This window comes from Agathobaculum faecis (assembly GCF_014287995.1).
Lineage (GTDB): Bacteria > Bacillota > Clostridia > Oscillospirales > Butyricicoccaceae > Agathobaculum > Agathobaculum ammoniilyticum.
The window spans coordinates 54,649-110,994 of record NZ_JACOPL010000004.1 but is presented as its reverse complement, the minus strand read 5'-3'; the positions used below and the strand labels follow the sequence as shown (position 1 = coordinate 110,994).

The following is a 56,346-nucleotide window of genomic DNA, read 5'->3' as shown; positions in this document are numbered from 1 at the left end:
CCGAACAGGCAGATATTAACCAGCCCAGCCGCGTTTTTGCGCAGCCGGTGCTGCAGGCCGGAGACGACAACAAATTCCGAAGCGTCCGTGTAAAAGCGCGGCCCTTTGCGCAGGCGGCGCAAAACCTCGGCGATGACGCCGGTGAACACGCCGTAGGTGCCGAGGATGACTAGCAGCAGTGCCAGCGTGAAGCTGGCCAGCGTGGCGCTTCTTCCGCTGGTCAGGGAGAGAAAATATGCGGCGAACAGACAAGATGAGCCGAGTATGGCGGCCAGCAGGCGGCCGCGCATGGGACGTTCCCCTTGGGTCTGTTCGCGCAGCAGTGAGCAGGGCTGGGTACGTGCGGCCCGCCATACGCCGATCACAACGAGTACGGCGAAGCAGGCGGCGAAAACCTTGACCGTCGCGAGCAGGGGTGGGAAAGAAAGGCCCCAGACAATGCCGGACGGGATGCCGAGCGCAGCCAGCAGGCCGCGAAAGACGAGTGGGCAGACCAGCGCGCCGCCGCCAGCGCCCAGCAGGATGCACAGCGCAAAGCAGAGCGTGTTTTCAATCAGCAGGATTACGGCGATATGGCGGCGGCCCAGCCCGAGAATGGCATACAAGGCCAGCTCGCGGCTGCGGTTTTTGAGCAGGTAGCTGTAAATATAGACCAGAAACGGCAGGAGGACGACCGGCATCAGGAAATACCCCACGCTCATCAGGATTTGGATATTCCCGCCGTTCGGGATGCTCCGCCCGAACGATTCGTTATATACAAAGGCGGCGATCACAAAATACACCATTGCCATGAAAGCGGTTGCAAGCAGGAACGGCAGGTACAGGCGGCGGTTTCCGTACAGGCCGCGCAGGGCGAGGCGGGGGAGCAGCGTGTTACGCAAGACGGACACCTCCCTGCTGCAGCGCGGTCTGACAGGCGGCAAGGCGGGGGTAAAAGTCCGCGCGCGCCAGCCCCTCTCGGCACGCCTCGCCCGCAATCAGGCCGTCGCGCAGGAATAAAACGCGCGAGGCATGGCTCGCCGCGTCCAGACTGTGGGTGACCATGACGGTGGTTTGTCCCTCCGCGTTACATTCGTCCAGCATGCCGAGCAGCTGCGCAGCCGAGCCGGAATCGAGCGCGCCGGTCGGTTCATCCGCAAGGAGCAGGTCGGGGCGTGTGATCAGCGCGCGGGCGGCTGCGGCGCGCTGGCGCTCGCCGCCGGATACCTCGTACGGGAATTTTTCGAGCAGCGGTGTGATGCCCAGCCGTCCGGTCAGAGGAAGCAGGCGGGCTTCCATCTCGCTGCGGGCGGTTCCCGCCAACACAAGCGGGAAAACGATATTTTCCCGAAGAGAAAGCGTGTCCAGCAGGTTGCAGTCCTGGAAGATAAAGCCCAGCCGGTCCCGCCGGAAGGCGGAGAGAGCGCGGCTGGGGATCGCGGCCATATCCTCTCCATTGAGCAGGATCCGCCCATCCGTCGGTCGGTCGAGCGCGGCGAGCAGGGTGAGCAGTGTGGTTTTGCCGCTGCCGCTTTCCCCCATTACGGCAACAAATTCGCCCTGTTCCACTGAGAAGCTGACGCCGCGCAGCGCAGGCACCCTGCGCCCGCCAAAGCGGGTCACATATTCCTTTACCAAACCATCCACTGTAAGCAGCATAAAAAAACCTCCATACCAATGTATTAAATTAATGATACAATAATACAACGAAAAAGCGGGATTGTCAACCACTTTTTCGGAACGGGGGAGGAGCAAAAAGTCGGGGCGCCGCCCGAAAGTGGGGGAGCGGCCGCACCGCTCGCGGTTTCGATTGAAAATCGCTAAAACCCTTTGCAAAATGAGCCGTGATAGGGTAGAATAGAAAACAGGAAAATGAAGCAAGAGGAGTGTGGAATATGGAAGCACACAAATATAAACGCGTACTGATCAAAATCAGCGGCGAAGCCCTTGCGGGTGACAAGCATTTCGGGCTGAATTTTGATGTGATCGGACCGGTGTGCGATGTGATCAAGAAGTGCAACGAGCAGGGTTGCGAGATCGGCGTTGTAGTAGGCGGCGGCAACTTCTGGCGCGGCGTCAAGGACGGCGGCGGCAAGATGGAGCGCACCCGCGCCGACCATATGGGGATGCTGGCCACCACAATCAACGCCCTTGCGCTGGCGGACGCGCTCGAGCAGCGCGGCGTGCCGGTGCGCGTGCAGACCGCGATCGAGATGAACCGCATCGCAGAGCCGTACATCCGTCAGCGCGCGACGCGCCACTTGGAAAAAGGCCGCGTGGTCATTTTCGGCTGCGGCACGGGCAACCCATTTTTCTCGACCGACACCGCGGCGGTTCTGCGGGCGGCAGAAATCGGCGCGGAAGTCATCCTGCTGGCCAAAAATGTGGACGGTGTGTATGATTCCGACCCGGCGAAAAACCCGAACGCAAAAAAATATGACCACCTTTCCTACATGGATGTGCTTAATCAGGGCTTGGGCGTAATGGATACCACTGCAACTTCGCTTTCCATGGATAACCACATTCCGATTTTGGTGTTTGCACTTTCCGATCCGGAAAATATTTACCGTGCAGTGTGCGGTGAAAAGATCGGCACGATCGTAGAGGAGGAAAATTAAAATGAAAGCTCAACTGACCGCGTATGAGGAAAAAATGAAGAAAACGCTCGACGTGCTGGCAAAGGAGCTGGCCGCAGTCCGCGCAGGACGGGCCAATCCCGCGGTGCTGGATAAGATCACGGTCGAGTATTACGGCGCGCCGACCCCGCTCAACCAGGTGGCGGCCATCGCGACGCCCGACCCGCGCTCGCTTTCGATCCAGCCCTGGGACGCTTCGGTTCTCAAGGCGATTGAAAAGGCGATCCAGACCTCGGACCTGGGCATCAACCCCCAGAACGATGGCAAGCAGATCCGGCTGAATTTCCCGCCGCTGACAGAGGAGCGCCGTAAGGAGCTGATCAAGGGCGTGTCCAAGACCGGCGAGGAAGCCAAGGTCGCGCTGCGCAATATCCGGCGCGACGCGATTGAAAAGTTCAAGGCAGCGCAGAAAAAGAGCGAGATGACCGAGGACGAGCTGCACGAGGGCGAGGAGAAAATGCAGAAGCTGACCGATAAGTACGTCAAGGAGATCGACGGTATGGTCGCGAAGAAGTCCAAGGAGCTGGCGGAAGTGTAATGTCTCGAAAGAGGACCGTCCTGCCCTGGAAAGCTGAAAATAACGTGGGGGCGGCGGGAGCGCCGCCCCTTTGCATGGGGGAAGTATAGTTGGGCCTGTTTACACGGAAAAGGAAAAGAGCGCCCGTGCCGGCGGACCGGCCGGTACCGCGCCATATCGCGGTCATTATGGATGGAAATGGGCGCTGGGCGAAAAAACGCGGCCTGCCGCGTCAGGCGGGGCATAAGGTCGGCGCGGAAACCTTTCGCACGATCGCGACCTACTGCAAGGATATCGGCGTGCAGTACTTCACGGTATATGCGTTTTCCACCGAGAACTGGAAGCGCCCGCAGGAGGAGGTGGACGCGCTGATGAACCTGTTCCGCACCTATCTGAAAGAGGCGGCGGAAACCATGTTCCAGCGCGGCGTGGCCGTGCGTGTGCTCGGCGACCTGTCGCCGCTGCCGGAGGATATCCGCGCGCAGATACGGGAGGTGGACGGGATCGCCGACCGGCTGGGACCGGATGCCGCGACCGCCTCCCTGTGCATCAACTACGGCGGACGGGATGAAATCAAAAACGCGGTCCGCGCGATCGCGCGGGAGGTTCAGGCCGGCGCGCTGGCGCCGGGGGATATCACCGAGCAGACGATCGGCGCACATCTGTACACCGCCCATATGCCGGATCCGGATCTGATCATCCGGCCGTCGGGCGAGGTCAGGACCTCGAATTTCCTGCTGTGGCAATCCGCCTATTCGGAATATTATTTTACGGATGTGCTGTGGCCGGATTTCAAAACAGCGGATATGGATGCGGCGATCAACGCATTTAACAAGAGAAACCGCCGCTTCGGCGGGGTATAAACCGAAAGTTCGGGGTGCAAGGATATGAAAGCAAGAGTGTTGTTCGGCGTGATCGGCTTTGTTTTTGTGCTGCTCGCGCTGTATGTGTTCCCGCCTGTTGTGCTGGAAGCGGCGCTTGCCGCGCTTTGCGTGCTGGCAACGTATGAGGTGCTTGGTTCGACTAAGCTGGTGCATAACCGGCTGGAGCTGATCTTATGCGGCTTGGTGTCGCTTCTACTCGCAGCGGGGCATTCGTCATTGGCCCCGTTTTCCCTGGACTGGACGCTGCGTGGTCTGGCGTTCCTGCTGCTGGTTGGCTCGTTCCTGATTTTGCTGCGCTTTCACGACAGCATGAACGCCTCGCAGGTGCCGTGGGCCTTTTTCGGCGCGTTGCTGGTACCCTACCTGCTGCTCAGCCTGCTGCGCATCTTCCAGATGGAGGAGCATAGCGGCCCGTTCATCGTGCTGCTGCCGCTGCTCGCCGCGTGGGGCGCGGATACCTGCGCGCTGTTTTCCGGCATGCTTTTCGGCAAGCACAGGCTCGCGCCGGTCGTCAGCCCTAAAAAAACGGTTGAGGGCGCGATCGGCGGCGTGATAGGCGGCGCGGTTCTGGTAATGCTTGCGGCGCTGCTGATGAATGTCCTGCTCGATCTGGATATGCCGGTCTGGGCGGCGGCTGTGCTTGGCGGTCTGGGCGCGGTGCTGGGCGAGATCGGGGACCTTTCCTTCTCGGTCATCAAACGGCAGACCGGTATCAAGGATTACGGCCATATCTTCCCAGGGCATGGCGGGGTACTCGACCGGTTCGACAGCGTGCTGTTTGTCGCGCCGATGGCGGAGATGCTGTTCCGGCTGATCTGGTAAGTGCAGGACCGAAAGATGCCAAAGCGCCGCATCAGGGGCGCGTACAGGAGACTGTTGAAATGAAAAAAATAGCGATTTTAGGCTCGACCGGCTCGATCGGCACGCAGACTGTCGATATTTTGCCGTCGGTTGGGGCTGAAGTCGTCGCATTGACGACGAATAAACGCATAAACTTACTTGAGGAACAGGCGCGCGCGCTGCACCCTGAAATGGTATGCGCATTTGACGAGGCGGCGGCGCGCGACCTGAAAATAAAACTTGCGGACACGGATATCCGCGTGCTCTCTGGTATGGGGGGATTGACCGCCTGCGCCGCGGAGAGCGGCGCGGATATGGTCGTGACCGCAGTGGTCGGCATGGTTGGCCTGTTGCCCACGCTTGCCGCCATCGACGCGGGCAAGGACATTGCGCTGGCCAACAAGGAGACGCTGGTCTGTGCGGGTGAGCTGGTCATGCGCGCGGCGCGCGAAAAGGGCGTGCAGCTCCTGCCAGTGGATTCCGAGCATTCGGCGATTTTCCAGTGTGCGCAGGCGGCGCAGGGCAACCGGCTGGCGAAAATCATCCTGACTGCGTCGGGCGGCCCATTTTTCGGCTGGACCGCTGCGCAGATGCGGGATGTGACCAGAGAACAGGCGCTCGCGCATCCTAACTGGTCGATGGGCGCGAAGATCACCATTGACTCCGCGACCATGATGAATAAGGGGCTCGAGCTGATCGAAGCCATGTGGCTGTATGACATGGCGCCGGAGGATATCGAAATCGTGATCCACCGCGAGAGCATCGTGCATTCTGCGGTTGAGTTTGACGATGGCGCGGTGCTCGCGCAGCTTGGACTGCCGGATATGCGCCTGCCGATCCAATACGCGCTGACCTGGCCGCAACGCGCGGCCTGCAAGGTGCCGCGCCTGCGCTTGGCGGAGGCCGCAAAGCTGACCTTTTTCGCGCCGGATTACGAGGCGTTTCCGGCGCTCGGCTTGGCCCAGCGTGCGGCGGCGCAAAAGGGCGACCGCGGCGCGGTACTCAACGGGGCGAACGAGGCGGCGGTCGGCCTGTTCCTCGCGGGCAGGCTCGGCTTTGCCGAGATTGCGGAAAGCGTCGCCCGGGCGCTGGACGCGATTCCCTGTCAAAAGGAACTCACACTGGACGGCGTCCTTGCGGCGGATGCCGCCGCGCGCGAGCTGGTGCTCGCGCACAGCCCGATCTGACCCGCTGAAAGGAGAACTGCTTTGCTGCAAATCATTCTGGCTATATTAGCGTTCGGCATTCTGGTCATTGTGCATGAATTCGGCCATTTTATCACCGCCAAGCGCGGCGGGGTTCAGGTAAATGAATTCTGGATCGGTATGGGGCCGACGCTGCTCAAAAAGCAGCATAACGGCACGCTGTACTGCTTAAAGCTCCTGCCGTTCGGCGGCGCGTGTGTGATGGAGGGAGAGGACGGAGAGAGCGAAAACGAGCGCGCGTTCGGCAAGGCGAGCCTGCCGCGCCGCATGCTGATCGTGGCGGCGGGCGCGCTGATGAATTTCCTGATCGGCTTCCTTATCGTACTTGCCGTTATCCGGCCGAACGGGCCGGAGGGGGGCTATGTTGTCTCCACGCTTGACAGCGTGGATCCGGCAAGCACCGCCGCAGCGGAGGGCGGCCTACAGGCGGGGGACGAGATCCTTCGGGTGGACGGCTACCATATTTTGCTGCGCGGCGATTTTGAAACCGCGCTGGCTCGCGGCACGGATACGGTCTACGAGGTCGTTGTGCGGCGGGATGGGCGGAAAATAACGCTGCCCGCGGTCACGCTGGCGCCAGCGATAGAGGGGGAGGACGGCCGCATGCTGATCGGGCTGAACTTCGCGGAACAGCCGAACAGCATTGGCATGCACCTGAATATGGCGGCGCGCACCTCGGTAAATTACGCGCGGCTCGTCTGGTCGAGCCTTGGCATGCTGGTAACGGGACAGGTCGGCGTGGACCAGCTTTCCGGACCGGTCGGTGTGGCAGAGGTGATGGCGAGCACAGCCAGATACAGCATATCGGCGTTTTTGCAGTTGGTGGCGTTTATTTCCATCAACCTCGGTGTGATGAACCTGCTGCCGCTGCCCGCCCTGGACGGAGGGCGGCTGGTATTCCTGCTGATCGAGGCGGTCCGCCGCAAGCCGGTGCCGCCCAAATATGAGGGATATATCCACGCGGCGGGGCTTATGCTGCTGCTTGCGCTGATGGTCTATGTGACTGGACAGGATATTTTGCGCATCGTTTCCGGCAGATAGGCGGGCGGACCGCCGTTTGCCGCGACAGGCAAAGGAAAGGACGGAATATGAAACAGACAAAGCAAATCAGGCTCCGCGACGTGCGGATCGGCGGCGGCGCGCCCGTTTCGGTCCAATCCATGACCAACACGGACACGCGGGACGCGCAGGCGACGCTGGCCCAGATCCGCGCGCTGGCCGAAGCAGGCTGCGATGTCGTGCGCTGCGCCGTGCCGGATGCACAGGCCGCGGAAGCGCTCAAAGCGATCTGCGCCGCCTCGCCCATACCGGTCGTGGCGGATATCCATTTCGACTACCGGCTTGCGCTGGCATCGATCGAAGCGGGCGTGGATAAGATACGGCTTAATCCTGGCAATATCGGCGGCGCGGACCGCGTACACGCGGTCGTGCAGGCCGCGAAAGAGCGCCGCATCCCGATCCGCATCGGGGTCAACTCCGGTTCGGTGGAAAAGCATATCCTGGAGAAGTTCGGCGGGCCGACGCCGGAAGCCATGGTCGAATCCGCGCTGTACCATGCCGGACTGCTGGGCGACTGTGGGTTTGACGATATCTGCATTTCCATCAAATCCTCCTCTGTGCCGGACACCATGCAGGCCTATTTGCTCGCGCACGAAAAAACCGCTTACCCGCTCCACCTCGGCGTGACCGAAGCGGGGACGGAATACATGGGTACCGTCAAGTCCGCGGCCGGTATCGGCGGCTTGCTCGCACTTGGCGTGGGCGATACCATCCGCGTTTCCCTGACCGATGATCCGGTCAAAGAGGTTTACGCGGCGAAGGCGATCCTGAAAGCTGTGGGGTGTGCGGAGGAAGGCATCAATGTGGTTTCCTGCCCGACCTGCGGGCGTACCCGCATCGACCTGATCGGCATTGCCAGAGAGGTCGAGCGGCGCTGCATGGAAATACGCGGCAAGCGCTTGAAGGTGGCGGTCATGGGCTGCGCGGTCAACGGACCGGGCGAGGCGCGCGAGGCCGACCTCGGCATCGCGGGCGGGGACGGCGTGGGTCTGCTCTTCCGCCGCGGCGAAATCATCAAAAAGGTGCCGCAGGAGCAGCTTGTGGACGTGCTGATGGAGGAGATCGCGCATTTTGAAGGAGAATGACCGTGTCTGGCAAGCTCATTGATATTTTTGGAAACTGCAAAAGCGTGGCGGAAGAACAGCACCTCGCCGGGGGCGAGGTGCGTTCTCTCGCGTTTGGGGATAACAATACCGTGATGGTGGTCGAGTTGGGACTTTCGCAGGTGGTCAGCCGAAAAGCGATCGCCCAGGTGGAAAAGCAGATCGCAAAGCAGTACGGGCTGGAGCGCGTGTGTATCGAGCCGCGCTACAGCATGCCGGACGGGCTGACCGATGCGTACATAGGCTCGCTGTATGAGGATATGGCGTACCGCATGCCCTCCGCGCGCGGTCTGCTCGACTGCGCCAAGTGGAAATACGAGGGCGGCGCGCTGTATATTCCGATGGACGAGGTGAGCGAAAAGCATTTTGCCAACGCGCTGCGCCATCTGGAAGCGCGAATCCGACGCGAGCTGGATATGGTGTGTCCGGTGCATGCGGTGCGCGCGGCGGCAGAGGATTACGCGCCCCCGTCCGACGCGCCGAAGCGCGAGGAGATTTTGCAGCAGGCGGTCGCGGAAGCAGTGTCCGCGGCTCCGGCGGCGCCCAAGCCGAAAAAGCCGCGTCCCGCGCCCCGGCCGGAAAATGCGGGCTACCAGCGCCCGCGCACGGAAAAGGTGCGCGACGACGACCTGATCTTCGGCAAGCTGATACAGGATCCGATCGTGTCGGTCAACGAGGCGATCGCAGCTTACGATATGGTCACCATTCAGGGCGAGGTGTTCTTCACCGACAACAAGGACATCCACAGCAAAAAGACCGGCAAGGACTATGTAAAGATTGCGTTCGATATGACCGACCGCACGAACTCGGTGCGCGTGTCCAAATTCCTGGCTGCGGACAAGGCGGGCGACACGGCCTCCCACATCAAAAACGGCCTGTACTGCACGGTGCAGGGCAAGATGGTGTATGACTCGTTCGCCAAGGAGATGGTTTTGGAGCCGACCGGTATCGTCAAGGCGAAAAAGCCCGTACGGCAGGACAAGGCCGAGGGCATGAAGCGCGTCGAACTGCATCTGCACACCAATATGAGCGCGATGGATGGTATGTCCTCCACTGCGGCGCTGTTGTGCCGCGCTGCGCAGTGGGGACACCGCGCCATGGCGATCACCGACCACGGTGTAGCGCAGGCCTTTCCCGAAGCCCTGCATGCGCAGGAGGGCAAGCAGAAGGACATTATTGGGGATATGAAGATCATTTATGGCATTGAGGCGTACTATGTCAACGATGCGGACAGCCTTTCGGTCGTGCGGGGCGGCTCGGTCGAACCGCTGGAGGGAACGTTCATCGTGTTTGACCTGGAAACCACCGGTCTCAATCCCGCGAGCGAGGAGATCACCGAGATCGCGGCCGTGCGCGTGACCGACGGGGCGATCCATGACGCGTTCCAGACCTATGTCAACCCGCACAAGCCCATTCCCGAGGAAATTACCAAGCTGACCGGCATTTCGGATGAGACGGTCGCGGACGCGCCCGACCTCGGCGAGGCGGTCCCCAAATTCCTCGCTTGGGCGGGGGAGGGGCGGTATCCCCTTGTTGCGCACAACGCGGGCTTTGATATGGGTTTTCTGCGCGCGGCCTGCAAGCGGCTTTCCATCGAGCGGGAATTCACCGCGATCGACACGCTGGAAATGTCGCGCATGATGCTGCCGCACCTGCATAAATTCAAGCTGAACATCCTGGCCAAGGAGCTACAGGTCGGTCCGTTCGAACATCATCGCGCGAGCGAGGACGCGGCCGTGCTGGGGCGCATCTTCGTCAAGCTTCTGGCGCGCCTGCGGGAGGAAATGTACGCGCGGACTGTGGCGGATATCAATCCGGTGCTCGCCGCGACGACCGACCGCAAGAACAAGCTGAAAAACCTGCCGCGCTATCATTTCATCATCCTAGTGAAAAACCAGGCGGGGCTGCGCAACCTGTACCAGCTCATCTCCAAGAGTTTTCTCGAATACTACAATAAGCGGCCGATCATGCCGCGCTCGGAGCTGATCCGCCACCGCGAGGGGCTGATCTTTGGCTCGGCATGCGAGGCGGGAGAGGTGTTCCGCGCCTTGACGGGTAATGCGGAGTGGGGCGAGCTGAAACGGCTCGCGTCCTTTTACGATTATCTGGAGATCCAGCCCATCGGCAACAACAACTTTATGATCGGCAAGGGCATGGCTAAGGATGAGGAGCAGCTCCGCGACTGGAACCGCGCGATCCTGCGCCTTGCGGACGAACTGGGCAAGCCCTGCTGCGCGACCGGCGACGTACACTTTCTTGAGCCTGAGGACGAGGCGTTCCGCCGCATCCTGATGGCAGGGCAGGGCTTCGGCGACGCGGATAACCAGGCACCGCTGTACTTCAAGTCCACGGACGAGATGCTGAAGGAATTCGCCTACCTGGGTGCGGACCGCGCGTACGAGGTCGTGGTCAGGAACACGAACAGGATCGCGGACATGTGCGACGTGATCCGTCCCGTGCCGCGCGAAAACTACCCACCGCACATCGACGGCTGCGAGGACGACCTGCGCAATATGTGCTATGAAAAGGCCAAGCGCATCTACGGCGATCCGCTGCCCGAGTTGGTGCAGGCGCGGCTCGACCGCGAGCTGAACTCCATCATTGGCAACGGCTACGCGGTCATGTACATCATCGCGCAGAAGCTTGTGACCAAGTCGCTCGCGGACGGCTATCTGGTCGGCTCGCGCGGGTCGGTCGGCTCGTCGCTCGCAGCGTTTATGTCGGATATCACCGAGGTAAACTCGCTCGCGCCGCATTACCTGTGTCCAGACGACAAATACGTCGAGTGGCACGAGGAATATTCCTGCGGCGTGGACCTGCCGGACAAGGTATGCCCGACCTGCGGCAAGCCGCTGACCAAGCAGGGCTTTAACATCCCGTTCGAAACCTTCCTCGGCTTCGAGGGCGATAAGGTGCCGGATATCGACCTGAATTTCGCGGGCGAGTACCAGTCGCGCATCCACCACTACACAGGCGAGATTTTCGGACACGACCATGTGTTCCGCGCGGGTACGATCGGCACGGTGGCGGAAAAGACCGCCTACGGCTATGTCAAAAAATACATGGACGAGCGCGGCATCGAGTGTTCGCGTGCGGAGGAGAACCGCCTCGCCGCGGGCTGCACGGGCGTACGCCGCACCTCGGGCCAGCACCCGGGCGGCGTGGTCGTGGTACCCAAGGAGATCGAAATTTACGACGTGTGTCCGGTGCAGCATCCGGCGGATGATCCGGATTCGGACATCATCACCACTCATTTTGAATATCACTCGATCGACGCCAACCTGCTCAAGCTCGACGAGCTGGGACACGATGACCCGACCATGATTAAGCACCTGGAAAACCTGACCGGCGTTAACGCGCAGGAGATCCCGCTTGACGATCCGGACACCATGAGCCTGTTCCATTCGTGCAAGGCGCTGAAATACACGGGCGAAAATCCGGATACCGACCCCATCCTGGGCGACCTCGGCTGCCTGGCGGTACCCGAGTTCGGCACCAAGTTCGTGCGCGGCATGGTCAAGGAGACCCATCCCTCGACGTTTGCCGAGCTGGTTTCCATTTCCGGCCTGTCGCACGGCACGGACGTGTGGCTGGGCAACGCGGCCGAGCTGGTGCGCCGCGGCATCCCGCTGTCCGGCTGCATCTGCTGCCGCGACGATATCATGAACTACCTGATATTGCAGGGCGTCAAGCCCAAGCTCGCGTTCAAAACCATGGAAAGCGTGCGCAAGGGCAAAGGTCTGACCGAGGAAATGGAAGCCGCGATGAACGAGCAGAGTGTGCCGGACTGGTACATCGATTCGTGCAAAAAGATCAAATACATGTTCCCAAAAGCGCACGCGGTCGCTTATGTGATGATGGCGTTCCGCATCGCGTGGTTCAAGGTACACCGGCCGCTGGCGTTCTATTCCGCGTATTTTTCCGTGCGCGCCAAGGGCTTTGACGCGTCCTGCATGATTAAGGGCGATAAGGTGTGCATTGACAAGATCAAGGAGCTGCAGATGAAAGACCGCGAGAAGACGATCTCCGCGGCGGAAAAGGAAATGATGACCACGCTCGAGGTGTGCCATGAGTTTTACCGGCGCGGCTTCGCATTCGAGCCGATGGACATTTACACCTCGGCCGCGACCGATTTCATCGTGACCGAAAAGGGACTGATCCCGCCGTTTACCTCGATGCCCGGCATCGGCGAGCAGGCGGCGCAGAACATTGTGGAGGAACGGCGGAACGGCAGGTTTCTCTCCGCCGAGGAGATGGCGGTGCGCTGCCCCAAGGCGTCCAAGGCGGTGGTCGAGCTGCTCGACCAGATCGGCGCGCTCGGCTCGATGCCCAAGACCACGCAGATCAGCCTGTTTGCGTAATACGGGAAAGGATAGGATAGATATGGCAAAATACGAAAAACAGTTAACCGGAGACTTTGACGCCGTGTTGAGCCGCCTGTTTGACGCAGTAATGAACGGCAGCATGTCCGCTTCCTATGAGGATGGGAGCGACTGGGAAGCGAACGGCGTGCGCTGCGCGGTGCGCGTGTTCGAGCGTTACAGTTGGGCGGGCGGCAACCGCGTGAGTATGAACCTGACGCTTGCGGGCTATGGGAACAGACTGTTCCTGTCGGCCATTACCTCGGGCGGCAGCCAGGCGATGTTTTGGAAAGTCAACACCATGGGGGAGGAAAGCTTTCTGGAAACGCTGGTGCCGGTCGCGGAAGAGTACGCGGCAGGGCGGTAAGGAGGGCGCGCGGATGTACTGGATATGCTTTGGGGACAGCGCCAAGGGCTGTCTGTCTGTTGCACGACACCGCATTGCGCCGGACATGCCGAAAGAAAAAATCATTGCACTGCTGGATGATTATACGCAGGGTGATATTCGCAATGTAGGCAACCGTGCCGCGCGGGAGGATATCCTTTTCCCCTGGCGGGAGGAGCAAGACGCGGATCCTGCATGGAAGCGGGATTACATTGACCGGCATTGGGAGGCGTTCGGACGCCTGGACGAAGTGGACGAGGCGGTGGTTTGGGCCGCCGGAGGGAATGCTGTGGAGCAGTGCGGCCTGCGGTATGTGGTCAGCCGGCTGCATGCGCGGCGCGTGCCGGTTTGGCTGGCCGAAGTGGATGAGATTCCGCTGGGTGAGATCGAGGAGGAGGACGAGTGGATCGGCGGCGCGGTTTCAGTCGTCACAAGCAGCCGCGTACTGAATTTCTTCCTGCGGTTTGCGCCGCAGCCGCTGGTGCGGCGGTATGCGGCGCGCGTCTCGCGCCGCGGCAGGAGTGAGCGGGCAAAGGATGGACGGGTGCGCTACAGCCTGGTCGGGGAGATGGAGCAGGGTGCGGCGCGGTATTTTTACAGGCGCCGCCGACTGCTGACCGAAACCGAGCAGGGGCTTTTGCTGACCGAATGGAAGCGCATGCAGGAGGAAAACGCCCCGCTGCGCGTGATGGAAGCCGGCAGGCCGCGGTCCGCAGCGATAGATTTTTACGACCAGGCGATCCTTGTCTGCGTGCCGGAAAAGGAAGAGGCCGCCGCACAGACGGTTGGCGGCGCGCTGCTGAAAATCGATCAGGAGCTGGGCAACCGTGTCGGCGATATGCTGGTGTTTTCCCGTATCCGCGCGCTCGGCGCGGCGGGGCGGCTGGAGATCGTGCGCGATGCGCCGTCCTATCGGGATATGACCATCCGCAAAATCAGGTCTTGACAGGGATAGACGTTTCATGCTATCATTTTAACGCGATAAATCAATAAAGGAGCTTTTCGGCCATGAACCGTTTTCGTATTTCCACACCAGAGGGGACGCGCGACCTGCTGTTCTCCTCCTGCCGCGCCCTGCGGCAGACCGAGAACACCATACGCGCCGCCCTGGAAAACCGCGGCTACAGTGAGATCATCACACCGGCTGTCGAATATTTCGACGTATTTGCGCAGGCCAATCCGGAGCTGGATCAGGAGCAGATGCTCAAGGTGATCGACCGGTCGGGACGCATCTGCGTGGTGCGTCCGGACAATACGACGCCGATCGCCCGCATCGCGGCGACGCGCCTGGATAACGCGGCGCTGCCCGTGCGGCTGTATTACAGCCAGAAGGTGTTCCGCTCGGTTGTGGGCGGGCATGGCCACAAGGGGGAATTCCTGCAGGTCGGCGCGGAGCTGATCGGCGCGGACGGGCTGGAGGCGGATAAGGATATCCTTTCCGCGGCGTTCGGCGCGCTGACGGAAACCGGCGCGGCGGGCTTTCGCATCGAACTGGGACATGCGGAGATCTATAAAGCCCTGATAGAGGAGCTGGGCGTGGACGCAGCGGCGGCGGAAAGCATCCGCCGCCTGATCGAAAACAAATCGTTCGCTGCACTGGGCGACGCGCTCTCGCCCTATGGCGACCGTCCGGCGGCGGGGGCGCTCCGCGCGATGCCGCAGCTGTTTGGCGGCATGGAAGTGCTTGATCGGGTCGAAGCGCTGACCGGAAACGTACGCGTGCTTGGCGCGGTTTCCTATCTGCGCCGGCTGTACCGCGCGCTGGACGAAGCCGGCTATGGGGACCGCATCATGATCGACCTGGGCCTGGTGCATGAGATGGATTACTATACGGGCGTGATGTTCCGCGGCTACATCGGCGGCGCGGGCGCGGCGATCCTTGCGGGCGGGCGGTATAACGCGCTGTGCGCCAAGTTCGGCAAGGACATGCCGGCGGGCGGCTTCGGTATCGATGTGGAAAGCGTCGCGGAAAGCCTGCAGGGCGCTGCGGGTACGGAAACCGGAACCCGACGCGATACGGTGCGCATCGCGCTGACCAAGGGGCGGCTGGAGAAGAAGACGCTCGCGCTGCTCAAAAGCGCGGGGTATGATATTTCCGAGTTGGAAGCCGGCTCGCGCAAGCTGATCTTTGCCCTGCCGGATACGGGCGTGGAGATCGTGCTGGCCAAGGCGGCGGATGTGATCACCTATGTCGAGCACGGCGTTTGCGATATGGGCGTGGTCGGCAAGGACACGATCATGGAAAAGGGCGGCAGCTTTTACGAAATGGTAGACCTTGGGTTCGGCAAATGTCGCTTCGCATTGGCGACCAAAAAGGGGAAGGACGTTTACGGCGGCTATCAGACACCGGTCATCGCGACCAAATATCCGGCGGTCACTAAGGCGTTTTTTAACCGCAAGAATATGGACGTGGAAACCATCAAGATCGAGGGTTCGGTTGAGCTTGCGCCGCTTTTGGAGTTGGCGGACGCGATTGTGGACATCGTGGAAACCGGTACGACGCTCAAGGAAAACGGGCTTGAGGTGATCGAGGACGTCGCGCCGATCTCGGCGCGCGTAATTGTCAATCTGGCGAGCGCCAAGCTGAAAAAGGCCGCGATCCAGAAGGTGATTGCCGAGCTGGAAAGCGGGTTGGAGGGATAATATGTTTTTGAAGACCGTTCTTGCGGACGGGCAGGCCGAGCAGGCTGTTATCCGCGAGATGAAAGCCCGCGCCGCCGGCGCGCGCGGGGATATTGAGCAGACCGTGCGCGCGATTATGGACGACGTGCAGGCGCGCGGCTGGGATGCGGTGTGCGAATATGCGGGGAAGTTCGATGGTAAGGCGCCCTATATCGTCGCGCCCTCCGAGCTGGAAGCGGCATATGCCGCGTGCGCGCCCAGCCTGACCGCGGCGCTCGAAAAGGCGGCCGCGAATATTCGGGATTACCATGAGCAGATGCTCATAAAATCTTGGGAATGGGAACGCGGCAGTGGGGAAACGCTTGGACAGACCGTGCGCGGGCTGGCGCGCGTGGGCATCTATGTGCCGGGCGGCACGGCGGCGTATCCGTCCAGCGTATTGATGAACGCCATACCGGCTCAGGTCGCGGGGGTAGGGGAGATTATCATGGTTACCCCGCCGACCGAAAACATGTCGATCGAGGTGCTGGCCGCAGCGAAGATTGTGGGCGTGGACAAGGTGATCGCCGTGGGCGGCGTGCAGGCGGTGGCCGCGCTGACCTATGGCGCGGGCATGATTCCCCAGGTGGATAAGATCGTTGGCCCGGGCAACGCCTATGTCGCGGCGGCGAAAAAGCTGGCTTTCGGCACGGTGGATATCGATATGATCGCGGGGCCGAGCGAGGTGCTGGTCATTGCCGACCACACAGCCAACCCGACCTGGGTGGCGGCCGACCTGCTGAGCCAGGCCGAACACGATCGGTTGGCCTCCGCCGTGCTGCTGACCGATTCAATGGCGCAGGCGCAGGCGGTTTCATGCGAGATGGAGCGCATGGCGCGCGCGCTGCCGCGCTGGGAGATCATCCGTGAGAGCGTGGCGGGTTACGGCTGCGCGATCGTGTTCGAGGATCTGAAGGAGGCCTGCAAAATGGCGGATATGGTCGCGCCCGAGCATTTGGAGGTCATGACCGCCGCGCCGCGCGAGCTGCTGCCATATCTGCATAATGCGGGCGCGATCTTCCTCGGCCGGTATGCGCCCGAGCCGCTGGGAGACTATATGGCAGGACCCTGCCACGTCCTGCCGACCTCGGGTACGGCGCGGTTTTTCTCGCCGCTTTCGACGGACACGTTCCTGAAGAAAACCAGCATCATCGAATACACGCGCGACGCGCTGCAGGGCTACGCGCAGGATATTATTGCGCTCGCGCAGAGCGAACACCTGGACGCGCACGCGAACTCGGTCGCGGTGCGCTTTGCGGAGGAAGCACAAGATGAGAAATGCTGAAATCAAACGCAAAACCAAAGAGACCGATATCACGGTCGCCCTCGACCTGGAGGGCGGCACACGGAAAATCGACACCGGTATCGGCTTTTTTGACCATATGCTGAACAGCTTTGCCGTACACAGCGGCTTCGGGCTGACGCTTACCTGCAGGGGAGACCTTGCGGTGGACGGACACCACACGGTGGAGGACTGCGGTATCGCGCTCGGACAGGCGCTCCGCCAATGCTTGGGCGACAAGGCGGGCATCGCGCGGTTCGGCCAGGCGTTCGTACCCATGGACGAGGCGCTCGGTTTCTGCGCGCTGGATATTTCGGGACGGCCGTATCTGGTATACGACGCGCCCATGCCCCAGCCCATGTGCGGCGGGTATGATACCTGCCTGACGGTCGAATTCATGCGCGCGTTCAGCGTGAACGCGGGGCTGACCCTGCATCTCAAATGCGAATACGGCGACAACGCGCACCACATCACCGAGGCGCTGTTCAAGGCGCTCGCGCGGGCGCTCAAGCAGGCGGTGGCGCAGACAGGCGGCGGTGTGCTTTCCGCGAAAGGGGTGCTGTGATTGAAATATGTGTTCGCGGGGCTGGGAACGGTTGCTGCGGTATTTGTTATTGCAGCGTTTGCCGCTGAGATGTGGCCACTTGCCGCATCGGTGGATCTGGGCGTACGCTTTTGCATGTATGCACTCTGTATTGGCTGTGGGCTGGTCGTAGGCTTTGGCTGGAAGATACTCGATGTGGTCAAAGCCCTGAAAAACACCTTAATGGATAAAGAGGACGGTCAATGAGCTATATTGCGATCGTAGATTACGGCGCGGGAAATCTGATGAGCGTACATAATTCGCTTGATTTCCTGGGTTATGAAAATAAAATAGCGGACACCGCGGAGGATCTTGAGCGGGCGGCGGGCGTGATCCTGCCCGGCGTGGGTGCGTTTCCGGACGCGATGGACGCGCTGTATGCCTCCGGACTGACTGGCGCGGTGCTGGAAGCGGCGCGGAAAAAGCCCTTCCTGGGCATCTGTCTCGGCATGCAGATGCTGTTCGAGGGCTCGGATGAGGTACGCCCCTGTGCCGGGCTCGGCCTGCTGCCGGGACGTATCACGCGCATCCCAACCGCGCTCAAGCTGCCGCAAATCGGCTGGAACGCACTCGACATCCTGCGCCCGAACGCAATGACCGCGGGGCTGGAAAACGGCGCGTATGTGTATTTTGTACACAGCTTCATGGCGCGGCCGGCGGTGGAGGACGACTTGGCTGCCGTGACGGACTACGGTGTGCGCGTACCCGCGATGGTGGCGCGCGGAAACCTGTTCGGTTGCCAGTTTCATCCAGAAAAAAGCGGAAAAGTAGGGCTGCGCATGCTGCAGAGCTTTGCAAAATTGACGGAGGTGGGAAAATGAGGGTTCTCCCTGCCATTGACCTGAAGGACGGGCAGTGTGTGCGCCTGCAGAAAGGTGATTACGGCACCGCGCACAGGGTCGCGGAGGACGCGGCGCAGACCGCGCGGGCTTTCCTCGACGCAGGCGCGGAGTTGATTCATATGGTTGACCTGGACGGTGCGAAGGACGGTTCGCACGCGAATTACAACGTCGTCCAGCGCGTGATCGAGGAGACGGGCGCGGCGGTCGAGCTGGGCGGCGGCATTCGGACGATGTCGGATGTGGAAGCGGTACTGGCGCTTGGCGTGACGCGCGTGATCATTGGCTCGGCGGCGGTGCGCAGCCCGCAGTTCGTGGCTGATGCGGTGGAGCGGTACGGAGACCGGATCGCGGTCGGCATCGACGCGCGCGGCGGCACGGTCCGCACCGAGGGCTGGCTGGTCGACAGCGGCACGGATTATATCGCGTTTGCCAGACAGATGGACGGTTACGGGGTGAAAACCATTATATTCACGGATATCGACAAGGACGGCATGCTCGAGGGGCCTAACTTCGACCAGCTCGCCGCGCTGCGGCAGGCGGTAACGTGTGGTATTGTCGCGTCGGGCGGTGTGTCCACGTTAGAGGATATCCGGCGGCTTAGGACGCTGGGCATCGATGAGGCGATTGCAGGCAAAGCGGTCTATTCCGGCTCGCTTGACCTGGCTGCGGCGATCAGGGAGGCGAAGTGATGCTTGCAAAACGGATCATTCCCTGCCTGGATGTCAAGGACGGGCGGGTGGTCAAGGGCGTGAACTTTGTCGGCCTGCGCGACGCGGGCGATCCAGTCGAGCTGGCGAAGTTCTATTCCGCCGAGGGCGCGGACGAGATCGTGTTCCTCGATATCACCGCGACGAGCGATGACCGCGCCACGATCGCGGACGTGGTGCGCCGCACCTGCCGCGAGGTGTTTGTGCCGGTCACGGTCGGCGGCGGCATCCGTACGGTGGAGGATTTTCGCGAGATCCTGCGCGCGGGCGCGGACAAGGTTTCGGTCAACTCGGCGGCGGTCAAAAATCCAGGGCTGATAGACGCGGCTGCGGAGAAGTATGGAAGCCAGTGCGTTGTCGTGGCCATCGACGGGCGGAAGACCGGAAAGACCCCCTCGGGCTTTGAGGTATATGTTGCGGGAGGGCGCACGCCGACCGGCATCGACGCGGTCGCATGGGCGGGCGAGGTATCCGCGCGCGGCGCGGGCGAGATCCTGCTCACCTCGATGGATCGGGACGGCACTAAGTCCGGCTTTGACTTGGATCTGACAAAGGCGGTCGTGGAGACGGCCGGCATTCCGGTGATCGCGTCCGGCGGCTGCGGCGCGCTTGATCATTTTTCCGAGGTGTTCGAGTGGACGGACTGCGATGCCGCGCTGGCCGCAAGCCTGTTCCATTACAGAGAGCTGACCGTGGGGCAGGTCAAGGCGCATCTGCGCGAAAAAAACATTCCGGTGAGGTTGTAAATCATGGAACTAAACAAATTTTTTGTCAAGGCGCCGCTGGTTCCGGTTATCTGTCAGGACGAGCGCAGCGGCGAGGTCCTCATGCTCGGCTATGCGGACGAAGAGGCGCTGCGCCTGACGATGGAGACTGGCACGGCGTGGTTTTTTTCGCGCTCGCGTCAGAAATTGTGGAACAAGGGCGAAACCTCGGGCAACGTTATTTTTGTGTCCAAAATACTGTCCGACTGTGATGACGATACGCTGATCTATGTCGGCACGCCCAAGGGACCGGTCTGTCATACGGGCAACCACACCTGTTTTTTTACAACGCTGTGGGAGAAAGAAAGGCACCTGTAGCGGGGCTTCCCAATTGTTTTTGATAGCAGGCGGCGGTCGCGGTGATGGGCGGCTCTATCATAGTGGCCGTTGACTGGAATGGAAGCGGCAAAAAAGATAGGAGGATGAATAGCATGAATTCCTTTGAGCAAATGGAGGCTGTGATCGCACAGCGTAGGGCCGAGCCGCAGGAGGGCTCGTATACCTGCTACCTGTTTGAAAAGGGTCTGGATAAGATTTTGAAAAAGGTCGGCGAGGAGTGCGCCGAAACCATTATTGCGGCAAAAAACGGCGATAAGGCCGAGCTGGTGGGCGAGATCAACGACGTGTTCTATCACATGATGGTGATGATGAACGAATGCGGCGTGACGCTCGCGGACGTGTGCGCGGAAATGGATGTCCGCGCACAGAAGATCGGCAACCTGAAGCAGTTCCACGCTTCCGACCATAATACCTGAGAACAAGCCTCGTCCCTGTGCCGTGTTGCTTACAGGAGGGAAAAAGCCCCCGTTCGCCGCAGATATTCTGCAACGGATCGGGGACTTTCTGACTCTTATAGATAGACGGGGTCAGAAAATCTTAAGAAATCCCCTGCCGGAATCTTAAGAAAGGCCCGCTATACTGTAAACACGGTACGGCGGACGCGCGCAAAGCGCCCGTCGGGAAAGGGAACGGATATGACGACACGATACATCAGCATACCAGGGGAGACGGTACGCCGGTCGGCCGCGGCCGCGCCGGGCAGGACAGCCCCGCGCCGGCGCAGGCGGGTGAAAAAGCGCCGCCATCCCCTCCGCGCGCTGTTACTGCTGGCGGTGCTGGCCGCGGTGGCGTGGGGCGGCCTGCGCCTGCTGGACGGCCTGCGCGTGGAGGCCGACTGGGCCGCGCGCGGCATCGCCGTGAAAGACGGGACGGCTGCGTCGATCGTCCAGCTCGCGCACAGGGACAGCCGCGCGCAGGCGATCGTGGACGCGCCGGAGGCTTATCCGCCGGAATACCTCGATCTGCTCGCCCGCAACAGCGAAACGCTGGAGTTTGTGCTGGGATATCCGGCGCACCATGGGGACGCGCCGGGGCAGTCCCTCACGGAACCGCTGGACACCATGCCACTGCTGCTGCAATGGGATATGCGGTGGGGGTACCAGCCCTATGGGGAAAGTACGGTTGCGGTCAGCGGCTGTGCGCCGGCGTGCCTTTCCATGGCAGCGGCCTATCTGACCGGCGACCCGACGCTCACCCCTTACCGCGTGGCGCAGTTCGCCGCGGAACAGGGATACTATGTGCCGGGGCAAGGGACAAGCTGGTCGCTGCTGAGCGAGGGCGCGCCCTCTCTGGGCGTACAGTGCCGCCAGCTTGCGCTCGACCAGGCGCAGGTCGACGCTGCGCTGGACGCGGGCCATCCGGTGATCTGCTCCATGCTGCCGGGAGATTTTACGACCGAGGGACACTTTATTGTGCTGTACGGCCGCGCGGATGGAGGGTATACGGTCCGCGATCCGAACAGCGTGGAGCGGAGCGGAAAGGTATGGTCCTATGATACGCTGTCCGGACAGATCGCCGGTCTTTGGGAGTGCTCTGCCGCCGGATAGGGGTTGCCCAAAAGGGAAAAACATGGTATGCTTGTCCAGAGGTGAAGAAAAATGCGCAGAAAAGACAGAGAGATCACAGGGCGGGAGAATATAGAGCCGATCCTCCGTGCCTGCAAAACCTGCCGCGTGGCGATGAGCGCGGAAGGGATGCCGTATGTGATCCCGCTCAATTTCGGCTATACCTGGGATGAAAGCGGCCTGACGCTGTATTTCCACAGCGGCCTGAAAGGGAAAAAGATCGACGCGCTGCGCAAAGACCCGCGCGTGTGCTTTGAACTGGACACTGAGGATGGGCTGACCGGAGAGGGCGATCTGGCGTGCCGGTACAGCTTTGCGTTTTCGTCCATTGTGGGCTACGGCAGCGTGCAGTTCGCGCAGGATAATGAGGAAAAACGCCACGGTTTTGACATTATCATGCAACACCAGACCGGACGTGGCGGCTGGACATATACCGACGCGGCTCTGTCGGTGGCCGAGGTGTTCTGGGTGCGCGCGGATTCGTTTGAGGCATCGCGCAAAGTGCGGTAACAACATGAAAAAGAGGCTTCCACTGAGGAAAGCCTCTTTTCTATTCCATGCTGCGCTTGCTCAAGCCCAGAAGTGCGCGGCGATCTGGTCGGCCTGCTTTTCAGCCTGCTGGAGCAGGGCTTCGACATCGTTTCCGATGATATCCAGCCCTTGCGCCGCGAGGGTGTCAAAGCGGCCGCCGCAAAGCAGCTTACAGATGGATTCCAGATAGGCGCTGCCATGGTCGGCGAGTGCGGGATCGCTGTTATCGACGATGCCGCCGCGCGTTGTCACATAGAGCAGCCGCCGCGGCCTGCAGTCCGCAACCGGCTGGCCGTATTGGTTATAGTGGAACGTCAGGCCGGTCACGCACAGGCGTTCCAGATAGGCGCGCACCATGGCGGGAAAGCTCAAGTCCCAGAAAGGGCAGGCCAAGACGACGGCATCCGCGTTTTTGAACTGGTTTGCAAGCGCAAAAAACGGGGCGTCGAAAGCGCCGGCGCGGGAAAGTGCATCCCGTTCAGCGATCTCTGCCGCGCCGTAGGGCGTCAGATGGAGGGCGGGAAGCAGAAGCACATCGATATCCGCATCCGGAATGCGGCTGATAACGTGCTGGGCAAGCCGCAGGGTGCGCGAATCCCTGCCACGGATACAACCATTGACAAACAACAGGTTTTTCATCATATACGGTTACTCCTTTATTCGTTTTCTGCCGCGTATGCGGCAAAGAATGTGCAGCAAAACATTGATCGCGAGCGGTGGGGAAGCCGCGCGCCGGTCCGTCCCCATCATAACACGGCGGAAGGGCAAAGGCAAGAAAAAGCACATCCCCCTTTTGCCCAAAGAGGGATGTGCCGGAAAGCAAGAGGAAACGCCGCTATGCTTCGCTTCGCTTGACGAACTTGCTGCGCGGCGCGCGGCAGATCGGACAGATGAAATCGTCTGGAATGTCCTCAGCCAGCCGGACATAGCCGCATACCGTGCATTTCCAGCCCGCGTCCGCGGATAATTCGTGATAGACCGGCGCAACGGGTGGAACATCCTCGCCGCGCTTCTCAAACTCCTTGACGGTCAGGCAATCGCCGTCGCCGAGCACCTCCGCGTCGAGCAGCTCGCAGATAAATAGCGTGTAGGAGCCGATCGCAACGGTTTCCGTTACTTTCAGGCTCAGGCGGGATGCCATGCCATCCGTCAGATAGGGGCAGCCTTGGCTGTCGGTCTGAACGGCAAAAGAAGCAAACTTATCGATCGCGCGGCCGGATTTGTAGCCGAACTCGTTGACGAGCCGGTCCTCCGCCTGCTTGGCGAGCAGGGTGGCCGCGGCAACGCCGCTCTTCTTGAGCGCCGCACAGGTCGCGGAATCATTGTTCAGAGAAAATGTGAATTTGGGAGGACGGGACGAGGTGACCTGGTGCAAGGAGTTGATGATGCAGCCGAAATTTTTGCCGCCCTCTGCGGTGGACAGTAGCGCAAGGCTGTAGTCCAGCTTTTTATATGCAGCGTTGTTCATAAAACCGTTCCTTTCTTGTCAATGCTCGTTATTGAAAATGAATATCAATTACAAATTTATACTATCACAATTGACAGGAAAAAGCTATATTTTTTTCCACAAAAAAGAATGAATTTTTTTGTGCTTTTAGAACAGGTTTTTCAGGTTCGGCTGTTCCAGATCAGGCAGATGGCGGAGTTGAGCGAGCAGCTCTGTCCGGTCGAGCAGAAGGTCGTCCGTTATTTGCTCCTTCTGGGCGGTGCGCACACGAGCGAACAGGCGGTTAACCTCGTCCAGCTCTTCGTGCAGGAGCAGGGAGCCGAGCAAGGTCTGCGCGGCCGACCATTTTTCGTAGGCCTGTTCCAGCCGGCCGCTTTCCATATCCTGAACGATGGCGTCCACCGTGGCTTCCACCGTCCGGCTGCTCCACAAGCTGCCCCAGATCAATAGGGCGAAAAGGGAGAGGGCAAGAAAAAGCCGCTGCATATCACGCATCCCCCTTTCGTTGAATAAAGGAATTGCCGCAGTCATCCAGCGTCATTAGAAAAACCTCGGATAAGGCGATGCTTTGGTTTTTCAGCCGGTTTTCGATATCCCGTGCGTCAAGGCGGAGAAGCTGGAGCGAGCGGGCGACCAGCTTGCCGTCCGACACCACAACGAGCGGCAGACCGGTGTCCTTGGGGGTCAGGCCGAGCATTTCCGCCGTGACCGGTTGCTGCGGCTGCTTGAGAATGACGGTCAGCGTGCCGTCCGGCTCGATCACGCCGTATTTGACGTCCGAGACCGATGCCACATTCTGCTTGCGCAGGGTTTCGATGATTTCGTCCGTGGTCAGCCGCATCTGGCGCAGCTTTTTGACATCGAGCAGCCCGCCGCGGATGATGATTGCCGGCTGCCCGTTGAGCAGGCGCCGGAAAAGGCGGCTTTTCAGCGCGACATAGCTCATCAGGATTTCGAGCGCGACCAGCGTGGCGATTGGAACCAGTCCGGCGAACATGGGGATACCGAGATCCTGCATGGGAACTGCCGCCAGGTCGGAAACAAGAATGGTGACCACCAGCTCGGAGGGGTCGAGTTCGCCGATCTGCCGCTTGCCCATGGCGCGCACGGCAATCACAACGGCAAGATAAAGGATCAGTGTACGCAACAGTGGCACAGCCATAACGCATCCTCTTTTCTTGATGGATTCCGGTGTAGTATGGCCGCAAAAACGGGAGAATATTCCTGTGACAAGAATTTAACACAGTAAAATGCGAAAAGGTGTTGACATTTCCCGAAAGCGGTCTTATAATATGAATAACATTTTGAATATTGCAATAGGCGATGACCGGAAAAGTAGCGCCTGGAATCCAGCGAGAGAGCCGTCGGTTGGTGCGAGACGGTGGAGGAAAGGAAGCGCGAAAGTCCTCCGCGAGCAGAGCGTCTGAAAAGGGATGAAATAGGGCCCCGTGTAAGGTGTTCCGCATGATCTGCGTTAAAGGATCGGGTTGAGTGGTCGCGTTCGGCAATTTGGCGCGCGGCAAAAAGAGTGGTACCGCAGAGTGATAGTCTTTGTCTCTTTGAAGAGGCAGAGGCTTTTTTTATTTTTGCTTTAAGACAGGAAAGGAGGCGGATCCGCATGGTAAAGAACGGTTCGGAGATTTTGGTGGATGTACTCGTCGAGCAGGGAGTTGATACGATATTCGGCTATCCGGGCGGCGCGGTCCTCAATATCTATGATGCGCTTTACAAAAACAGCGACCGCATTCGACATATTTTAACGGCGCATGAGCAGGGCGCCGCACACGCGGCGGACGGCTACGCCCGCGCGACCGGCAGGGTAGGCGTATGCTTGGCGACAAGCGGCCCGGGCGCGACCAATCTGGTGACCGGCATCGCCACGGCTTACATGGATTCCATCCCGATGGTCGCCATCACAGGCAACGTCGGCACCAGCCTGATCGGACGCGATTCGTTCCAGGAGGTATACATCGCCGGCATCACTATGCCGATTACCAAGCACAACTTTGTGGTGCGCCATGTGGAGGAGTTGGCGGACACGATCCGCAGCGCGTTCCGCATCGCAGCGTCCGGCCGGCCGGGACCGGTGCTGATCGACATTCCCAAGGATGTGACCAGCGCCACCTGCGACTATGTCCCGGGCGAAAAGGTAGAGGTGCATGAAACCTATGAGGTGACCGGTGAGCAGTTCCAGACGGTTGCCGACATGATCGCGCAGGCTGAACGGCCGATGATCTATTACGGCGGCGGCGCGGAGACCGCAAACGCGGGGACGGCCCTGCTGGAGCTGATGAAAAAAGCGGATATCCCGTCCGCCCATACCATCATGGCGATCGGCTGTATTCCGGATACCGAGCCGCTCAGTCTGGGGCTGGTCGGCATGCACGGTACGGTTTCGGCCGCGTGGGCGGTCGAGCGGTGCGACCTGCTGCTGTGCATCGGCGCGCGTTTTTCCGACCGTGTGGCGACCAATCCGTCGCGCTTCGCGCCGAAGGCAAAGGTCGTGCATATCGATATCGACGCTGCCGAGATCAACAAAAACATCGGCGTGGATTACGCTGTGGTCAGTGACGCGGAGAATTTCCTCGAAAAGCTGCTGCCCTATGTGCAGAAAGCCGACCACGGCGCATGGCGCGCGCAGATCGCCGAATGGCAGGGGACGCTCGATTATGTGCCGCAGGATGACGACAGTGTCATCCACCCGCACCAGCTGCTGCGGACGATTTACGAGATGGCGGGGGACGATGTGATCGTCGCCACCGATGTCGGCCAGCACCAGCTTTGGTCCGCACAGTATAACCGCTGCAAAAAAATCCGGCATTTTCTCACGTCGGGCGGGCTTGGTACGATGGGCTTCGGCTATGGCGCCGCGATGGGGGCGCAGGTTGCGTTTCCGGATAAGCCGGTCATCCATATCACCGGCGACGGTTCGTTCCATATGAACCTGAACGAGCTGTGTACATCGGTTACCTATAACCTGCCGGTCATCACGGTTATCATGAATAATAACGTGCTGGGCAATGTCCGCCAGTGGCAGACCATGTTTTATGAAAAGCGTTATTCCCAGACCAACCTGTACCGCAAGACGGATTACATCAAGCTGGCGGAGGCGTTTGGCGGCCGCGGCTTCCGCGCCACTAACATCGCCGAGCTGCGCGCGGCGTTGGGCGATGCGCTGCAGCGCACCGGTCCGGTGCTGATCGACTGCCAGATCGACAAGGACGAACGCGTCCTGCCCATGATACCGGCGGGCGGCACGGTCGACGATATCGTGGCGGACTGAGGAAAGGAGAGGACAGCATGCAAAAATATATCCTTTCTGTGACCGTGCAGAATAACGCGGGCGTTCTGGCCCGTGTGTCCAGCCTGTTCGGCCGGCGCGGCTACAACATCGATTCCCTGACCGTGTCCGCGACGACCGACCCCAAGGTTTCCCGCATGTCGATCATCGTGCAGGGCGACGAACCGATTCTGGAGCAGATCATGAAACAGCTTTCCAAGCTGGAGGAGGTCATCTGCGTCGACCATCTGCAGGAGGAGGACTCCTGCTGCAGCGAGCTGGTGTTCGTCAAGCTGAAGGCCGAGGCGGGCGATGTGCGCGACGCGATCCGGCAGCTTTGCGAGCTGTACGGCGCCGCTATCATCGAATCGACCGAGCGCGCCCTGATTGTTGAGCTTTCCGAGGTACCCAGCCGCATCGACGCGTTCCTGGATGTCATCTCCAACTTCGAGGTGCTGGAGATGAGCCGTTCGGGCGTAACGGCAATCGAAAAATAGTTGAGGGCGGTTTCCCTTTTCTATATGCGCCGCAGGCGTAAAATCAATTCGTTTTCCTGATTCATTTTATATAAACTTAGGAGGAAACAAAAATGGTAAAGATGTATTATGATTCGGACTGCAACCTGTCCCTGCTTGACGGCAAGACCGTTGCCATCATCGGCTTTGGCTCCCAGGGTCATGCCCATGCCGAGAACCTGCATGATTCCGGCGTGAACGTCGTCGTCGGCCTGCGCCCGGGCTCCAAGCACGAAGCAAAGGCGAAGGCTGCCGGCCTGACCGTTATGACGCCGGCCGAGGCTGCCGCGGCGGGCGATATCATCATGATGCTCGTTCCGGACGAGAAGCAGGCGGATATCTATAAAGAAGTGATCGAGCCCAACCTCAAGCCGGGCAACGTGCTTGCTTTCGCGCACGGCTTCAACATCCATTTCAAGCAGATCGTGCCGCCGGCGGATGTTGACGTAATCATGATCGCGCCGAAGGGTCCCGGCCATACGGTCCGCCGCACCTATGTGGACGGTTCGGGCGTTCCGGATCTGGTCTGCGTACATCAGGATGCTTCCGGCAAGGCAATGGACATTGCGCTGGCGTATGCCTGCGGCATCGGCGGCGGCCGCGCGGGCATTCTGGAGTCCACGTTCCGCGCTGAGACCGAGACCGACCTGTTCGGCGAGCAGGCTGTACTCTGCGGCGGCGTCTGCGAGCTGATGAAGGCCGGCTTCGAGACGCTGGTCGAGGCGGGCTACGCGCCGGAGAACGCGTACTTCGAGTGCGTACACGAGATGAAGCTGATCGTCGATCTGATCAACGAGGGCGGCTTTGCCAAGATGCGCTACTCGATCTCCGACACCGCGGAATACGGCGATTACCGCACCGGCAAGCGCATCATTACCGAGGAGACCCGCAAGGAGATGAAGAAGATCCTGCGCGAGATTCAGGACGGCACCTTCGCTTCCGAGTGGATTCAGGAGAACCGCGCGGGCGGCCGCGCCCGTTTCCTGGCGAGCCGTCAGGTCGAGGCGGAGAGCCAGCTGGAGGAGACCGGCAAGCAGCTCCGCAGCATGATGAGCTGGCTGAAGAAGTAAAAAACTTCGTTTGAAACTACCGTTTCAAACGAGAGGACGTGCCGCGCGGCGCGCGGACACGTCCGAGGCTGCGGAAAGGTCCAACAAAGCGAAGCTTTTTGCAGCTCTTGTGTAAAAAGTCAGGCATTGTTTTTCTGTTACATGCGCGCCGAGGGCGCGTGAAAAGCTGAATGCGCACAGGCGGGCGGGCTTCCGCCCGCCTGTGTTGCAAAAAGGAGGAAGCCCCCATGTCCAAAAGAAGCGACAACATCACCGCGGGTGCGGAGCGTATGCCCAACCGCTCGCTGCTGCGCGCCTGCGGCCTGACCGAAGAGGAGATGAACAAGCCGATCATCGGCGTTGTTTCCGCATACAGCGAAATCATCCCCGGCCATATCAACCTTGACAAAATCGCGGATGCCGCCAAGGCGGGCGTCCGTATCGCGGGCGGCACGCCTGTACTCGTTCCGGCGATCGGCGTGTGCGATGGTATTGCGATGGGCCACATCGGCATGAAGTATTCGCTGCCCAGCCGCGAGCTGATCGCGGACAGCGTGGAGACGCTGGCGCAGGCGCACCAGTTCGACGCGCTCGTGCTGATCCCCAACTGCGACAAGATTGTACCCGGCATGCTGATGGCCGCGGCGCGGCTCAATATCCCGTCTATCATTGTATCCGGCGGGCCGATGCTCGCCGGCCATTACAACGGGGAGGAGATTTCACTCTCCAAGACCTTTGAAACGGTCGGCGCGTACAAGGCCGGCCTGATCGACGACGAAAAGCTCATGGAATGCGAGTGCGGCTCATGCCCGGGCTGCGGCTCATGCTCGGGCATGTACACGGCCAACTCGATGAACTGCCTGTCCGAAGCCATCGGCATGGCGCTGCCCGGCAACGGTACCATCCCAGCTGTGCATGCGGCGCGCATCCATCTGGCCAAGCACGCCGGCATGCAGGTCATGGAGCTGCTGCGCCGTGACATCAAGCCGCGCGACATCCTGACGCCGGCGGCGTTCCGCAATGCGCTGACCTGTGAAATGGCGATCGGCTGCTCGACCAACTCGGTGCTGCACCTGCTCGCGCTGGCGAACGAGGCGGGCGTGCCGCTCGACCTGGCCACGCTCAATGAGCTGTCCGCCAAGGTGCCGAACATCTGCCACCTTGCGCCCGCAGGCCCGCACCACATCGAGGAGCTGTATATGGCGGGCGGTGTGCCGGCTATCATGAAAGAGCTGACCAAACGCGGCCTGCTCGACCTGTCGCTCATCACCGCGACCGGCAGGACAGTGGGTGAGAACCTCGAGGGCGTCGTGAACAAGAACCCCGAGGTCGTGCGTCCGCTGGAAAGCCCGTATTCCGAAACCGGCGGTATTGCCGTTTTGTGGGGCAATATTGCCAAAAATGGCTGCGTGGTCAAGCGCTCCGCAGTCGCGCCCGAGATGATGGTGCATGAAGGCCCTGCGCGCGTGTTCGATTCCGAGGACGACGCGATCCAGGCCATTTACGCGGGTAAGATCCAAAAGGGCGATGTGGTCGTTATCCGCTACGAAGGCCCGAAGGGCGGCCCCGGCATGCGCGAGATGCTCAATCCGACCTCTGCGCTGGCGGGCATGCAGCTTGACAGGGACTGCGCGCTGATTACGGACGGCCGCTTCTCCGGCGCGTCCCGCGGCGCGTCCATCGGCCATGTGTCGCCGGAAGCGGCGGCGGGCGGAGAGATCGCGCTCATTCAGGAGGGCGATACCATCGCCATCGACATTCCGAACAGCAAGGTCAACGTCAAGGTATCCGATGAGGAGCTGGAAGCGCGCCGTGCGAAGTTCGTCCCGCGCGAGCCGAACATCAAGTCCGGCTGGCTCTACCGCTACTCCCGTATGGTCAGCTCCGCCGACCAGGGCGCGGTGCTGCGATAACAGGAAAAGCCCCGAAACCGGTGGTTTCGGGGCTTTTAGTATGCTATTTTTTCGGCGGGGCGGGATTGTTGGTGCGGCCAAGGATGTAGTCAATGCTGGTGTCATAATAATCGGCTAAGATACGGAGTACCGCAGTGGGAATATCCCGTTTTTCCAATTCATAGCGGGAATAAGTGGTTTGCGAGCAGTGGAGCAGATTTGCTAAGGTTTCCTGCTTTATTTGTTTTTCTTCTCGTATTTCTCGTAGACGGTTCATGAATATACACCTCGATTTTCATTATACAACAAACCAAAATGGCATATTGACAAACTGACCATTTTGGCATAAAATAGTTAGTGAGGTGATACATATGGAATCCATAACAGCGCTGCTGTACGACGCGGTCATAAGCGGTCTTAACTATCACGAGACCGAGGTGGAGGACCGCGTTTACCGTCAGGTAGACCGCTGGGCGGAAAAGGGCGGACGGAAGAAAAAGCAGTTTCAGAACGACCTGATGGCGCTTTTGACACAGTATCAGGAGCAGAGCTTTGCCCTTGGCCTGAAATGCGGCCTTTTGCTCGCCGAGGAGCAGCTTTTCCGGTAAACCTTGTGGGGGGCGTATAAATCTGGTATAATGGAAGCAGACCAAAAAAAGGACGGTATGATAATATGCTGACAGCTTCCAAGAAGGAATTTATCGAATTCATGATGAGCGCGGACGTGCTTCGCTTCGGTGACTTTACCACCAAGTCCGGCCGCAAAACGCCGTATTTCGTCAACACCGGTAACTATAAGACAGGGCTACAGAATTCCCGCCTGGGCGAGTTTTACGCGGCGCTCGTCAAGGAGACGGTCGGCGGCGATTTCGACGCGATGTTCGGCCCTGCGTACAAGGGCATCCCGCTGGCGACCTCGGTTTCCGGCGCGCTTGCCCGCAATTACGGGATTGATAAGCCCTTTTTCTTCAACCGCAAGGAGGCAAAGGACCACGGCGAGGGCGGCAGCATCGTTGGCTACAAGCCGCAGGACGGGGACCGTGTCATTATCATTGAGGACGTAATTACCGCAGGCACCGCGATCCGCGAAACCATGCCGGTGCTGAAAGGCTGCGCGGATGTGAAGGTGACCGATATGTTCATTTCGGTCAACCGCTGCGAGGTCGGCACGACCCCGGGCAAGACCGCGGTCATGGAAGTTGGCGAGGAGTTCGGCATCAAGGTGCATGCGCTCGTCACTGTGCAGGATATCCGCGAATATCTGGCGGATAAGCAGGAATACGCGCACCTGCTGCCGTTGATGGACGCATATATGGCGCAGTATTGTGTATTCTAAATCCATGGGATTGGAAGCGGAACAAAACAGAAAATATCTGCCCTGGATCTATCTGGGCGTGTTCCTGCTGGTGACAGCCGGCTGCTATGCGGTGCTGCAGTACGTTGTGCCGATGGGGGACGACCTGTTTTACGGCCGGTGGGGCAGGCTGGACGCGGGGGAGCTTCTGGCGCGTATCGTGCAGCATTATCAGACGGCCAACGGGCGTAACCTTGTTCACCTGCTGGACGCGGTCCTGCTGGGTTCGGACGGGCGCGTCGCATTTGCGCGGGTGTTTATCGCGGCCTTACTCGGCACGATCGCGCTCAACCTGACGCGGCTTACGGCGGACGGCTGGAGGCGGACGATCGCCGTCGCGGTGCTGTGCGCGTGCGGCATCTTCTTGCTGCCTGCCGTGCTGACAAGGCAGAGCGTGTACTGGATTACCGGCGCGATGAACTATGTTCTGCCGCTGGCGCTCTTCCTGGAATATTGGGTGCTGTTGCGCGATGCGCTTTCCGGCAGGAGGGGATGGCTGCCTACGGCAGTGTTCGGGGCGCTCGCGGGTCTGACGGTCGAGCAGGCCAGCATGATGGCGGTCGGGCTGACCGTGCTGCTGGTTGGGGAGCATTGGCTCGTCCGCAGGCAGGGGTTCCCGAAAAAGGCGCTGTGGCCGCTGTTGCTTTCGGCCGCAGGCGCGGCGAGCATTCTGCTTGCCCCGTCGGTCGCCTACCGCGCGTCTATCACGCCGCCGCCGGTTGAGGGCGGCACACTGGCTGTGGTGAAGTATAACGTCCTGCAGCTGCGGCAGACCTTTCTGTTTGGGGATACGCTTTTCCCCATCCACTTCCTGACGCTCACCGCGATACCGCTGTGGCTGCTGCTGCGCGCGGTGCGCCGCCGGAGTGTGCCGGACGGTGTGTTCGCCGTGCTGTCGGTCATTTCGTTTTCCGCGTGGTTCTGGCTGCCGGAGCAGGTGCCGGAGCTGCTGCGCAACAGCCCTGAGGTGCCTGTCCGCGTCGCGGCCTATGCGCTGGCGGTGTTGGGCGGCTATCTGCTGTGCGCGTTCTATATTTCCGTCCGCTCCGCGATGGAACAGGAGTGGACGCCGTTGTTCGCCCTGATATTGGGAGTCGGTTCGCAGGTGATGATGCTGGTGTCGCCCACGGTCGGGCCGCGCACTATGCTGTGCGGCGCGGTGATGCTTTTGCTGCTTACCGCCTGCCTGATGCGGGAAGCGCCGTATCTGTACCTGCTGGGCGCGGGCTCCATCCTTGCCTGGCACTGGGGACAGGGGTGGGCGGCGGCTGTTGTGGTCGCGGCCGCGCTGCTGTGGCTGTTGTGCCGGTATTTTCCCGCGCGGGCCGTATGCGTGGCGCTGTGCTGCGTGCCTTTGTTGTTCTGCGCGTGGACGACGCTCAAGGGTCAGCATGACGGGTATCGGGCAAATGCTGCGGTCGATGCGGCGAACCGCCTTGCGATCGCCGCCTATGATGGCAGCGATCGCCTGACGCAGCATCGGTTTGCGAACGACCTGTACGGCTGGGCTATGCCTTATCACAACGATTACTATGACGCGTATTATAAAGAATATTACGGCCTGCCGCGTGAGGTAGAGTTGATATGGGAATAACGCAAAACGGACTGCCCCAAAAGGGCGGTCCGTTTTCTGTGCGCAGATGGGAATTATAAAGACTGCAGGAATTTCCGCATGCGGAAGCAGGCCTCGCGCAGATGGTTCATGGAATAGGAATAGGAGATGCGAACATGCCCATCGCCGCTTTTGCCGAACGCGCTGCCGGGTACAACGGCGACCTGCTGCTCATGAAGCAGACGTTCGCAGAATGCCTCGGAGGAGAGGCCGGTCGAGGCGATGGAAGGGAACGCATAGAACGCCCCCTGCGGTTCAAAGCACGTCAGCCCCATCGAGCGCAGCTCGCCCAACAGGTAGCGGCGGCGGATGTCATACTGCGTGCGCATGCGTTCGATATCGTCCTCGCCGGTCCGGATGGCTTCGATGCCGGCGAACTGCGCCGTGGTCGGCGCGGACATGATGCCGAACTGATGGATTTTGCAGATGTGCCGCATCAGCTCCTTGGGACCCATCGCCCAGCCAAGGCGCCAGCCGGTCATCGCATAGGATTTGGAGAAGCCGTCCACAACGATGGTGCGCTCGCGCATCCCGTCCAGCTCGGCAAAGCAGACGTGCGGCGCGGCGCCGTAGGTCAGGCTGCAGTAAATCTCATCCGAAATGACGATGATATTGGTGTCGCGTAGCACGGCGGCGACGGCCTCCAGTTCGTCCCGCGTCATGATCGCGCCGGTTGGGTTATTGGGATACGGCAGGATCAGCAGCTTGGTGCGCGGCGTGATTGCCGCGCGCAGGCGGTCGGGTGTCAGCTTGAACTGGTCCTTCGCCAGCGTCGGCAGGGGGACAGGGGTGCCGCCAGCCATCTGGGTCAGCGGGGTATAGCAGACGAAGCTGGGCTCGGGGATGAGCACCTCGTCGCCGGGGTTGACCAGCGCGCGGATGGCGTTGTCGATCGCCTCCGAACCGCCGACTGTAACGAGGATCTCCTTGTCCGCGTCATAGCAGAGCTGATATTTGCGGCGGGCCAACCCCGCGATCTGGCTGCGCAGCTCGGCAAGGCCCCAGTTGGAGGTGTAGAACGTCTGTCCCTTTTCCAGGGACTGAATGCCCGCGCGGCGAATCTGCCACGGGGTCTCGAAATCCGGCTCTCCGACGCCGAGCGAGATCGCATCCGGCATGGCTGCCGCTGCGTCAAAAAAGCGGCGGATGCCGGAGGGCTTTACGATCTTGACACGGTCGGAGAGCAGCTGCTCGTAATCTACCATGCCATCATGACCTCTCTTTTATCGCGATCGGAGGGGTCGAATTCTACACCGTAGTCCTTGTATTTCTTGAGGATGAAATGCGTGCCGGTGGACAGGACGTTTTCCATCGGCGCGAGCTGCTCGGAGACAAAGCGCGCAACCTCGCGCATGGTGCGGTCCTTGATGATGACCGTCAGATCGAAGCCGCCCGACATCAGGTAAACGCTTTCTACCTGATGATGGGAATAGATCTGGCGGGCGATCTCGTCGAAGCCCATGCCTTTTTCCGGCGTAATTTTGACCTCAATCAATGCAGTGACGCTTTCCTTGGAGGTCTTGTCCCAGTCGATAACGGTTTTATAACCAAGAATGGTATCGTTTTTTTCAAAGGTGCGGACCGCGTCAACGACCTCTGCTTCGGTCGCGCCTGTCATGGCGGCAAGCTGCGCCGGCGTCAGGCGTGCGTCCTGGCTGAGCAGATCCAGCAATTTTTCAGGGTTTTCCATGATAACGCCCTCCTGTTTCAGATAAAGATTGGGTTTATTATAGCACCAATCCGGCGGCTTGTCCACTGTGTGTACACAGCCCAGGGCGGGAAAGCCGGGCAGACGGCCGGAACAAGGAGGGGAGCGGCGGGGCAGGGCAAGATGATAGCGCCGCCTGCTGCAGACTACAATATTTTGCGGCATACGCGGGATAAGTCTGCAAAATACTGTTGCGGAAACCGGTAAAACGCGGTACAATGATAAGCAGAAAGGTGGTACCCTTTTCCATGGCATTCACAGGCTTTCCTGCCGCGGGCATCGACCTGCTGCAGCTCAACCGTCTGCAAAACAGCAGAGAATTTTACGAATCGCATAAAGAAGAGATCAAACGGCTGGCGATCCAGCCATTTCATGAATTGATCGCGGAGATGACCCCAGCCATGCTGGAGATCGACCCGCTGTTTGTGGTCACGCCCTCGCGCATGGTATCGCGTGTACGGCGCGATACCCGCTATACCAAGGATAAGACGCTTTACCGCGCGAATATGTGGATGTTTTTCCGCCGCCCGCGTCGGGAGCATGAGTCCGTGCCGTGCTATTATTTCGAAATTCATCCGGAGTTCTGGGGCTTTGGCTGCTGGGGCGCTTGGGGGAAAGGCGAGATGGAGGCGCTGCGTGAGATGATTCTGAAAGAGGATAAGCTGTTTCTGGAGGCGTATGAAGCGGTCCGCGCCTGCCCGCAGGTGCGGCTGGATGGGGAATTGTATAAGCGTCCGAAATTTCCGGATGCAAAGCCCGCCTACCAGACCTGGTTGAACCGGAAAGAGATTGGTGTGGACTTTCGGGAAACAAACGACTTCTCCCCCGTGTTGGACGGGTCGTTTGTCGGGCCGATGGTGGATACCATGCGCCGGCTCGCGCCGCTGTACCGTTTCCTGCTCGCGGCAAAGGAAAGAGCGGGCGCCGCACCGCGGGAGGCGCTCGAATGAGGTATGTTGCGCTCGATTTTGAAACAGGAAACGCTTCCCCGCTCAGCGCCTGCGCGCTTGGCGTGGCGGTGTTTGAGGATCGCAGCCTGATCCGTGAGCAGGTATCGCTTATCAAGCCGCCCGCTTGCGTTGGGAAGTTCCACTGGGGCAATGTCAGGGTCAACCATATCAAGGAACGCATGGTGGCAGACGCGCCGGCGTTTGATATGGTTTGGAACACAGTGGCGCAGGAGGCGGAGGGTAGTGTTCTGGTCTGCCATAACGCGATGTTTGATACGGCGGTGCTGTGCGCATGCCTGAGCCATTACCAGCTGCCGGCGCCGGAGTGCCGCTATATCTGTACGGTAAAGGTGGCCCGGCGCGTATGGCCGGCGCTGAAAAATCATAAACTGGATACGGTATCCGCAGCGCTCGGTATTGAGCTGAATCATCACGAGGCATGCTCGGATGCACGGGCGGCCGGCTGGATTCTGCAGGCGGCGCTGCAGGAAACGGGGAGCACGGACGCGGATGCGCTCGCGGCGAAGATCGGGATGCGGCTGGGCCGGATCTCGTCCATGGGGACGACGCCCTGCAGCATCGCAAAGGATATACGAATCGAAAATACGGTGTGACCGGTTTCACATATTTGTCAAAAGGAGAGAAAAGCTATGAAAAATTATCTGGATTCCATCGACCGTGAGGCGTTGCGCAGCCGCGCCAATCAGGTGCTTGGCTATGCGAACGATGCGCGCGACTGTGCGGCCCGTTGGACGGACCACGCGGTGTCCAAGGCGCAGGGGTTCTCGATGTTTGATTTCGCGGTATTCAAGATCTGCATGCTGTCGTTCGGGCTGTGGCTCGGTGCCTGCTTTGCAAAGTTCTTCAAAAAGTTTCGGGGTGTCTTGTTCGTCGCGTTTGCTGCGACCTGGATGTACTTGTTCTGGCGTATTTTCTTTGATGATGAAGAATAACCAGTGGCCGGAAGGATAGGAGAGGAGCGTGTCCGTGCAGGAACCAACAGAACATCATAGGACGGAAGCGCAGAATCAGCCCCACTATTTCCAGTGGGGCTTAACGGCGTTCTGCGTGATCGTTTCCAGTGTGCTTGTTTTTTATTTTCTGGGCTGGCTGCCGATCATCTGGCGCATGATCAAAAAGCTGCTCGGCATTCTGAGCCCGTTTATCTACGGCTTTGTGATGGCATACCTTCTGATGCCGGTATTCAACGGTCTGTACCGCGTGCTGCAGCCCAAGCTGGCGCAGCGGATGAAACGGGGGACGCAGATCGCCAAGGGGCTTTGCAGCATCCTGTCCCTGCTGATTGGTCTTGCGGTCGTGGGCGTGCTGCTGTGGATGGTGCTGCCGCAGCTGATCGTAAGCGTGTTCTCCCTGCTGGAATCCATGGATACCTATCTGGACGAGATATCAACTTGGGTCGCGTCGCTGCTGAAAGACAATCCGGTGATCGAACGGAATTTTCTACAGTTGTATGAGCAGTTCTCCACACAGGTCGTCGACTGGGTGCAGAACAGCGCGCTGCCGCAGCTAGTCGCGCTGATGACCGGCGTTGTAACGACGGTTTCCGTCCTGTTCGACCTGCTGATCGGCATTATCATCGCGCTTTATATCCTCAACAGCAAGGATACCTTTTGCGCGCAGGCCAAAAAGACGCTGTACAGCGTGTTTTCCATCCAGCGCGCCAACCGTATCATCAAGCGTGTTGCTTATATCCACCGTGTATTCGGCGGGTTCATCACCGGCAAGCTGATTGATTCGCTCATCATCGGCCTGCTGTGCTTTGCTGGGCTGCGCATCCTGATGGGTTTCGGGCTGATGACGATGGACCAGTCGTATGCGCTCCTGATTTCGGTCATTATCGGCGTGACCAATATCATCCCGTTTTTTGGCCCGTTTATCGGGGCGGTGCCGAGTACCATCCTGATCATGGTCATCAGTCCGGTGCAGGCGGTATATTTTGTGCTGTTCATCCTGGCGCTCCAGCAGTTTGACGGGAATATCCTGGGGCCGAAAATACTGGGCAATTCCACTGGCCTGTCGAGCTTCTGGGTCATGTTTGCGATCCTTGTGTTCGGCGGCGTGTTCGGCTTTGTGGGGATGGCGGTCGGCGTGCCGCTGTTCGCCGTACTGTATACGATGGCGACCGAGGCGGTCAATAACCTGTTGAGAAAACGCGGCCTTTCGGTTGACACCAATGCTTACCGTGGGCCAAAACGTCTCGATCCGGAAACGCGGGCGTTTGTCGAGATCAGGGAGGAGGCCCCGCCGGTCAGCGCAAAGGAGCGGCGGGAAGCCGCACAGAAGGCGCGTGCGCAGGCGCAAAAGGAAAACGAAAAGGACTGACCGGCTGGTCAGTCCTTTTTTGCTTGATGTTTGCCGTGCGGTGTCGGGTTATTTCAGGCCGGCGGTGATGATCGCCATCTGATAGACCTCATCCGCGTTACAGCCGCGGGACAGATCGTTGATCGGCGCGTTCAGACCCTGCAGAATCGGGCCGTAGGCCTCGAAGCCGCCCAGACGCTGGGCGATTTTGTAGCCAATGTTGCCCGCGTTGATATCAGGGAAAATAAAGGTGTTGGCCTGGCCGGCAACCGGAGAGCCCTTGCACTTGGTCGCCGCAACGACAGGGGAGAACGCGGCGTCGAACTGCAGTTCGCCGTCTACCGCGAGATCAGGCGCAGCCGCTTTAGTTTTTTCGGTTGCATTCTTCATCATATCAACCGTTTCGCCCTTGCCGGAGCCTTTGGTCGAGTAGGATAGCATGGCCACCTTGGGGTCGATACCGAACGCCTTGGCGGTTTTTGCAGTTTCAATGGCGATTTCCATCAGATCGTCCTCGCTCGGATTGATATTGATCGCGCAGTCGCCCATCGCGTACAACTCGTCGCCGCCATCCTTGCCGTCGCGGCGCAGGATGAAGCAGGAGGATACGATCTTGTTGCCCGGCTTGGTCTTGATGATCTGCAGAGCAGGGCGGACGGTGTCCGCAGTCGAATAAGTAGCGCCGCCGAGCAGGGCGTCTGCCTTGCCCAGCTTGACCAGCATGGTGCCGAAATAATTGCCCTTGGAAAGCGCTGCGCGGCACTGCTCCTCGGTCATCTTGCCCTTGCGCAGCTCGACCATCCTGGCGACCATCGCGTCCATTTCCGGATAAGCCGCAGGGTCGATGATTTCCATGCCCTCGATGTCAAAACCGCCTGCGGCAGCGGCGGACTTGACTTCGTCCACATTGCCGACCAGGATAGAATCCAGCAGGCCGTCTTTCTTCAGGCGGGAGGCGGCTTCCAGAATGCGGGGGTCCGGCCCCTCGGTGAATACGATTTTACGCTTGTCGGCCTTGAGCGTGGCAATCAGATTTTCAAACATGATGCATTCTCCTCTAAATTTTTGTTCGTCTGTCAAACAGTTCCGATACCTCATTATACACCCAATGCTGATACTTCTACAAGTGTTATTTTGGGTATATTTTGGTTGCTTTATGGAGCGGTTTGGAAGAGCGTCCGAACGGTTGCAAAAGGGCAAACCTGGGCAGAATAAAGGGGAAAGGAGGTGGTCCGCATGCGCGTGGTGCGTTATTTGAACGGGAAGCGGCTTCACGGTGTGCTGCCGCCGCTGCTGCTTGACCAGGAAGGGATCGGCATGCTGCTGCGCGAGGCGCGCTTCCGGCAGGAACTTCCGTTGCCGGAGCCGCCGCCCTCTGCTATACTGGAAGCGGAGGAACGCGGTCTTGGAAAGGATATTTCATGAAACACACCGCATTATATCTGCGCGTATCGACCGAAGCACAGGCGGACGAAGGATACTCGCTCGCGGCGCAGGCCGAAAAACTGGAAGCGTACTGCCGGATGAAAGGGATCACCCGCTTCCGTCGGTATGTGGACGGCGGTTTTTCCGGCTCAAACCTGACACGGCCGGCCGTTACCGAGTTGGTGGAGGAAATCCGCGCCGGCGCGGTCGAGCGCGTCGTTGTCTACAAGCTTGACCGCCTGAGCCGAAGCCAGAAAGACACGCTTTACCTGATTGAGGACGTTTTTCTGCCACATGGGGTGGACTTTGTATCGATCAATGAAAATATTGATACCGGCAGTCCGTATGGGCGCGCGATGATCGGTATTCTGTCCGCATTTGCTCAGCTCGAACGAGAGAACATCTTTCTGCGCACCCGTATGGGCATGGTCGAGCGCGTCAAGCAGGGCTTCTGGCCGGGCGGCGGCAAAATACCGTTTGGATATGATTACGACGCGGGGAAGGGCATCCTGGTTCCCAACAGCGATGCGGATACCGTACGCGAGATCTACGCGCGGTATCTGGAGGGCCAGTCGGCCGGACGCATCGCGCGCGAGTTGGGGCTGAAATACGAGCATCTGGTGCGGCAGATATTGGATCGGGAGAGCAACACAGGCGTGATCGTCTATAAAGGCGAGCGCTACGCGGGGCGGCATGAGCCGCTTATTGACCGCGAAACCTTTGCGCGAGCGCAGCGCCGGCTGCACCGCCCCAACCGGCCGCGCGCTGCGGGGGCGGGCAAGCTGCTGGCCGGCCTACTGGTCTGCGGACACTGCGGCGCTAAAATGCGCTATCAGAAATGGGGCAACGCGGGGGATAAGCTGGTCTGCTACTCACGGGATAAGTCCAAGCCCCATCTGGTGCATGATGCCGCCTGTCCGAATCGGGGGGTGATGGCGCGCGAGGTGGAGGCGATTGTCATACGCGATCTGGCGAGGCTGTCCGCGCAGCCGTCGGTGCCACGCCAACGGCAGGGGGATGCGGCAGAGTGCCGCCGGACGCTGGAGCGGGTCCAGCGCAAGCTGCGCCGCCTGTACGAGCTGTATGCCGACGCGGAGGACGATACGCTGCGCGAATCGATCGAGCGCGTCAAAAAAGAGCGGGAACGGGCCGAGCAGGCGCTTTCCGCCGCGCAGCGGCAGGAGCAGCGGCGGGAGGATGAGGAAGCGCGGCGGGCGTTATATACCATCGGCGCCTGTTGGGACAGCCTGGCCGGTGAGGAGCGGCAGGCGCTGATACGCGCCTGCGTGGAAAAGATCGTGCTGCAAAACGGCAAGGTCGAAATATATTATGCCATTGAGGGCGCCAGCGGATACGGAACGGTAGCGGGATAGCTGTTTTCTCCTTTGTACGTTCATGCCGATGATTATAGGGGAAATCCGGCGCTACCTGCGGGACAACAGCGCGCTGCGGGTATCCCGCAGCCTTCGGGATACCGCCTATAAGGCGCTGCAGGCCAAGGAAGCCTTCATGCGCGAGCACCAGCGCGAGCCGGATATCGTGGAGCTGGCCAAGGCGATGGACGTACCCAAGGAGGAGGTGGTATTCGCGCTTGACGCGATTCTTGATCCGGTGTCCCTGTTTGAGCCGGTTTTTCATGACGGCGCGGACACGGTATGTGTGATGGACCAGGTGGGAGACAATAAAAATACCGATGAGAACTGGCTCGCCCGCATCGCGCTGCGCGAAGCGATCGACAGCCTGAGTGAGCGGGAGAAACGCATCATCCGGCTGCGCTTTTTCGAGGGGCGGACGCAGATGGAGGTGGCGGAGGAGATCCACATTTCGCAGGCGCAGGTATCCCGTCTGGAAAAGGGAGCGCTCGACCACATTAGGAAGCAGATCTAGCAAAAACGATGGGAAGGCGCGCCGCGGTTCCAAAGCGGCGTCCGGTAGGAAAAGAACACGGCACAGCTTTAAGCTGTGCCGTGTTTTGCATGACAGATACGCAGGTAGCTATCGGGTATCGGAAGTGCTGTTGATCGGTGTGGCGCTCAGTATGACGCGGGACGAGGGGATGCCCTGTCTCGACATATAGGCGGAAAGCGAGCGCACGGTCTGCGCTGTGGAGGCGCTGTGATGCAGGCGGACCACGACGGTCGCAGTCGTTGAGACAAAGTTCTGGGCGGTGGTGGCGTATGCCCTTGCCGCGGACTGGGTGGCGTCCCCGCTGTCAAAGGTGGAGTCCCACAGCCGGTAGCCGGCGCCGATCAGGGCGTCGCGCTGTGCCTGTGTCAATTTGACGCAGCCCGTATCGTTGGAAACGATGCGCGTGGATACGCCGGTGAGCAGCGTCAGACGCTCGTTTGCAGCGGTCAGGCTGGCAACCAGGTCGGCGGGCGCGGTCTGGGGGGAAGCGTTCAGCAGCAGTGCGGGGGTATGCCCCTCCGCAACGATGCGGCGCACGGTGTCGTCCGTCCAGGTGGACGCATCCACGGGAAGGAAAAACGTTGCCAGGCGGCCGGCGCTGTGGAGCGCGTCCAGCACGGCGGGGGTGTTGGTGGTCGGCGCGCCATAGAAAGTCAGGTAAACCCGCGCGGGCTTCTGCGTCGGTTTTTCTTCAACCGGTGGGATGGGAGGCTCGGCCGGCTGCTCGGTCGTTTGGCCGCTGCCGTCCGATGGAGTGGACGGCGTGACGCCCTTGTATGTATTGATTGCGCTTTGGATCGAATCTGCATTGGAGGAGGTGAACGAGGAGTCGCTTTGCGCCGAACCGTCGGTCACGCGCAGTACGGTTTCACCGGAAAAGGACAGCGTGGAATAGCTCAGGCCGAATTTGCCGCAGCACAGCTTGACCGGCACATAAACCGTTCCGTTCCGATGGTATGCAGGGGGAGAATAGCTGTTCAGGTTCTGGTCGTATACATATCCCTCGTCGGGGGAGAAGCTGAGCGTTTCCCCGTTTGCAGAGAGACTCAGCACGCCGCCCTCCTGCGAAGCGGAAACGCCAAGCATGGTGAAGACGCTGTACGGCACATACAGCTCGCCGCCGAGACGCGCGGGCATGGTGCCGTCGTCAAGCGGCAGAAGCGTATCATTGACCGCGGTCAGCGTAAGCGCGCGGGCGGGGACGGGGCAAGTAAACAGGACCAGCGCCGCGCACAGCAGCACACTGAGCAGCTTTTTCCATTTCTGTTTGATGCGCGGTCACCCCTTTCAGCAATTCATACGAACTTATTATATCAAAACACGGCGGGTTTGTCACCCTTTGTATCGAAAAACGCCTTGCTTTATCTTGGCAAAGTGCTATAATAAAAGAAAAAACAAATAGAAAGAGTGAATCCACCATGCTGCAGATCAAAAAACAGCTCACAGCCAACAAAAAGTCCAAGCCGGATGAAAACAGCCTCGGCTTCGGCGTCTATTATACCGATCACATGCTGATCATCGACCACGATGAGGAGCAGGGCTGGCACGACGCGCGTATCGTACCGTATGAGCCGCTTCAGATCGATCCTGCAGCCATGGTCCTGCATTACGCGATGGAGTCGTTCGAGGGCATGAAAGCCTACCGCACGCCCGATGGTTCGATCCAACTGTTCCGGCCGGACAAAAATGCGCAGCGCATGATTAACACCAATCACCGCATGTGCCTGCCGAGCCTGCCGGTGGAGGATTTTGTGCAGGCGGTTAAGGAAATTGTTTCGGTTGAAAAGGATTGGGTGCCGCATGCGGAAGGTACCAGCCTGTATATCCGCCCATTCGTGATCGCGACTGAGCCGCACCTTGGCGTGCGCCCGTCCAGAACGCACCAGTTCATCATCATCTGTTCGCCGGTCGGCGCGTATTATTCGACAGGTATCAATCCGGTCAAGATCTTTGTGGAGGATGAATATACCCGCGCCTGCCCGGGCGGCACGGGTTTTACCAAGTGCGGCGGCAACTATGCGGCCAGCCTGATCTCGCAGGTAAAGGCGCATGAGCTTGGCTATGAGCAGACACTGTGGCTGGACGGTGTGGAGCATAAATATGTGGAGGAAGTGGGATCGATGAACTGCTTCTTCAAGATTGGCGGCACGGTCTACACCGCGCCCTGTATGGGTACGGTCCTGCCGGGCGTTACCCGTATGAGCTGCATCGATCTTCTCAAGCACTGGGGCGTTCCGGTGTCTGAGGAGCGCCTGCCGATCGCGGACGTGATGCAGGCCTCCAAGGACGGGAAGCTGGAAGAGGTGTTCGGCACTGGTACGGCGGCGGTCATTTCTCCGGTCGGCGAACTGCGCTACGAGGGCGACGTTGCCTATATCAACAACGGTGAGATCGGCGAGATCACCCATAAGCTGTACAATACTCTGACCGGCATCCAGTGGGGTACCATGCCGGATGAGCTGGGCTGGACGGTCAAGGTTGATTGATCGCAGGATAAATTTGTGAAAAGAGGCTCGGAATCATTTCCGAGCCTCTTTTTAACGGCCGTGCTACAGCAAACATGGTCCGCGCGGCGTGCGCCGGTCAATCCAGCAGAGAGAGCTGCCGTTCCGCAAGGTTGACGATGCGCAGGCCCCGCTGCCGCGCCATGCGCACGGTCTGCGCGGTGCCGCCGGGCTGTCCGTCAAAGAAGCAGATCAGCAGGGAGGCCGCGTCCACCATGAACTGGTTGCGTGCGGCATAGCAGCCGGTATGATACTCCCGTGACAGGGAGTATACCCCGTCCGCCGCGAGCAGGCAACGATTGAACCGGCGCTTCCATTCCGCTGCATAGCGGGACGCCTGCCCGTCAAACGGGACCGCGCATAAAAGCTGCACCGGAAGCTGCGCGCGCGTCCGAAGCACGGCTTCCGCGGCCCAGAGGTCAAAACCGGTGGACATACCGGACAGAAAGCGGGTATAGCCCTGGCCGGCGGCATGGCGGATTGCCCGGTCAAGCGCCTCCCGTAAGGCGCTGGCGGCCGGGGAATCGTCCGTCCGAAACGGCATTTTTTCGATTCGATATCCGGAAAAACAACAGGTTTCTCCGCGCAGGCTATCCATGGACATCCCCTCCGACGAGAACAAATGTTCTGATTATGGACAGTATACACCGGATGCCGCCAAAACGCAAGTTGAAAATCAGAAAAAAGCTGGTACAATAGAAGTACCTTAGAGGAAAGGGGGATGGGGTCGTGAATGGGCAAAACCGGCTGGCATACCTGATAAAACGGATGGTTTACCGTTTTTTTTCGGACGGGATCCCGCAGGCGGCGGCGGAGCTGTCGTATTTCCTGTTGTTTTCCATGTTCCCGCTGCTGATGTTTGTCAACTCGCTTCTGGCACAGCTCGATATTTCGATCGAGAGCATACAGCCCGTGCTGGAGCTGCTGCCCAAGAGCCTGCAGCAGTTGATCACCTCCTATCTGGCGCAGCTTTCCAACTCCCCCTCGTTCAGTCCCATGCTGATCGGCATTGTGCTGACCTTGTATTTTTTGTCCCGCGCGGTCCGCTCCATGATGCGCACGGTCAATGACATCTACCATGTCGAGGTACAGCGCGGCGTCCTGCGCGATGTGCTGATCTCGTTCGGCATTACGGCGGGCTTTCTGGTATCGGTCGTTTGCAGCTTTATTCTGGCGGTTGCGGGACGGACGATCATCCGCATCCTGCCGCGGCTGATGCCAGTGCCGCAGGCGGCGCTGGATTTGACACATGACGCGAGCTTTTGGGTGATGATTGCGTTTATTTTTGTATTCCTCATGCTGTTCAACCGTGTGGTCCCCAACCTTCATCTGAAATTTCAGGAGGTATGGCCGGGGGCGCTGTTTTCCTTGGTCGCTTGGCTGCTGGTATCGTGGGCGTTTTCGTTTTATGTGGATAACATGGCCAATTATTCCGTGCTGTACGGCTCGCTCGGCGCAATCATCGTTTTGATGCTTTGGTTGTATATCGTCAGCATGATCCTGCTGATGGGGCCGCAGCTCAACCATACGTTAGTCATTATGCGGCTGTACCGCATGGAGGCCGAGAAGCATTTTCAATAAAAGGAGGTTTACTCGCCTCCTTTTTTATTTGTCAAAATGCAATATATAATTGACATTATAAAAAATATATCGTATAATTAAGAAAGCAAAAGAGGGGTAGCGCATGAAAAATAAAAAACTCAAACTCGCTCGGGTGGAAAAGGATCTGTCTCAGGCAGAACTGGCAGAACTGGTCGGTGTAACGCGACAAACCATTGGTTTGATCGAGGCGGGCGGCTATAACCCGACGCTCAACCTGTGTATTGCCATCTGCAGGGCGCTGGATAAGACGCTCGATCAATTATTTTGGGAGGAAAACTGAGATGGAGCAGAGAAAACAATGGATGATGGGGACTGCTGGACGAGCGCGGCAGGGAAATGGAATGGCTTGGGCGGCTGTGATCGTAAAAGCCGTCTTAAGTTTGTGATACGGAGGTGGAAAAGATGAAGCTGATTCGCAAAGCAAAAGATGAACGGGTGGTTGCGGAGATCAACCGGATCTATAAAGTTGGGTTTTATTTCCTGACGGCTGGTATTTTGGCTGATCTGGTGCTGCAGGCGCTGGGGATAAGCGTACAGAACGAAACGATAGGCGGAGCGGTCAACTTGGTGGAATTTGCTGTCGTGATGCTGGCACAGCTCTTTTGCATAGTACTGATGGCGCGCAAAGGCATGATGGATGACAACGCGTTTGCCGAAGCGGACTGTTATCCGTGGAAGCACTACCTGGTGCAGGGGGCGCTGGGGGGAGTAGCAGCCTCCGTCGTAGTCTGTGTACTCCAATGTGCGACCGGCGCAGTCTGGGTAGGGATGGGGGTGCCGGCTATTCTTCTGGTGTTTGCTGCGCAACTGCTGTTAACGGTGCCGCTGACTACGGTATTGGTGCTGCTGCTTACTTACGCTTCGTTCCGATATGCAAAGCGGCGCCGCGCCGGAACGGAAGAGGAGTGAGCGGTGCTTTATGATGCTGCTATAGTAAAAATTCACAGAATTTTCACACTCTGTTACCGAAATGTCGTTGCAGGCTTGCGATTTTCCATATACAATATATACATCGGGTAGTATGTATTGGAAAGGGGAGGACACAAGATGACGGCAGACCACAACATTTTAGAGGTGACACCGCGCGTGGAGGCGCTGGCGGAGATATGCCGGACAAACAGCCGGATCGATCCCGCGCTGTACAAGCAATATGACGTGAAGCGCGGCCTGCGCGACTTGAGCGGGAAGGGCGTACTGGCAGGGCTGACCAATATTTCGGACATCATATCGCAAAAAGAGGTCAATGGAGAAACGGTACCCTGCGAAGGGGAACTGTACTACCGGGGCATCAACATAAATGATCTGGTGCAGGGCTTCATGAAGGAGGGGCGCAAAGGCTACGAGGAGGTCGCCTACCTGCTGTTGTTCGGCAAGCTGCCGGACGCGGGCCAGCTTGCCGACTTCAAGGGTCTGCTTGCCCAGGGACGCACGCTGCCGACCAATTTCACACGCGATGTTATCATGAAAGCGCCGCCGCATGATATGATGAACAGCCTGTCGCGCAGCGTGCTGACGCTGGCTTCCTACGACAATTATGCGGATGATATCAGCCTGCCGAACGTGCTGCGCCAATGCCTGATGCTGGTTTCCGTGTTTCCGATGCTCGCGGTATATTCCTATCACGCCTATAATCACTATGAGTGCGGCGGTAGTATGTACATCCATTACCCCTCGGACAGCCTTTCCACGGCATCCAATTTCTTGCGCATGCTGCGTCCGGACATGCAGTACACGCCGCTGGAAGCGAGTGTGCTGGATCTGGCGCTTGTGCTGCATATGGAGCACGGCGGCGGTAATAATTCGTCCTTTACCACGCATGTGGTCACCTCTTCGGGAACGGATACCTATTCGGCGATCGCGGCGGCGCTCGGCTCGCTGAAAGGGCCTAAGCATGGCGGCGCCAATTATAAGGTTGTGCAGATGTTCGAGGACCTCAAGCGCAACGTTTCCGATGCCCATGACGACGAGCAGGTGGCCGATTATCTGGATAAGCTGCTGCGGCGCGAGGTGTTTGACCGCAAGGGGCTGATTTATGGCCTGGGGCATGCCGTGTATTCGATCTCCGACCCGCGCGCGCAGGTGTTCAAGTCGTTCGTCGGGCAGTTGGCCAAGGAAAAGGGCAGGGATGAGGATTTCGCCCTCTATTCCACGGTTGCGCGGCTGGCACCCAAGGTTATTGCAAAAGAGCGGCAGATTTACAAAGGCGTTTCCGCCAATGTGGATTTTTATTCCGGCTTTGTGTATTCCATGCTGGGGCTTCCGCCAGAGCTTTACACGCCTGTATTTGCCATGGCGCGTATCGTCGGCTGGAGCGCGCACCGGCTGGAGGAGCTGATTAATACGGACAAGATTATCCGGCCTGCCTACCGCTGTGTACAACCGGAAATCGGATATACCCCCCTTGGGGAACGGTAAGAAAAAGCGCGGATTCCGGTCCGCGCTTTAGACACATATACGCAAGGAGGAAAAATGATGAAAACAGTTGGGTTTATTGGCGTGGGCGTGATGGGGCGCTCCATGGTGCGCAACCTGCTGGGTGCAGGTTACGAGGTCGCGGTTTATTCGCGCACCAAGGCAAAGCTTACGGATTTCCTTGCCGAAAATGAAGTGCGCTGGTGCGACAGCGTTGCGGAATGCGCGAAAGGGCGCGATGCGGTTATTACGATGGTAGGCTATCCGAAGGATGTGGAGCAGGTCTATTTCGGCGGGGAGGGCATTCTGGCGGCGGCGAAGGCCGGCGCCTATCTGATCGATATGACCACGACCGATCCGAAGCTTGCGGTTCGGATTTCCCAGGAGGGGAAGCAGCGCGGGCTGCGCGTGCTGGATGCGCCGGTTTCCGGCGGCGACACAGGGGCGAAAAACGGCACGCTGTCCATCATGGTTGGTGGGGCGGAAGCGGATTACAAGGCGTGCCTGCCGCTGTTTGAAGCGATGGGAAAGCAGGTCGTTTATGAAGGTCCGGCCGGCGCGGGACAGCATACCAAGATGGCCAACCAGATTGCGATTTCGGGGACGATCGCCGGCGTGTGCGAAGCGCTCGCCTATGCAGAACACGCGGGGCTGGAGCCGGATAAGCTGCTCGCCAGCATTTCCAAGGGGGCGGCCGGCTCGTGGCAGATGGAGAACCTGATGCCAAAGATGGTAAAAGAGGATTATGCGCCGGGGTTTTTCCTCAAGCATTTTATCAAGGATATGAAGATTGCCCAATCGCAGGGCGGACCCGCGCTGCCGGTGTTGGAGCGCGTCTGCGCCATGTACGGCGATCTGGAAGCGGAAGGCATGGGTGACCTTGGCACACAGGCATTGATCCGGCATTACCGCGAAAGCTGAAAAAAGAGGGCCGCTCCTGCGGCCCTCTTTTCCGTTTCCCGCGCGGGGTACGGAAACCTGACCCGACCAGAACAACCTGCGCTGGTCGGTTATTTTTCGCTGAACGCGTCCTTTACCTTATCCCAGAAGCCCTTGCGCTTGCTCTGATTTTCATCGGTCGCGGATTCTTCAAATTCGCGCAGCAGCTTTTTCTGCTTTTCGGACAGATTTTTCGGCACTTCGATATTTACGCGGACATACTGATCGCCGCGGCCACGGCCGCTGACGTTCTGGATACCCTTGCCTTTCATACGGAACACGGTGCCGGTCTGCGTCCCTTCCGGCACCTTATATTCCACGCGCCCGTCGATCGTCGGCACCTGAAGCGTGTCGCCCAGCGCCGCCTGCGCGAACGAAATCGGGATCTCGACGTACACATCCTGCCCCTCGCGGGTAAAGATGGGATGCGGCCGGATGGACACGGTCACAAACAGGTCGCCCGCCGGCCCGCCGTTCACACCCGCGTTGCCCTGTCCGCGCTGCTGGATGGACTGTCCCTCGTCGATACCGGCAGGGATGTTTACCTTGAACTTGCGCGTTTTGCGCACGCGGCCTGCGCCGCCACACTTGGCGCAGGGCTTTTTGATGATCTTGCCGGTGCCGCGGCAGTTGGGACACGCGGTTTGCGTTTGGAACACACCGAGCGGGGTGCGCTGCGTCTGGGTCACAGAGCCCGTGCCGCGGCAGTTCGGGCAGGTTTCAGCGCTGGTACCCTTGGCCGCGCCCGTGCCGCCGCATTCGTCACAGGACTCGATGCGGTTTACCGAGATCTCCTTCTCGCAGCCGAACGCAGCCTCCTCGAACGAGAGGATGACCGTCTGCCGGATGGATTCGCCGCGCTGCGGCGCATTGCGGCTCTGTGAGCGACCACCGCCAAAGCCGCCGCCGAAGAACGAGCCGAACAAGTCGCCGAGGTCGCCCATATCGAACCCGCCGAAGCCGCTCGCTCCCGCGCTGCCTCCGTAGCTCGGGTCCACGCCCGCGAAGCCGAACTGGTCATACTTGGCGCGTTTATCCGCGTCGGAAAGGACCTCATAGGCCTCGTTGACCTCTTTGAATTTGTCGGCCGCATCGGGATTGTCTTTGTTCAGATCAGGGTGGTACTTGCGGGCCAGGCGGCGGTAAGCCTTTTTCAGCTCGTCCTCACTCGCGCCTTTTTGCACGCCCAGTACCTCGTAATAATCTCTTTTGTCAGCCATTATGCTCCCTCAAATAACGGAAAATGACATGCCGCAGGGCGGAACGGAGACCGTCCCGCCCCACGCGGCATGGAATTACTTGTTCTTATCGTCGTCGTCCTTGACCTCGGTGAAGTCCGCGTCGACGAAATCGCCCTGCGGGCCGGACTGTGCGCCCGGCTGGCCGCCCATGTTCGGGTCACCCTGCGGCGCCTGCTGCTGGTAGATCTTACCCGCCAGATCGCTGAACCTCTTGGACAGGCCATCGGTCGCCATCTTAATCATCTCGGTGTCGGTACCCTTGAGCGCCTCCTTAACCTTGTCGATCTCGGCCTGTACGCCGGCCTTTTCATCGGCGGACAGCTTATCGCCCAGGTCGGTCAGCGCTTTCTCGGACTGGAAGACAAGCTGCTCGGCGTTGTTGCGCACCTCGACCGCTTCCTTGTTCTTCTTATCCTGTTCCGCGTACTGCTCAGCCTCGTGCATGGCCTTGTCGATCTCGTCCTGCGAGAGATTGGTGGACGCGGTAATGGTGATCTTCTGCTCCTTGCCTGTACCCAAGTCCTTGGCGGATACGTTTACGATGCCGTTCGCGTCGATATCAAAGGTAACCTCGATCTGCGGCACACCGCGCGGCGCCGGGGCGATACCGTCCAGCGTGAAGCGGCCGAGCGTCTTGTTGCCCGCAGCCATCTCGCGCTCGCCCTGCAGGACGTGGATTTCAACCGACGGCTGATTGTCGGCTGCGGTGGAGAAGATCTGGCTCTTCTTGGTGGGAATGGTGGTGTTGCGGTCAATCAGCTTGGTGCATACGCCGCCCAGCGTCTCAATGCCGAGGGACAGCGGGGTGACGTCGAGCAGCAGTACGTCCTTGACCTCGCCGCCAAGCACGCCGCCCTGGATGGACGCGCCAATCGCGACGCATTCGTCCGGATTGATGCCCTTGAAGCCGTCCTTGCCGGTGATGCCCTTAACAGCCTCCTGCACGGCGGGAATGCGGGTCGAGCCGCCCACCAGCAATACCTTGGACAGGTCGGAGGCGGACAGGCCGGCATCGCTCATCGCCTGCCGTACCGGACCCATGGTGCGCTCGACCAGGTCGGCGGTCAGCTCGTTGAACTTCGCGCGGGTCAGCGTCAGCTCGAGGTGCTTCGGGCCGGTCGCGTCCGCGGTGATATACGGCTGGTTGATCGAGGTCTGCGCCATGCCGGACAACTCGATCTTAGCCTTTTCCGCCGCCTCCTTCAGGCGCTGCATGGCCATCCTGTCGGCGGACAGGTCGATGCCGTTGGATTTCTTGAACTCCGCGACCATCCAGTCGATGATGCGCTGGTCGAAGTCGTCGCCGCCGAGATGGGTGTCGCCCGCGGTGGACAGCACTTCGAGCACGCCCTCGCCGATGTCGAGGATGGAAACGTCGAACGTGCCGCCGCCGAGGTCGTAGACCATGATCTTCTGCTCGGCTTCCTTATCCACACCGTAAGCCAGCGCAGCCGCGGTCGGCTCGTTGATGATGCGCAGAACCTCAAGACCCGCGATCTTGCCCGCGTCCTTGGTCGCCTGGCGCTGGGAGTCGGAGAAGTACGCCGGCACGGTGATGACCGCCTGGGTCACCGGCTGACCGAGGTAGGCTTCCGCGTCCGCCTTGAGCTTTTGCAGGATCATTGCGGAGATCTCCTGCGGGGAATAGGGCTTGCCATCAATGTTGACGCGGTAGTCCGAGCCCATGTGGCGCTTGATGGAAATAATCGTGCGGTCTGCGTTGGTCACAGCCTGGCGCTTGGCCACCTGGCCCACCATACGCTCGCCGTCCTTGGAGAACGCGACTACCGACGGAGTCGTGCGCGCGCCTTCCGCGTTGGGGATGACGACAGCCTCGCCGCCTTCCATAACGGATACGCAGGAATTTGTTGTACCAAGGTCGATACCAATGATTTTGCCCATGTTGATAGCACTCCTTTATATGATTCGATATTGTTTTCTCTGTATCAGGGATGCGCGGTGACGCGCGCGTTTATCAGGAACTTTCCGCAAGCGGAAAGTTCCATAAAATCCGAGAGCATGTATCTCGGATTTTATTCCTCGATTCAGCCGCCTTGGACGGCGGCATTCGGATGTCGAAAGCAAGTTTCAAAGGAAATTGCTTTCGTATAGGGGACTTTTGAAGTCCCCTATAGGGTTTTCAGTTTGCAACCTTTACCATCGCGTGCCGGATCACCTTGTCGCCTATCTGGAAGCCCTGCTGGAATACCTCGGCGATCACGCTTTCTCCCAGCGCTTCATCTTCGACATGCATCACGGCGTTGTGGAAATTCGGGTCGAACGTGGTGCCGGCCGAAGCCTCGATCACGGTGACGTTCAGGCCTTTCAGGCTGTCGGTCAGTTGGGTCATGGTCAGTTCCACGCCCTTTTTGTATTCCGCATCCGCGGTCTCGGCCTTGAGCGCACGCTCAAGGTTGTCATAGGTGGGGAGAAGCGCGGTCACCGCGCGGCTGACCGCGTCCGTATACGCCTGCTCGCGCTCACGCTGGCTGCGCTTGCGGAAGTTGTCGTATTCCGCCGCCATGCGGAGATAGCGGTCATTCAGCTCCTCGTATTTTGCTTTCCAGTTTTCGGCGGGCGCAGCCTGTTCCTCCTGTGCGGCGGCCTTTGCCGTTTCATCCTCGGACGGGGTTTCCGGCGCCTTCTGCTCGGCTTCGGCCGGATCGGACTGCTTTTTCTTGCTCATATTGTTTTCATGCCTCCATTTGCTGAAAATCCCGATGTTCAGGGATTTCCGTCTTTCTCGTCTAAAAAGGTCTCGGCAATCAACTGATTCAGCCCCTTGGCGAAGCGGCTGAGTTGCGCGGACAGCTTGGCGTAATCCATGCGGGTCGGCCCCACGATGCCGATCGCGCCCTGACCGATTTTGCCGATATCGTATTTTGCATAAATCGCGGATGTATCGCTAAGCGGGTTCTCCCCGTTTTCCGGCCCGATGAAGAACTGGATTCCCTCAATCTTACGGGTCGTAGGCAACAGGTGCCGGCTGTCATCCTCCATATAGTCAAGCAGCGCCTGCGCTTTGTGCAGGTCCTTGTATTCCGGAAAGCGCAGCAGCTTGTTGGTCCCGTCCAGAAAGACCTTCTGATCCCCCAGCTCTTCGATCAGTTCGGCGACATATTCGGCCACGGGGGCCAAAAGGGCGGTCAATCCCGCGGCCCTGCGCACGATATCGAAACGCTCGGCCGTGATGTGGCTGAGCGGCAGGCCGGTCAGCGTCTGGTTGAGGACATAGGTGAGAAGCTCGGCCTCGTCCTTGGTGACGTCGGTCATGGTCCGCACCATTTTATTTTTGACCGAGCCGGAGTCGGTTACAACCACGATGACAAAATTCATTTTGTCAATGGCGATGATCTCGAACTGGCGGATGGATGCCTGGGTCATGGCGGGGGTGATCGCGACGGAAGCGTAATTGGTCAGGCTGGAAATCAGCTTGCCCGCCTCGCGTATCAAATGGTCGAGCTCGCGCACCTTGGTCTGCAGGATGCTCTGCAGCGGCGCGGCGTCGTCCGGCGTTTCAGCCGGTTGCTCCATCAGCTCGTCAACATAAAGACGGTAGCCCTGCGGCGAAGGAATGCGGCCGGCGGAGGTGTGCGGCTTTTCCAGAAAACCCATTTCCTCCAGCTCGCTCATCTCGTTGCGGATGGTGGCGGAGGAAAACGGAAGCGCATGCCCCTCGGTCAGTGCCTTGGAGCCGACTGGCTCGGCTGTGCGGATATAATCGCCGATGATGGCCTTGAGGATCTGCTTTTTTCGTTCCGAAAGCTCCACCTGAGCGGACTCCTTTCCTGTGTGAAAACGGGTTAGCACTCCGCCTATCTGAGTGCTAAAACTAATTTACCACCGCGTAGCGGCAAAGTCAAGTCTCGTTTATGAATATTTTGTTAAATGATAGGAAACGGGCTGTCACAGCCGGATAGGGACTGCTAATGTGCTGGAAAGAGCAGGGGAGCGGGCGGCCCGCTTGTGCAAAAGTATGCTTGTGGGGCGGCGTAAAACGTGGTATAATATTTCCATATTGCTATTAAGGAAAGGTAAGGAGCTTTCGGTGTGAAAAATCGCGGGCAAATACGGAATTTTTCCATCATCGCGCATATCGACCACGGCAAGTCGACGCTGGCGGACCGCCTGCTCGAACAGTGCAAGGCCGTGTCCCAGCGTGAGATGGAGGAACAACTGCTTGACAATATGGATCTGGAGCGCGAGCGCGGCATCACGATCAAGGCGCGCGCGGTGCGCATGGAATACGAGGCCGACGACGGCCAGACCTATGAGATGAACCTGATCGACACGCCCGGGCATGTGGACTTCAATTATGAGGTTTCTCGTTCGCTCGCCGCGTGCGAGGGCGCGCTGCTGGTGGTGGATGCGGCACAGGGGATCGAGGCGCAGACGCTGGGCAACACCTACCTCGCTATTGACGCGGGGCTGGAGGTTGTACCGGTCATCAACAAGATCGACCTGCCCGCGGCGGACGCGCCGCGCGTCAAGCAGGAGATCGAGGACATCATCGGTATCCCAGCCGAGGATAGTCCGGAGATCTCGGCCAAAATGAATATCAACATCCACGCGGTACTCGAACGCATCGTGTCCGACATCCCCGCACCGCAGGGCGACGCAGACGCGCCGCTGCGCGCGCTTATCTTTGACAGCCAGTACGACCCCTATAAGGGCGTTATTGTTTATATGAGGCTGATGGACGGCAGCATCCGGCCGGGCATGAGGGTGAAAATGATGGCCACGGGTGCGGAGTTCCAGGTACTCGAATGCGGCTATATGCTGCCGCTCGGCCTGTCGCCCCAGCGGGAGCTGTGCGCGGGCGAGGTCGGCTACTTTACCGCGTCTATCAAGACCGTGTCCGATACCCGTGTGGGCGACACGGTCACCGAGGCGGGACGGCCGACCGCGGAGCCGCTGCCCGGCTACCGTCCGGCGCAGCCCATGGTGTTCTGCGGCATCTATACCGAGGACGGCTCCAAATACCCCGACCTGCGCGACGCGCTGGAAAAGCTCCAACTCAACGATGCGGCGCTGTCGTTCGAGCCGGAAAGCTCGGTCGCGCTGGGCTTCGGCTTCCGCTGTGGTTTCCTCGGCATGCTGCATATGGAGGTCATCCAGGAGCGGCTTGAACGCGAGTTCGACCTCGACCTGGTCACCACGCTGCCCTCGGTCGTGTATGAGATCGTGCGGACCGACGGCGCGGTTGTCCATTGCGACAACCCGCACGACTACCCCGACCCCGGCCTGATCGACGAGGCGCGCGAGCCGTTCGTCAAGGCCACCATTATGACCCCGCAAGAATTTGTCGGCAATATCATGCCCATGTGCCAGGAGCGCCGCGGCGTGTTCAAGGATATGCAGTATCTTGACTCCAACCTGGTCGAACTGCACTACGAAATGCCGATCAATGAAATCATCTACGACTTTTTCGACGCGCTTAAGGCGCGCACCAAAGGCTACGCTTCGCTTGACTATGAGCTGCTCGACTACCGGCCGAGCGACCTGGTAAAGGTGGACATGCTGCTCAACGGCGACCAGGTGGACGCGCTTTCCTTTATTGTCCACCGCGAGAAGGCCTACGGCCGCGCGCGCCGCATCTGTGAAAAGCTCAAGGAGAATATCCCGCGCCAGCTGTTCGAGGTGCCTATCCAGGCCGCGATCGGTGGCAAGGTGATTGCGCGCGAAACGGTCAAGGCGATGCGTAAGGATGTACTCGCCAAGTGCTACGGCGGCGATATCACCCGCAAGAAGAAGCTGCTGGAAAAGCAGAAGGAAGGTAAAAAGAAGATGCGTTCGCTCGGTACGGTGCAGATCCCGACCGAGGCGTTCATGGCGGTGCTCAAGCTGGACGAGGAATCATGAGTAAATTTAGTTATCGAAACAAGCCGCTCGGCCTGTACCTGCATATCCCGTTCTGCGTGCAGAAATGCGGCTACTGTGATT

The 56,346-nt window shown here is 59.6% G+C and carries 58 protein-coding genes, 1 pseudogene and 1 other annotated feature (2 of these 60 cut by a window edge); of the genes and pseudogenes, 43 read left to right on the top strand and 16 right to left on the bottom strand.

The window, feature by feature from the left end:
- Both H8S45_RS05560 and H8S45_RS05555 read right to left on the bottom strand, forming a co-directional pair.
- Window positions 1-881, bottom strand: the 5' portion of a protein-coding gene (locus tag H8S45_RS05560; protein WP_186949788.1) for an FtsX-like permease family protein. The gene continues 529 nt to the left of window position 1, outside the view; the window shows 881 of its 1,410 coding nt (coding positions 1-881); it begins with the start codon at window positions 879-881; the stop codon falls past the left edge of the window.
- Window positions 874-1,638 carry an ABC transporter ATP-binding protein gene (locus tag H8S45_RS05555; RefSeq protein WP_054326190.1) on the bottom strand — a complete coding sequence of 255 codons (765 nt, stop codon included), beginning with the start codon at window positions 1,636-1,638 and terminating at the stop codon, window positions 874-876. The genes H8S45_RS05560 and H8S45_RS05555 overlap by 8 nt, the downstream gene beginning before the upstream one ends.
- Window positions 1,639-1,874: 236 nt before the next feature.
- Here H8S45_RS05555 and pyrH point away from each other — a divergent pair, with 236 nt between their 5' ends.
- From pyrH to H8S45_RS05450, 21 genes are all read left to right on the top strand, one after another.
- Window positions 1,875-2,597, top strand: coding sequence for a UMP kinase (gene pyrH / locus H8S45_RS05550; protein WP_107630647.1), 723 nt, complete (start codon window positions 1,875-1,877; stop codon window positions 2,595-2,597).
- A 1-nt stretch (window position 2,598) separates the two neighbouring features.
- On the top strand, window positions 2,599-3,153 hold the full coding sequence (frr, locus tag H8S45_RS05545) for a ribosome recycling factor (protein ID WP_054326191.1): 555 nt from the start codon (window positions 2,599-2,601) through the stop codon (window positions 3,151-3,153).
- An 89-nt stretch (window positions 3,154-3,242) separates the two neighbouring features.
- Window positions 3,243-3,995, top strand: a complete 753-nt coding sequence (locus H8S45_RS05540; protein WP_082396737.1) for an isoprenyl transferase — start codon at window positions 3,243-3,245, stop codon at window positions 3,993-3,995.
- Between the two features lie 24 nt (window positions 3,996-4,019).
- The gene (locus tag H8S45_RS05535; RefSeq protein WP_107630646.1) at window positions 4,020-4,838 is read left to right on the top strand and encodes a phosphatidate cytidylyltransferase; all 819 of its coding nucleotides are present in this window, start codon (window positions 4,020-4,022) and stop codon (window positions 4,836-4,838) included.
- A 59-nt stretch (window positions 4,839-4,897) separates the two neighbouring features.
- Complete coding sequence (locus H8S45_RS05530) at window positions 4,898-6,043, top strand: 1-deoxy-D-xylulose-5-phosphate reductoisomerase (protein ID WP_147573840.1); 1,146 nt, start codon at window positions 4,898-4,900, stop codon at window positions 6,041-6,043.
- Window positions 6,044-6,064: 21 nt separating this feature from the next.
- Window positions 6,065-7,102, top strand: a complete 1,038-nt coding sequence (gene rseP, locus H8S45_RS05525; protein WP_054326194.1) for an RIP metalloprotease RseP — start codon at window positions 6,065-6,067, stop codon at window positions 7,100-7,102.
- 47 nt (window positions 7,103-7,149) lie between these two features.
- Window positions 7,150-8,205 carry a flavodoxin-dependent (E)-4-hydroxy-3-methylbut-2-enyl-diphosphate synthase gene (gene ispG / locus H8S45_RS05520; protein WP_054326195.1) on the top strand — a complete coding sequence of 352 codons (1,056 nt, stop codon included), beginning with the start codon at window positions 7,150-7,152 and terminating at the stop codon, window positions 8,203-8,205.
- 2 nt (window positions 8,206-8,207) lie between these two features.
- A complete protein-coding gene (locus H8S45_RS05515) occupies window positions 8,208-12,584 on the top strand; it encodes a PolC-type DNA polymerase III (protein ID WP_186949787.1) in 4,377 nt (1,458 codons plus the stop codon).
- 22 nt (window positions 12,585-12,606) lie between these two features.
- Window positions 12,607-12,951, top strand: a complete 345-nt coding sequence (locus H8S45_RS05510) for a DUF6054 family protein (protein ID WP_186949785.1) — start codon at window positions 12,607-12,609, stop codon at window positions 12,949-12,951.
- 13 nt (window positions 12,952-12,964) lie between these two features.
- Window positions 12,965-13,915: a DUF3658 domain-containing protein gene (locus H8S45_RS05505; RefSeq protein ID WP_186949783.1), complete on the top strand. Its 951-nt coding sequence runs from the start codon at window positions 12,965-12,967 to the stop codon at window positions 13,913-13,915.
- A 62-nt stretch (window positions 13,916-13,977) separates the two neighbouring features.
- Window positions 13,978-15,612: an ATP phosphoribosyltransferase regulatory subunit gene (gene hisZ / locus H8S45_RS16865; RefSeq protein WP_407925830.1), complete on the top strand. Its 1,635-nt coding sequence runs from the start codon at window positions 13,978-13,980 to the stop codon at window positions 15,610-15,612.
- Window position 15,613: 1 nt separating this feature from the next.
- Window positions 15,614-16,915, top strand: a complete 1,302-nt coding sequence (gene hisD / locus H8S45_RS05495; protein WP_054326198.1) for a histidinol dehydrogenase — start codon at window positions 15,614-15,616, stop codon at window positions 16,913-16,915.
- Window positions 16,902-17,477, top strand: a complete 576-nt coding sequence (gene hisB, locus H8S45_RS05490; RefSeq protein ID WP_054326199.1) for an imidazoleglycerol-phosphate dehydratase HisB — start codon at window positions 16,902-16,904, stop codon at window positions 17,475-17,477. The genes hisD and hisB overlap by 14 nt, the downstream gene beginning before the upstream one ends.
- On the top strand, window positions 17,478-17,702 hold the full coding sequence (locus tag H8S45_RS05485; RefSeq protein ID WP_054326200.1) for a hypothetical protein: 225 nt from the start codon (window positions 17,478-17,480) through the stop codon (window positions 17,700-17,702).
- Window positions 17,699-18,316, top strand: coding sequence for an imidazole glycerol phosphate synthase subunit HisH (gene hisH / locus H8S45_RS05480; protein WP_054326201.1), 618 nt, complete (start codon window positions 17,699-17,701; stop codon window positions 18,314-18,316). The genes H8S45_RS05485 and hisH overlap by 4 nt, the downstream gene beginning before the upstream one ends.
- The gene (gene hisA / locus H8S45_RS05475) at window positions 18,313-19,026 is read left to right on the top strand and encodes a 1-(5-phosphoribosyl)-5-[(5-phosphoribosylamino)methylideneamino]imidazole-4-carboxamide isomerase (RefSeq protein ID WP_054326202.1); all 714 of its coding nucleotides are present in this window, start codon (window positions 18,313-18,315) and stop codon (window positions 19,024-19,026) included. Before hisH ends, hisA begins: the two co-directional genes overlap by 4 nt.
- Window positions 19,026-19,790: an imidazole glycerol phosphate synthase subunit HisF gene (hisF, locus tag H8S45_RS05470; RefSeq protein ID WP_054326203.1), complete on the top strand. Its 765-nt coding sequence runs from the start codon at window positions 19,026-19,028 to the stop codon at window positions 19,788-19,790. Before hisA ends, hisF begins: the two co-directional genes overlap by 1 nt.
- 3 nt (window positions 19,791-19,793) lie before the next feature.
- Complete coding sequence (hisI, locus tag H8S45_RS05465; protein ID WP_107630639.1) at window positions 19,794-20,126, top strand: phosphoribosyl-AMP cyclohydrolase; 333 nt, start codon at window positions 19,794-19,796, stop codon at window positions 20,124-20,126.
- A 113-nt stretch (window positions 20,127-20,239) separates the two neighbouring features.
- Window positions 20,240-20,563: a phosphoribosyl-ATP diphosphatase gene (hisE, locus tag H8S45_RS05460; RefSeq protein WP_054326204.1), complete on the top strand. Its 324-nt coding sequence runs from the start codon at window positions 20,240-20,242 to the stop codon at window positions 20,561-20,563.
- Window positions 20,564-20,782: 219 nt separating this feature from the next.
- Window positions 20,783-21,694, top strand: coding sequence for a C39 family peptidase (locus tag H8S45_RS05455; protein ID WP_082396746.1), 912 nt, complete (start codon window positions 20,783-20,785; stop codon window positions 21,692-21,694).
- A 51-nt stretch (window positions 21,695-21,745) separates the two neighbouring features.
- A complete protein-coding gene (locus H8S45_RS05450; protein WP_054326205.1) occupies window positions 21,746-22,222 on the top strand; it encodes a pyridoxamine 5'-phosphate oxidase family protein in 477 nt (158 codons plus the stop codon).
- Between the two features lie 60 nt (window positions 22,223-22,282).
- Here H8S45_RS05450 and H8S45_RS05445 read toward each other — a convergent pair whose 3' ends face one another.
- From H8S45_RS05445 to H8S45_RS05430, 4 genes are all read right to left on the bottom strand, one after another.
- Window positions 22,283-22,885, bottom strand: a complete 603-nt coding sequence (locus tag H8S45_RS05445) for an NAD(P)H-dependent oxidoreductase (protein WP_107630636.1) — start codon at window positions 22,883-22,885, stop codon at window positions 22,283-22,285.
- Window positions 22,886-23,078: 193 nt separating this feature from the next.
- Window positions 23,079-23,711: a flavin reductase gene (locus tag H8S45_RS05440; protein WP_186949781.1), complete on the bottom strand. Its 633-nt coding sequence runs from the start codon at window positions 23,709-23,711 to the stop codon at window positions 23,079-23,081.
- A 126-nt stretch (window positions 23,712-23,837) separates the two neighbouring features.
- A complete protein-coding gene (locus tag H8S45_RS05435; protein ID WP_054326209.1) occupies window positions 23,838-24,176 on the bottom strand; it encodes a DUF4363 family protein in 339 nt (112 codons plus the stop codon).
- Between the two features lies 1 nt (window position 24,177).
- The gene (locus H8S45_RS05430; protein ID WP_054326210.1) at window positions 24,178-24,852 is read right to left on the bottom strand and encodes a DUF421 domain-containing protein; all 675 of its coding nucleotides are present in this window, start codon (window positions 24,850-24,852) and stop codon (window positions 24,178-24,180) included.
- Between the two features lie 152 nt (window positions 24,853-25,004).
- Window positions 25,005-25,252, top strand: a binding site (T-box leader).
- Window positions 25,253-25,308: 56 nt separating this feature from the next.
- On the opposite strand from H8S45_RS05430, the gene ilvB reads away from it, so the two are divergent.
- From ilvB to ilvD, 4 genes are all read left to right on the top strand, one after another.
- On the top strand, window positions 25,309-26,973 hold the full coding sequence (gene ilvB, locus H8S45_RS05425; RefSeq protein WP_186949779.1) for a biosynthetic-type acetolactate synthase large subunit: 1,665 nt from the start codon (window positions 25,309-25,311) through the stop codon (window positions 26,971-26,973).
- 17 nt (window positions 26,974-26,990) lie between these two features.
- Entirely contained in the window at window positions 26,991-27,467 is a 477-nt protein-coding gene (gene ilvN / locus H8S45_RS05420; RefSeq protein ID WP_054326211.1) for an acetolactate synthase small subunit, read from the top strand.
- Between the two features lie 92 nt (window positions 27,468-27,559).
- A complete protein-coding gene (gene ilvC, locus H8S45_RS05415; protein WP_186949777.1) occupies window positions 27,560-28,555 on the top strand; it encodes a ketol-acid reductoisomerase in 996 nt (331 codons plus the stop codon).
- A 227-nt stretch (window positions 28,556-28,782) separates the two neighbouring features.
- A complete protein-coding gene (ilvD, locus tag H8S45_RS05410) occupies window positions 28,783-30,447 on the top strand; it encodes a dihydroxy-acid dehydratase (protein ID WP_186949775.1) in 1,665 nt (554 codons plus the stop codon).
- Window positions 30,448-30,490: 43 nt separating this feature from the next.
- On the opposite strand, the gene H8S45_RS05405 is transcribed toward ilvD, so the two are convergent.
- The gene (locus tag H8S45_RS05405) at window positions 30,491-30,703 is read right to left on the bottom strand and encodes a helix-turn-helix domain-containing protein (RefSeq protein ID WP_082396752.1); all 213 of its coding nucleotides are present in this window, start codon (window positions 30,701-30,703) and stop codon (window positions 30,491-30,493) included.
- Window positions 30,704-30,797: 94 nt separating this feature from the next.
- Between H8S45_RS05405 and H8S45_RS05400 the strand changes: the two genes are divergently transcribed.
- The 3 genes from H8S45_RS05400 (at window position 30,798) to H8S45_RS05390 (ending at window position 33,374) form a co-directional block, all read left to right on the top strand.
- Window positions 30,798-31,034, top strand: coding sequence for a hypothetical protein (locus H8S45_RS05400; protein ID WP_186949773.1), 237 nt, complete (start codon window positions 30,798-30,800; stop codon window positions 31,032-31,034).
- A gap of 65 nt (window positions 31,035-31,099) precedes the next feature.
- A complete protein-coding gene (gene pyrE / locus H8S45_RS05395; RefSeq protein ID WP_054326215.1) occupies window positions 31,100-31,762 on the top strand; it encodes an orotate phosphoribosyltransferase in 663 nt (220 codons plus the stop codon).
- Window positions 31,752-33,374 (top strand): DUF6056 family protein, encoded by a 1,623-nt coding sequence (locus H8S45_RS05390; RefSeq protein ID WP_186949771.1) that lies wholly within the window; start codon window positions 31,752-31,754, stop codon window positions 33,372-33,374. The genes pyrE and H8S45_RS05390 overlap by 11 nt, the downstream gene beginning before the upstream one ends.
- 53 nt (window positions 33,375-33,427) lie before the next feature.
- Here H8S45_RS05390 and H8S45_RS05385 read toward each other — a convergent pair whose 3' ends face one another.
- Window positions 33,428-34,597: a pyridoxal phosphate-dependent aminotransferase gene (locus tag H8S45_RS05385; protein ID WP_054326217.1), complete on the bottom strand. Its 1,170-nt coding sequence runs from the start codon at window positions 34,595-34,597 to the stop codon at window positions 33,428-33,430.
- Entirely contained in the window at window positions 34,591-35,082 is a 492-nt protein-coding gene (locus tag H8S45_RS05380; RefSeq protein WP_107630632.1) for an Lrp/AsnC family transcriptional regulator, read from the bottom strand. The genes H8S45_RS05385 and H8S45_RS05380 overlap by 7 nt, the downstream gene beginning before the upstream one ends.
- A gap of 266 nt (window positions 35,083-35,348) precedes the next feature.
- Here H8S45_RS05380 and H8S45_RS05375 point away from each other — a divergent pair, with 266 nt between their 5' ends.
- From H8S45_RS05375 to H8S45_RS05360, 4 genes are read left to right on the top strand one after another with little or no spacing between them, the layout of a single operon-like run.
- A complete protein-coding gene (locus H8S45_RS05375; protein ID WP_054326218.1) occupies window positions 35,349-36,050 on the top strand; it encodes a DUF2461 domain-containing protein in 702 nt (233 codons plus the stop codon).
- A complete protein-coding gene (locus H8S45_RS05370) occupies window positions 36,047-36,664 on the top strand; it encodes a 3'-5' exonuclease (protein WP_054326219.1) in 618 nt (205 codons plus the stop codon). Before H8S45_RS05375 ends, H8S45_RS05370 begins: the two co-directional genes overlap by 4 nt.
- 36 nt (window positions 36,665-36,700) lie before the next feature.
- Window positions 36,701-37,003 (top strand): hypothetical protein, encoded by a 303-nt coding sequence (locus H8S45_RS05365; RefSeq protein ID WP_054326220.1) that lies wholly within the window; start codon window positions 36,701-36,703, stop codon window positions 37,001-37,003.
- A 34-nt stretch (window positions 37,004-37,037) separates the two neighbouring features.
- Complete coding sequence (locus H8S45_RS05360) at window positions 37,038-38,393, top strand: AI-2E family transporter (protein ID WP_147573831.1); 1,356 nt, start codon at window positions 37,038-37,040, stop codon at window positions 38,391-38,393.
- 48 nt (window positions 38,394-38,441) lie between these two features.
- On the opposite strand, the gene pta is transcribed toward H8S45_RS05360, so the two are convergent.
- Window positions 38,442-39,416, bottom strand: a complete 975-nt coding sequence (gene pta / locus H8S45_RS05355) for a phosphate acetyltransferase (protein WP_054326222.1) — start codon at window positions 39,414-39,416, stop codon at window positions 38,442-38,444.
- Window positions 39,417-39,608: 192 nt separating this feature from the next.
- On the opposite strand from pta, the gene H8S45_RS05350 reads away from it, so the two are divergent.
- From H8S45_RS05350 to H8S45_RS05340, 3 genes and pseudogenes are all read left to right on the top strand, one after another.
- A complete protein-coding gene (locus H8S45_RS05350; RefSeq protein ID WP_054326223.1) occupies window positions 39,609-39,797 on the top strand; it encodes a hypothetical protein in 189 nt (62 codons plus the stop codon).
- Window positions 39,794-41,170: a recombinase family protein gene (locus H8S45_RS05345; RefSeq protein WP_107630628.1), complete on the top strand. Its 1,377-nt coding sequence runs from the start codon at window positions 39,794-39,796 to the stop codon at window positions 41,168-41,170. The genes H8S45_RS05350 and H8S45_RS05345 overlap by 4 nt, the downstream gene beginning before the upstream one ends.
- 22 nt (window positions 41,171-41,192) lie before the next feature.
- A pseudogene (locus tag H8S45_RS05340) lies at window positions 41,193-41,684 on the top strand (sigma-70 family RNA polymerase sigma factor); the annotation flags it as partial.
- A 108-nt stretch (window positions 41,685-41,792) separates the two neighbouring features.
- On the opposite strand, the gene H8S45_RS05335 reads toward H8S45_RS05340, so the two are convergent.
- Complete coding sequence (locus H8S45_RS05335) at window positions 41,793-42,947, bottom strand: polysaccharide deacetylase family protein (RefSeq protein WP_107630627.1); 1,155 nt, start codon at window positions 42,945-42,947, stop codon at window positions 41,793-41,795.
- Between the two features lie 176 nt (window positions 42,948-43,123).
- Between H8S45_RS05335 and H8S45_RS05330 the strand changes: the two genes are divergently transcribed.
- Window positions 43,124-44,191 carry a branched-chain amino acid aminotransferase gene (locus H8S45_RS05330; protein ID WP_107630626.1) on the top strand — a complete coding sequence of 356 codons (1,068 nt, stop codon included), beginning with the start codon at window positions 43,124-43,126 and terminating at the stop codon, window positions 44,189-44,191.
- A 97-nt stretch (window positions 44,192-44,288) separates the two neighbouring features.
- On the opposite strand, the gene H8S45_RS05325 is transcribed toward H8S45_RS05330, so the two are convergent.
- Window positions 44,289-44,807, bottom strand: coding sequence for an SLOG family protein (locus H8S45_RS05325; RefSeq protein WP_159068032.1), 519 nt, complete (start codon window positions 44,805-44,807; stop codon window positions 44,289-44,291).
- Between the two features lie 131 nt (window positions 44,808-44,938).
- Between H8S45_RS05325 and H8S45_RS05320 the strand changes: the two genes are divergently transcribed.
- From H8S45_RS05320 to H8S45_RS05300, 5 genes are all read left to right on the top strand, one after another.
- Complete coding sequence (locus H8S45_RS05320; RefSeq protein ID WP_186949769.1) at window positions 44,939-45,790, top strand: YihY/virulence factor BrkB family protein; 852 nt, start codon at window positions 44,939-44,941, stop codon at window positions 45,788-45,790.
- A gap of 103 nt (window positions 45,791-45,893) precedes the next feature.
- Window positions 45,894-46,091, top strand: a complete 198-nt coding sequence (locus H8S45_RS05315; RefSeq protein WP_054326229.1) for a helix-turn-helix transcriptional regulator — start codon at window positions 45,894-45,896, stop codon at window positions 46,089-46,091.
- A 122-nt stretch (window positions 46,092-46,213) separates the two neighbouring features.
- Window positions 46,214-46,720, top strand: a complete 507-nt coding sequence (locus H8S45_RS05310; RefSeq protein ID WP_147573829.1) for a DUF6773 family protein — start codon at window positions 46,214-46,216, stop codon at window positions 46,718-46,720.
- Between the two features lie 138 nt (window positions 46,721-46,858).
- Window positions 46,859-48,226, top strand: coding sequence for a citrate/2-methylcitrate synthase (locus H8S45_RS05305; RefSeq protein ID WP_054326231.1), 1,368 nt, complete (start codon window positions 46,859-46,861; stop codon window positions 48,224-48,226).
- A gap of 57 nt (window positions 48,227-48,283) precedes the next feature.
- Window positions 48,284-49,144: an NAD(P)-dependent oxidoreductase gene (locus tag H8S45_RS05300; protein ID WP_107630621.1), complete on the top strand. Its 861-nt coding sequence runs from the start codon at window positions 48,284-48,286 to the stop codon at window positions 49,142-49,144.
- 89 nt (window positions 49,145-49,233) lie between these two features.
- On the opposite strand, the gene dnaJ is transcribed toward H8S45_RS05300, so the two are convergent.
- The 4 genes from dnaJ to hrcA form a co-directional block, all read right to left on the bottom strand.
- Entirely contained in the window at window positions 49,234-50,382 is a 1,149-nt protein-coding gene (gene dnaJ, locus H8S45_RS05295; protein WP_186949767.1) for a molecular chaperone DnaJ, read from the bottom strand.
- 75 nt (window positions 50,383-50,457) lie between these two features.
- On the bottom strand, window positions 50,458-52,305 hold the full coding sequence (gene dnaK / locus H8S45_RS05290) for a molecular chaperone DnaK (RefSeq protein WP_054326233.1): 1,848 nt from the start codon (window positions 52,303-52,305) through the stop codon (window positions 50,458-50,460).
- Window positions 52,306-52,543: 238 nt separating this feature from the next.
- Window positions 52,544-53,089, bottom strand: a complete 546-nt coding sequence (grpE, locus tag H8S45_RS05285; RefSeq protein WP_054326234.1) for a nucleotide exchange factor GrpE — start codon at window positions 53,087-53,089, stop codon at window positions 52,544-52,546.
- Window positions 53,090-53,127: 38 nt separating this feature from the next.
- Window positions 53,128-54,174, bottom strand: coding sequence for a heat-inducible transcriptional repressor HrcA (gene hrcA, locus H8S45_RS05280; RefSeq protein WP_186949765.1), 1,047 nt, complete (start codon window positions 54,172-54,174; stop codon window positions 53,128-53,130).
- A 279-nt stretch (window positions 54,175-54,453) separates the two neighbouring features.
- Here hrcA and lepA point away from each other — a divergent pair, with 279 nt between their 5' ends.
- Entirely contained in the window at window positions 54,454-56,265 is a 1,812-nt protein-coding gene (gene lepA, locus H8S45_RS05275) for a translation elongation factor 4 (RefSeq protein WP_186949763.1), read from the top strand.
- Window positions 56,262-56,346: the 5' portion of a radical SAM family heme chaperone HemW gene (gene hemW, locus H8S45_RS05270; protein ID WP_054326237.1), read on the top strand. It continues 1,070 nt past the right edge of the window; only the first 85 of its 1,155 coding nucleotides appear in the window; the start codon lies at window positions 56,262-56,264; its stop codon lies beyond the right edge, outside the window. The genes lepA and hemW overlap by 4 nt, the downstream gene beginning before the upstream one ends.

Bases quoted from the DNA above. Each gene is read 5' to 3' on its own strand.
- hisI (WP_107630639.1), top strand. From the start codon at position 19,794: ATGGAACTAAACAAATTTTTTGTCAAGGCGCCGCTGGTTCCGGTTATC.
- H8S45_RS05400 (WP_186949773.1), top strand. From the start codon at position 30,798: ATGGAATCCATAACAGCGCTGCTGTACGACGCGGTCATAAGCGGTCTT.
- dnaK (WP_054326233.1), bottom strand. From the start codon at position 52,305: ATGGGCAAAATCATTGGTATCGACCTTGGTACAACAAATTCCTGCGTA.
- ilvB (WP_186949779.1), top strand. From the start codon at position 25,309: ATGGTAAAGAACGGTTCGGAGATTTTGGTGGATGTACTCGTCGAGCAG.
- H8S45_RS05305 (WP_054326231.1), top strand. From the start codon at position 46,859: ATGACGGCAGACCACAACATTTTAGAGGTGACACCGCGCGTGGAGGCG.
- H8S45_RS05315 (WP_054326229.1), top strand. From the start codon at position 45,894: ATGAAAAATAAAAAACTCAAACTCGCTCGGGTGGAAAAGGATCTGTCT.
- H8S45_RS05375 (WP_054326218.1), top strand. From the start codon at position 35,349: ATGGCATTCACAGGCTTTCCTGCCGCGGGCATCGACCTGCTGCAGCTC.
- hisB (WP_054326199.1), top strand. From the start codon at position 16,902: ATGAGAAATGCTGAAATCAAACGCAAAACCAAAGAGACCGATATCACG.
- H8S45_RS05535 (WP_107630646.1), top strand. From the start codon at position 4,020: ATGAAAGCAAGAGTGTTGTTCGGCGTGATCGGCTTTGTTTTTGTGCTG.
- H8S45_RS05435 (WP_054326209.1), bottom strand. From the start codon at position 24,176: ATGCAGCGGCTTTTTCTTGCCCTCTCCCTTTTCGCCCTATTGATCTGG.
- H8S45_RS05505 (WP_186949783.1), top strand. From the start codon at position 12,965: ATGTACTGGATATGCTTTGGGGACAGCGCCAAGGGCTGTCTGTCTGTT.
- hisH (WP_054326201.1), top strand. From the start codon at position 17,699: ATGAGCTATATTGCGATCGTAGATTACGGCGCGGGAAATCTGATGAGC.
- hisA (WP_054326202.1), top strand. From the start codon at position 18,313: ATGAGGGTTCTCCCTGCCATTGACCTGAAGGACGGGCAGTGTGTGCGC.
- hisD (WP_054326198.1), top strand. From the start codon at position 15,614: ATGTTTTTGAAGACCGTTCTTGCGGACGGGCAGGCCGAGCAGGCTGTT.
- pta (WP_054326222.1), bottom strand. From the start codon at position 39,416: ATGTTTGAAAATCTGATTGCCACGCTCAAGGCCGACAAGCGTAAAATC.
- pyrE (WP_054326215.1), top strand. From the start codon at position 31,100: ATGCTGACAGCTTCCAAGAAGGAATTTATCGAATTCATGATGAGCGCG.
- H8S45_RS05300 (WP_107630621.1), top strand. From the start codon at position 48,284: ATGAAAACAGTTGGGTTTATTGGCGTGGGCGTGATGGGGCGCTCCATG.
- H8S45_RS05365 (WP_054326220.1), top strand. From the start codon at position 36,701: ATGAAAAATTATCTGGATTCCATCGACCGTGAGGCGTTGCGCAGCCGC.
- H8S45_RS05455 (WP_082396746.1), top strand. From the start codon at position 20,783: ATGACGACACGATACATCAGCATACCAGGGGAGACGGTACGCCGGTCG.
- ilvN (WP_054326211.1), top strand. From the start codon at position 26,991: ATGCAAAAATATATCCTTTCTGTGACCGTGCAGAATAACGCGGGCGTT.
- ilvD (WP_186949775.1), top strand. From the start codon at position 28,783: ATGTCCAAAAGAAGCGACAACATCACCGCGGGTGCGGAGCGTATGCCC.
- pyrH (WP_107630647.1), top strand. From the start codon at position 1,875: ATGGAAGCACACAAATATAAACGCGTACTGATCAAAATCAGCGGCGAA.
- frr (WP_054326191.1), top strand. From the start codon at position 2,599: ATGAAAGCTCAACTGACCGCGTATGAGGAAAAAATGAAGAAAACGCTC.
- H8S45_RS05440 (WP_186949781.1), bottom strand. From the start codon at position 23,711: ATGAACAACGCTGCATATAAAAAGCTGGACTACAGCCTTGCGCTACTG.
- ispG (WP_054326195.1), top strand. From the start codon at position 7,150: ATGAAACAGACAAAGCAAATCAGGCTCCGCGACGTGCGGATCGGCGGC.
- ilvC (WP_186949777.1), top strand. From the start codon at position 27,560: ATGGTAAAGATGTATTATGATTCGGACTGCAACCTGTCCCTGCTTGAC.
- H8S45_RS05405 (WP_082396752.1), bottom strand. From the start codon at position 30,703: ATGAACCGTCTACGAGAAATACGAGAAGAAAAACAAATAAAGCAGGAA.
- H8S45_RS05325 (WP_159068032.1), bottom strand. From the start codon at position 44,807: ATGGATAGCCTGCGCGGAGAAACCTGTTGTTTTTCCGGATATCGAATC.
- hisF (WP_054326203.1), top strand. From the start codon at position 19,026: ATGCTTGCAAAACGGATCATTCCCTGCCTGGATGTCAAGGACGGGCGG.
- hisE (WP_054326204.1), top strand. From the start codon at position 20,240: ATGAATTCCTTTGAGCAAATGGAGGCTGTGATCGCACAGCGTAGGGCC.
- hisZ (WP_407925830.1), top strand. From the start codon at position 13,978: ATGAACCGTTTTCGTATTTCCACACCAGAGGGGACGCGCGACCTGCTG.
- H8S45_RS05510 (WP_186949785.1), top strand. From the start codon at position 12,607: ATGGCAAAATACGAAAAACAGTTAACCGGAGACTTTGACGCCGTGTTG.
- H8S45_RS05450 (WP_054326205.1), top strand. From the start codon at position 21,746: ATGCGCAGAAAAGACAGAGAGATCACAGGGCGGGAGAATATAGAGCCG.
- H8S45_RS05330 (WP_107630626.1), top strand. From the start codon at position 43,124: ATGCTGCAGATCAAAAAACAGCTCACAGCCAACAAAAAGTCCAAGCCG.
- H8S45_RS05370 (WP_054326219.1), top strand. From the start codon at position 36,047: ATGAGGTATGTTGCGCTCGATTTTGAAACAGGAAACGCTTCCCCGCTC.
- H8S45_RS05530 (WP_147573840.1), top strand. From the start codon at position 4,898: ATGAAAAAAATAGCGATTTTAGGCTCGACCGGCTCGATCGGCACGCAG.
- grpE (WP_054326234.1), bottom strand. From the start codon at position 53,089: ATGAGCAAGAAAAAGCAGTCCGATCCGGCCGAAGCCGAGCAGAAGGCG.
- H8S45_RS05430 (WP_054326210.1), bottom strand. From the start codon at position 24,852: ATGGCTGTGCCACTGTTGCGTACACTGATCCTTTATCTTGCCGTTGTG.
- H8S45_RS05310 (WP_147573829.1), top strand. From the start codon at position 46,214: ATGAAGCTGATTCGCAAAGCAAAAGATGAACGGGTGGTTGCGGAGATC.
- H8S45_RS05350 (WP_054326223.1), top strand. From the start codon at position 39,609: ATGCGCGTGGTGCGTTATTTGAACGGGAAGCGGCTTCACGGTGTGCTG.
- dnaJ (WP_186949767.1), bottom strand. From the start codon at position 50,382: ATGGCTGACAAAAGAGATTATTACGAGGTACTGGGCGTGCAAAAAGGC.
- H8S45_RS05345 (WP_107630628.1), top strand. From the start codon at position 39,794: ATGAAACACACCGCATTATATCTGCGCGTATCGACCGAAGCACAGGCG.
- H8S45_RS05445 (WP_107630636.1), bottom strand. From the start codon at position 22,885: ATGATGAAAAACCTGTTGTTTGTCAATGGTTGTATCCGTGGCAGGGAT.
- H8S45_RS05385 (WP_054326217.1), bottom strand. From the start codon at position 34,597: ATGGTAGATTACGAGCAGCTGCTCTCCGACCGTGTCAAGATCGTAAAG.
- H8S45_RS05555 (WP_054326190.1), bottom strand. From the start codon at position 1,638: ATGCTGCTTACAGTGGATGGTTTGGTAAAGGAATATGTGACCCGCTTT.
- H8S45_RS05380 (WP_107630632.1), bottom strand. From the start codon at position 35,082: ATGGAAAACCCTGAAAAATTGCTGGATCTGCTCAGCCAGGACGCACGC.